The organism is Bacteroidales bacterium, from assembly GCA_035299085.1.
Taxonomy (GTDB): Bacteria; Bacteroidota; Bacteroidia; order Bacteroidales; family UBA10428; genus UBA5072.
In genome coordinates, this window is sequence record DATGXG010000013.1 from 230,687 (window position 1) to 285,261 (window position 54,575).

Below are 54,575 nucleotides of genomic sequence, written 5' to 3' on the forward strand. Positions count from 1 at the left end.
GATAGGGTTCTGCTGCATCCGGCGGCACTCCCAGGATTTTAAGTACCCTCTCCGCGCTGATCGGGATATCATATGGAGAAACCGGCTCTGATGAAGCAAAGACTTTCACTTCAGGCTGCTATTGTATTCAGGTAACTCACTGCACCCTGGGGATCGCGCGCATAAGCATCGGCACCTACTTCGTGCCGGAAACTTTCATTTACAGGGGCTCCGCCGATAATTACTTTAATACCGGGATATTTATCCTTAATACCCTGCACAATGGATTTCATGTTCACCATGGTAGTAGTAAGAAGTGCTGATAATCCGATAACTGCGTTATCCTTTCCTTCGGCAGCTTTAATGAATTTTTCTGCAGTTACATCCACTCCGAGGTCAATCACTTCCCATCCGGCACCTTCAACGATCATAGCCACCAGGTTTTTTCCAATGTCATGCAGATCACCTGCCACAGTGCCAATGATAAAGCGACCCTTTCTTTTTACTTCACCCGATTGAAAAAAAGGCTTAAGGTGTGCCATTGCGGTATTCATGGCTTTTGCCGAAACCAGCATCTGTGGCACAAATATCTTTTTTTCGGAATATTTCTGCCCTACCCTTTCCATGGCCTTAATCAGCGAATCATTCAATATACGTGAAGGCCTGATTCCCATATCCAGGGCCTGTTTTGTGAGTTCATCCGCTCCATCCAGGTCTTTCATGGCTGGTGGATATGGAGATGTCTTATTTACTTTTCCCAGTTCAACACATTCTGAAAGTTTCAGAAGCAATTCCTCTTCGTTCATCGTTGTATGTTTTTTACAAATTGTGCTATTTTTCTGATATGATCCGGGGTAGTGCCGCAGCAGCCGCCGATAATATTCGCCCCGGCCGCAACGAGAAGATCAAGGTAGCCGGCCATCTGGTCGGGGGTTTCAGGGAAGATTGTTTTCCCTTCACTATATACAGGCGCCCCGGCGTTTGCGTGAATAAGTACTGGTATATTAGTGTCGACAGACCTGATCTCCTTTACAATGCCGATCATATTCTCAATACCATTACCGCAATTGGCTCCGATAATATGCGCACCGGCTATAGTGAGGGCTGAAACCATCTGTGCGGGGGTAATGCCCATCATGGTATGGAAAGTATGATCACCTGTTTTTTCAAATGTCATTGTACAGATGATTTCCGCTTTTGTGTTTTCGCGGCAGGCGTTTACGGCAATGACCGCTTCTTCAATATCGGACATAGTCTCAATTACAAGCGCATCGGCACCTCCTTCTGAAAGGGCAATCGCCTGTTCGGCAAAGCAGTCGTAAAGTTCCTGCTGACTGATATCACCCATGATAAGCATTTTTCCTGTAGGGCCTATTGAACCCAGGACATGCCGGTTATCGCCTGCAGCCTTACGGGAAATGTAAGCAGCGGCCCTGTTAATTTCACCGGTTCTTTCAGCAAGTCCGTAAGACGACAGTTTAATAGAATTTCCGCCAAAACTGTTGGTTTCAATCATATCAGCTCCGGCGTTTATATAGCTTTCAGCAATCGCCAGAACATCGGCAGGTCTTGAAAGATTCCACATTTCAGGACATTCTCCGGGTAACAGGCCCCTGGCATGTAAAAATGTTCCCCATGCTCCGTCCGAAACCATGATTCTGCCTTCACTTATTTGACTTGCTATTGTATTCATACCACTAAAATACATTAATAAATCATTTTATAAAAATGACTTATTCTTTTTAGTTTTCCATATATTTAACAACCTGAAATTTTTACGATAGATGACTGATTTGCAGTGGAATAACCTACTGAAGGCTGTAAACGGGGAAACGGTTGAACCCCTTCCTGCCGGTTTCATTATTGATTCTCCATGGTTGCCGAACTGGTTCGGAATCCGGATTCTTGATTATTTTTCAAATGATGATCTGTGGCTTCAGGCCAATTTCAAGGCAATTGAAACGTTTCCGGAACTGATGTTCCTTCCCGGATTCTGGAGTGAATATGGTATGTGTACAGAACCGTCTGCTTTCGGTGCCAAGTGCATTTTTTGGGAGAACGAATTTCCGTTTGCCGAAAAAACAATACACACTACTGATGATATTCAAAGAATAAAACTTCCTGATCCTGCAACTGACGGAATGCTTCCATTTATGCTGAACCGTCTTGTCACATCCAGAAAATTAATAGAAAGCAGAGGCCATCAGATCCGCTTTTCGGTTTCTAGAGGTCCGCTGAACATTGCCTCTTTTCTGATGGGAACCACTGAATTGATGACGGCCATGATGATGGAACCGGATGCAGTGCATGCCTTGCTGCGAATTATTACCGATTTTCTTAAATCATGGCATAGATTGCAGAGACGTGCCATTTCATCAATTGACGGTATTTTGATGCTGGATGACATTGTCGGGTTTGTCGGGGAAACTGAATTTCTTGAATTCGGTTACCCCTATCTGAAGGAGTTGTATGATGAAAATGTGTCGGTCAAATTCTTTCATAATGATGCGGATTTCACCATGTCGGTGAAACACTATCCCGACCTGGGCATCAATCTTTTTAACCCGGGTGTGCAAATGACAGTTCAGGAAATCATTGATGTAACCCAAAGCAGGATGACAGTTCTTGGCAACATTCCTCCAAGGGATGTTCTGGCATCAGGAACTGAAGAACAAATCACCAAAGCTGTTTCAGAACTTCTGAAAGGAACTTCCGTAAAAAACCGGCTTATTGCATCATGCGGCGGAGGAATGCCTCCGGCTGTTTCAACCGGAAATATCCGAAGCTTCATAAAGGCTTTACAATAATGTGAACTTTTGTTATTTTTGATTCCTTTTTAAAAAAACTAAACACAATTCACGATGAGAAAAAAAATAGTAGCCGGAAACTGGAAAATGAATAAAACACTTCAGGAAGGTGTTGAACTGGCCAAAACAATTAACCGCCAGGTTGAAGACAATGGCGTTACCGTTGTGCTGTGCACTCCTTTTATTCATTTGTCGGAAGTACGCAATGTGATAAGCAAAGATTCACTTTATCTTGGCGCACAGAATTGCGCTTCTGAAACATCCGGAGCCTATACAGGTGAAATTTCAGTATCCATGATTAAATCGACAGGAGCTGAATTTGTTATCATCGGGCATTCGGAAAGGAGAAGTTATTATCATGAAGATGATGCCCTTCTGAACAGAAAAACAAAACTGGCCCTTGAAGCAGGACTTACGCCTATTTTTTGCTGCGGAGAAGTGCTGGCTGAAAGGCAGTCGGGTAACCATATGAAGGTTGTAAAAACCCAGATTGAAAAAGGATTATTTGATTTGTCGCCGGCCGATTTTTCAAAAATAGTAATCGCTTATGAACCGGTTTGGGCAATAGGCACCGGTGTGAACGCAACATCAGACCAGGCACAGGAAATGCATAAAGCAATCCGTGAATTGGTTGCCGAAAAATATGGGAATGAAGTGGCTGCCAACACGTCCATATTATATGGCGGAAGCTGCAAACCATCCAATGCAAAGGAATTGTTTGCCAATCCTGATGTTGACGGCGGCCTGATTGGTGGCGCATCACTGAATGCTGCTGATTTCATGGGTATTGTAAACGCTTTCTGAGAAAATTATCCTACCGCAGCTTATCGCCGGTCAGTGACCGGCGGTGCCGCTTTATTATTTTTTAGGTAAGGAGGTTTAACGCCAATCCCCTGCTGAATGAAAATGACTGAAATAATAATTAATTGCAGGAGTGGTAACCCGGTGCCTGATGCACTTCCCTACCTTCTGGAATCGATAGGCTTCGAAGGATTTTTCGAACACGACCATTTCCTTTCAGCATATATACCTTCTGATAAGCTTAACAGGGAAGAAATCAATACCATCCTTGATGGATTTGGTATTAGTCCGGATTATGAAGTAAATGAAATTCCCGAAAAAAATTGGAATGAAGAATGGGAAAAGAATTTCGAGCCCATAGTTATCGGGGAAAGTTGTTATATCCGTGCTCCGTTCCATCCCAGGGCTGCCTATCCGTATGAAATTATAATTGAACCCAAAATGTCTTTCGGCACGGGTCATCATGCCACTACATCATTGATGATCGGTGAGATGATGGATATTGACATGAAAGATAAATCTGTTCTTGATGCAGGTTGCGGCACCGGTATCCTGGCTATTTTTGCTGAACTGCTGGGCGCGGGTTCCATAACTGCTGTTGATATAGATGACTGGAGCTACCGCAATGCCGTTGAAAACACTGCCCTGAACAATTGCCACCGGATAACAGTCAAGCAGGATGATATTTCCGCATATCGCGAAACTTCAACGTTTGATGTTATACTTGCCAATATAAATCTGAATGTATTAAAGTCCAGTCTGCACATATATTCATTTCTCAGCAAAACGGGAGGACATCTGCTTATGTCAGGCATACTAACAACCGATATTGAAACGTTAAAGATGGATGCTGAAGCGATCGGTTTCGAGTTCGGTTTTAGTAAAACGCTGAACAATTGGGCGGTTATCAGGATGAGAAAAAAGTAATTACTTTTATATATTATATTCTTGAAATGATGAATCTCAGGTTCATATTCCTGCTGATCCTGTCGGTTATTTATTTCAGCAATCCGTCAGTCAACGCTCAGCAAAACACATTCACAGGCGAAATAGGCAGCTATCCGCAGGAACTGGCAAATTACATTCAAAAAAACAGCAATCCGGAGAGTGAGGCCGTATTAAACGAATTCCTTACTGCCTGGACTGTTGACAGTATTTTCACTTCCCAGGAGCAAGAGAAAATTGTAACCACATCCCTGAATCTTTTAAAAAAGAATGCAAGGCCCTTCCCTCATTTTACCCGGTACCTGAGTTGCATACTAATCCTCAAAAAAAATGAAGCCAAATCTGAAAAGTTCAGGGAGTGGGATAAAGGGCTTGATATGCTGCTGAATTCAAAGAAAGTCACATTGCAGGCCACCGACAGGTATCTTGGATTTATAAGGCAACTGGCCGATAGCAGTTCGTTATTCCGGTCAAGCAGCACAGAATGGAAATTCACCTCTCCTGATTTCAGATTCGTTTTTGATAGTACGATCCGGGTGCAGGTAAAAAACACATCGCTGATTTGCAAGGTAAGAAAAGACAGTATTGTGATTTTTGAAACGGGCGGCGATTATTATCCTCTCACCTATCAATGGAAAGGCTCTTCAGGTTTGGTTACCTGGGAAAGAGCCGGCTTTAAAAAAGAGGATGTATATGCAAAGCTCGAAAACTATGAGATTAATATGCAGCGTTCAGAATACACAGCCAGGAATGTTGTATTCGTAAACAAAATCTATTTTGACGCACCGCTTAAAGGTGTGCTTATTGATAAAGTAAAATTCGACAAAACCCCTGCCGATGCTGATTTCCCGCAATTTAACTCTTATCAGACCGATTTCAAAATAAAGGAATTATACAAACAAATCGATTACGAAGGCGGATTATCCATGCAGGGAGCAAAACTGGTTGGGACCGGAAATCGTGAAAAACAGGCAAAGATATTTGTATTCAGAAAAGACACTCTTGTATTGGTTGCATCATCTGATCATTTTTCGTTCAAGTCGGACCGCATCAATGCGGCAACAGCAGGCATCCTGATCAAACTGAAAAAGGATTCGATCTTCCATCATGGTCTCGCCCTGAGCTACATGGTGAAGAACAGGGAACTTTCGCTGTTCAGGACAGAAAATTTCACTTCCCAAAGCCCGTATTTTGATTCATATCATAACATTGACATGACCTTTGAGCAGCTTAACTGGAAAATGGATGAACCGGTTATGCGGTTTACCGCTATGATGGGCAGTCAGAAGGGAGAAGCGAATTTTGAATCGATCAATTTCTTTAACAGTGATCAATACGCATCCATGCAAATGATGGATCAGAGTCACCCTCTTGTTTTGATCAGAAGTTATGCCCGTAAAATGGGCACCAATCAATTCCTGGCTGTTGATTTTGCCAACTATTTGCAAAAACCTGAAGCACAGGTGAAGCAGTTGCTTATGAGGATGGCGGCCAGGGGGTTTCTGTTTTATGATACCGAAACCGATATGGCTACCATACGGCCCCGGCTGAATGATTATATAGCGGCCAGTGTGGCTAAGATTGATTATGACGTGATCAGCATTCCTTCAACAGTTAATACTCCTGTTGAAAATGCGATTTTTGACCTGCGGACTTATGATCTGACCATCCATGGCATACCCCGGATTTTTGTCAGCGATTCGCAAAATGTTGTCATATACCCTCTGAACGACCAGATCGTGATGAAAAAGAACCGTCATTTTCAGTTTGACGGTCAGGTGCAGGCCGGCCTTTTTACATTTACAGGCAGGAATTTCTTTTTTAATTACGATACTTTTAAAATTAATCTCAATAAAATTGATTCGCTCAGGATACGGTATCTCACAGGGCGTTATGACAATTTCGGGTTTCCGATAACTGAAAAGACTCAGACCCTCCTTGAAGATATGAAAGGCGAAGTTTACATCGACAGGCCGGATAACAAATCAGGCAGGAATTCATATCCACAATACCCCATCTTTGTTTCAAAGGAAAGCGGTCATGTTTATTACGACAGCAAATCGATATTTAATGGCGTTTATAAACGGGATAATTTCTTTTTCAGGATTGACCCGTTCACAATGGACAGTATAGATAATTTCAACCGGCGATCAATGAAGTTTGACGGCGAACTGGCCTCAGCCGGCATATTCCCGCAAATACGCGAGACACTTCGGCTGCAACCCGACAATTCACTCGGATTTCAGCATATGATATCCGACACCGGCCTTCCTGTTTATAACGGAAAAGGGAAATTCACGAGCTTGCTTTCTCTTACAAACAAGGGATTAACCGGATCAGGAACGCTGTATTATCTTACATCGCAATTCGGATCGGATGAGATCCAATTCTTCCCCGATTCGCTTAATACAATGGCGAAAGATTTTACTATCGTCCAGAAGTTGTCAGAGACACAATTCCCGTATGTTAAATCGAATAACGTTTCTGTTCACTGGATTCCTGCAGAAGATGTGTTATATGCCGGTATGACCGACAACCGGTTTACTATGTATAATCCACAGACCAGCCTGGCGGGACGTTTGAAACTCCAGCCGAAAGGTTTAACAGGTGACGGACGACTTTATATGGAAGGCGCCGATCTCACCTCCGGTCTGTTTGTGTTCAGGGCTAATGTAGCAGAAGCAGACACATCTGACTTCTTTTTAAAATCGTTGCATTCAGAGGGATTTACAGTCCTTACCGAAAATATACATTCTCATATAGACTTTGAATCAAGGAAAGGAATTTTCAGATCGAATGAAGAATTCACACTGGTTTCATTTCCTGAAAACAAGTATGTAAGTTTCCTTGATAATTTTGAATGGGATATGAATAACAAAATCCTGGCTATGGGCGAGACGAATGGTTCGCAGATCCAGAATCAGAATCAGAATGATGAAGAAACACTTACAGGGCCAAGATATATAAGTACAGACCCGGACCAGGATTCTCTCAGCTTTATTTCGCCGGTTGCTTATTACGATTATGACAGCAACCTCATCAAAGCAACGGATGTAAAATATATTGACATTGCGGATGCCCGGATATTTCCTGATCAGAACAAGCTTACCGTTCAGGCCGATGCCAGGTTAAGAACCCTGTTTAAAGCCGTTATCCTGGCTAACCGGAATACAAAGTATTTTTCACTGTACAATGCAACGATAAATATTGCGTCAAAGAACAAGTACATGGGATCGGCATATTATAATTATGTAGATGAGATAAAAGAGGAGCACCCTGTATATTTCAGTTCTATTGGAGTGGATGATAATATACAGACGATAGGAAACGGGGCGATTGAAGCGGATGCGGATTTCACCCTGAGCCCTAATTATAGGTACCAGGGAAAGGTATATCTCGAAGCAGCCAAACAGTTTCTGACGTTTGACGGCTCCACACTGATCGAACACAACTGTGAGATGATCCCTACCCGGTGGATGCATTTCAGATCAGAAATCGATCCGATGAACATTTACATTCCTGTAGGCGAGGATTTGATTGATATTGAAAGGAATAAAATTTTCAACGGACTTTACATGTATTATGATTCAGTGCATGTATATCCTACTTTTCTTTCAGGGAGGAAGTTTTCAAGTGATGTTCCCGTAAGTACAGCTATGGGATTCCTTTATTATAATCATGAAAAGCAGGAATACCAGATCGGTGCGAAAGAAAAACTGCTGGATCCGACAGTGCCGGGAAATCTTCTCACGCTTCATCGTGAAAACTGCATTTTATACGGAGAGGGAAAAATGGATCTTGGCGCCAAACTCGGCCAGATGAGTCTGACAACTGTGGGCAACATGACGCACAACAGCATTGAGAACAAGACCGCGATGAATGTGATGCTTGGCATTGATTTCTTCATGCCTGATAATATACTTGGTGTTATGGCTGCTGAAATTGACAGCTTTCCTAATCTTCCGGCAGTCGACCTCAATAATCCTGTGATCACAAAAGGCACTGTTGACCTGATCGGAAAGGAAAGATACGATGCCATGAAATCGGAACTCAGTCTGTTTGGCACTGTAAAGGAAGCTCCAGCTGAACTGAGGCATTCCATCATGTTCAATGAACTGACGCTGAGATGGGACGATGAAGCTAACTCATGGGTGTCAGTGGGTAAAATCGGGATAGCAAGCATCAACAATGTCCAGGTGAATAAGCGGGTTGACGGATTGCTGGAATTGCAGATCAAGAGAAGCGGCAACATCCTTGATTTCTACCTTCAGATTGATCGTCGCACATGGTATTATTTTGGTTATACACGGGGTGTGCTACAGGTACATTCTTCGAATAAAGAATTCCTTGACAAAATAATGAAACTGAAGCCGAATGAAAGGCGGTTAAAAGTAACAAACGGTGGTGAATCGTACATTTATATGGTATCAACCGATGTAAAGAAAAATTCGTTTGTGAGGAGATATCGTGATCTACAGGAACAGCAGGAACAGCCTGAGGAACAGAAGTAGTTCTTTTCAGCATTCGTCATTGCGAGGAGCCAGAAAAATTTATCAGGCTAGTACAATATAACAGCAACGAAGCAATCTGCCTCCACAGGAAGTACGATCTCATGAAAAAGTTTTCGTCGCAGATAGTAAATTGTTAATCTCCTATTATCTGTCTTTGCATGGTCCTGCCTGTCCGGGCAGATTGCTTCATCGCATGAAATTCCTTCAATAATCAGAATATTTTTCGCTCCTCGCAATGACGGGCTTCAGCAAATATTTGCTCTTTTTCCTTTTTTCACGCAGGAAATTATACTTTATTTGTCAGAAGATTATAAAAAACGATTGTTTTGACAAAAAGATCAGTTGAAGTTTGTTTTTCACCGGCTCTCTATCCCGAATTCAAAAAGGATGAGGCAATAGTTGTAATAGCCGACATCCTGAGGGCCACGTCTGCCATTGTCACTGCTTTTATGAATGGCGTCAACCGGATTATACCGGTGGGCACACTGGAGGAAGCAAAAAGCTATAAGGAAAAAGGTTATCTTGTGGCAGCCGAAAGGGATGGCATTGTAAGGGATTTCGCAGATTTCGGTAATTCTCCCTATAATTTTAAGAAGGAAATCATTGAAGGCCGTGAAATAGTGTACTCCACAACCAACGGCACCAACTGCATCACAATGGCTTCGCACAGCCACCGGGTAGTAATAGGCGCCCATCTGAATTTAAATGCAATTGCGGAATACCTTATTCATGAAAAGCGCGATGTGATCGTTCTTTGTGCAGGATGGAAAAATAAGTTCAACCTTGAAGATTCCATCTTTGCAGGTGCTTTGTCGGAGTTGCTGCTGAATAGCGGAGAATTCAGCACGATTTGTGATTCGGCATATGCATCAATTGATTTGTGGCATACAGCCCGGCCTTCGGTAATGGATTATTTAGAAAAGGCGGCTCAACGACACCGTCTAAAAAAGAACAATCTGGACGATGTGATCGAATATTGTCATACACAAGATATTACGCGTATTATTCCGGTGCTTGAAAATCACTATCTTGTAAAATTATAAAACTGGAATGTATAAACTTTAATTAATAATGTTAACTTTCGCCACAGGATGAAATAGAATATTATTTTAATTTTGATCTCTACACTTGTTGATTGTTTAACAAAAAATAAACCTCCTATGAAAAAATATAATTTTAACCCGGGCCCTTCTGTATTGCCTGAAATAACAGTGAAAAACACTGCTGAAGCAATTTTAAACCTGAATGGCAGCGGATTATCCCTTATGGAAATTTCTCACCGAAGCAAAGATTTCGAAGCAATTCTTAAAGAATCCAAGGATCTGCTTACTGAATTGCTCGGCATTCCATCAGGTTACAGTATATTATTTCTCCAGGGAGGAGCAAGTTTACAATTCACAATGGTTCCTTTCAATTTTCTGAACACAAAAGCTGCTTTTCTCGATACAGGTACATGGGCAAACAAAGCCATGAAAGAAGCCAAATTCTTTGGTGAAACGGTATGTGTTGCATCCTCCAAGGATCAGAATTACACTTTCATTCCCAAAGATTATAAAATTCCCACGGATGTTGATTACTTCCACATAACAACCAATAATACAATTTACGGTACCGAGCTGAAGACCGATATGTCATCCCCGGTTCCGCTGTTTGCCGATGCATCTTCGGATATATTGAGCCGTCCGATGGACATTTCAAAATATGATCTTATCTATGGCGGAGCACAGAAGAATCTCGGTCCAGCAGGTGTTGCTTTTGTTATTTTAAAGAACAGCCTGATTGAAAAAGTAACGAAGCCTGTTCCGACGATGCTGAGTTATAAAATACATGCTGAAAACGATTCATTATATAACACTCCTCCGTGTGTAGCCATTTATTCATGTCTGCAGACCCTGAAGTGGCTGAAGGACCTTGGTGGTTTAAAGGCCATCAACAAGATAAATATGGACAAGGCTAACATATTGTATGATGCCATCGATAACAGCAAAATATTCAAATCACCTATTACAGTTGCCGAGGACAGGTCAATAATGAATGTGGTATTTGTTGTTAAGCCCGAGTATAAAGAACTTGAGGAGAAATTCCTGGAAACCTGCAAATCAAACGGTTTGGTAAATCTTAAGGGACACCGTTCCGTAGGAGGTTTCCGTGCATCCATTTATAATGCTATGCCTGTTGAAGGGGTAAAGGCACTGGTGCAGGTAATGAAGGATTTTGAGAAGCAGGTATAAATAGAGGGGTAGATACGTAGATATGCAAACTATTTTAGTCGCAACAGATAAACCATTCGCGAAAGTTGCGGTTGACGGCATCCGCGATATCATTAAAAATGCCGGTTTCGAACTGAAATTGCTCGAGAAATATACCGAAAAGGCGCAATTATTAGAAGCGATCCGGGATGTGGATGCAGTGATCATCCGCAGTGATATTCTTGATCACGAAGTGTTCAATGCCGCCGGCCGGTTAAAAATTGCTGTGCGGGCAGGTGCCGGTTATGACAACATTGATCTGAAATCCGCTACTGAAAAAGGTGTGGTTGTAATGAACACACCGGGTCAGAATGCCAATGCAGTTGCAGAACTGGGATTCGGCATGATGATTTACATGAACAGGAATTTTTTCAATGGCACATCCGGTACCGAGCTCAGGGGCAAAACCCTGGGCATACATGCCTATGGCAATATTGGCCGTATTGTGGCGATGATTGCAAAAGGACTGGGTATGTATGTGTTTGCTCATGATCCTTATGTTGATAAAGTAATTATTGAAAATGACGGAGTCAAATACGTTCCTGAAGTACAGGCTTTATATAAAAAGTGCCAGTATGTTTCTGTCAATCTTCCGGCAAACAAGGAAACAAAGGAATCGCTTAATTTTGACCTGCTGAACCTGATGCCACAGGGAGCTACACTGGTTAATACAGCGCGCAAAGAGCTGGTTCATGAACCATCGCTCCTGAAAATGTTTTCCGAACGCAGCGACTTCAGGTATGTGACCGATGTGGCACCCGATTGTCATGAACAATTGAAGGCACAGGTACCAACCCGCTATTATGCCACTCCCAAGAAAATGGGTGCGCAGACCGAAGAAGCCAATGTAAATGCGGGACTTGCCGCCGCAAGGCAGATTGTGAATTTTCTAACGAAGGGTGATAAGACTTTTCAGGTTAATTAAATGTGATAATGTGCTAATGTGATAATGTGCTAATGTGCTAATGTGCTAATGTGGTAATGTGCTAATGTGCTAATTATAAATACTTCATTGGCACATTGGTCTAATTGGCACATTGGTCTAATTGGCACATTGGCACATTGGCACATTTTCGTTATCTTTGATTAATCCAACCATTCTCAAGTATTAACAACACCAGGAATTAACAATGGCTATAATTAAAGCATTTAAAGGATTTCGTCCTCAGAAGGAACTCGTTTCTAAAATCGCTAGCAGACCTTATGATGTGCTTTCTTCGGAAGAAGCTGCCGAACAAGCCCGTGGCAACCCCTTTTCTTTCTATCACATTATAAAATCTGAAATTGACCTGCCTGCAGATGCGGATCATTATTCAATGGATGTATATAATAAAGCCAAAAGCAACCTTCAGGAGTTTATCAGTAAGAAATATTATAATGAAGATAAGGAACCATGTCTGTATATTTATGCACAGACTATGTGGGGCAGAACACAGTATGGTCTTGTTGCCTGTGCATCCGTTTCGGATTATCTGAACAACGTGATTCGAAAACATGAATTAACCAGAACAGAGAAGGAAGAAGACCGCAAGAACCATATTCGTATCACAAATTTCAATTGCGAACCTGTCTTTTTTGCTTATCCTGATCATGAAGAAATCGACAGGCTTGTTAATCATTTCATAAAAGGCAACCCTGAATATGATTTTAAAACAAGTGATGATATACACCACCAGCTTTGGATCATTAATGACAGCCATACAATAAAAAGAATTGAATCGATATTCAATAAAGAAATTCCGTATACGTATATTGCTGATGGCCATCACCGGACAGCAGCCGCTGCACATGTGGGTGAAGAACGCAAAATGAATAACCCTCAGCACAAGGGTAATGAAGAATACAATTTTTTTCTTGCCGTTCATTTTCCGGCAAGCCAGCTTTCCATATTCGATTACAACCGGGTAGTAAAAGACCTTAATGGGAATACACCCGAAAGCCTCATTAAGAAAATTGAGGAAAAATTCATGGTCATCCCCAGGGGAACCCATGAATATAAACCGGCTAAAGCACATGAGTTTTCCATGTATCTTGAAGGAAAATGGTATGCACTGGAAGCGCTTAACGGAACATATGATGACAATGATCCTATCGGCTGCCTTGATGTGACCATCTTATCTGACCATATCCTGGATAAGATCCTCGATATAAAAGATCTCAGAAATTCAAAACGAATCGATTTCGTGGGCGGAATTCGGGGACTGGGAGAATTAAAACGCAGGGTTGATTCAGGCGAAATGGCCGTTGCTTTTGCGCTTTACCCCGTAACAATGGAACAGCTCATCCGTATCGCCGATACAGGCAACATTATGCCTCCCAAAACCACCTGGTTTGAGCCTAAACTCAGAAGCGGACTGGTGATCCATTCACTTGAATAGAATATAAACTGACAGCGTCCGAAGAACCTGTCAGCATTTTTCAAGTTCCAACATGACAGCGTCCGAAGATCCTGTCATCGTTGTTTTAGTAGGATGATTTAACAAACTTAGTGGTATATGTTTTATCTCCCGAAATTACTTTCAGGATATACAATCCCGAAGAAAGACCTGAAATATCAATACTCCCGTCTTCCGGAACAGTTGAAAGTGTAAGAACCCTTTTACCTGTAATGGTATAGATATCTGCTTTTCCATAACCAGCTTCACTTTTTAAATATAGATACTTCCTTGCAGGATTTGGAAAAACTTTTACTGGTTCATTTACGTTATCATCACTCCCATTAATAACGGATTCCATTTTTTCCATTGTGTAGATACGGTATTCACCCGGAGCCAGCGTAACCGACATTGTGACATCTGTGATATTTACAGAATCACCTTTCATTACATCGTGCCACCATCCGGTTTGGGTAAATGCCGGAGTGATTTCTGTCTCTGAAACACCGAAGTTGCCGATTACAATAGCATCGCCTTCAGGATCCCTGAGGATAATTTTTTTTGCAGAAATATTATTGCCAGTTGTCATGGTATAATCATCTGTTCTGAACACGGGGTATTTGTTTCTAAGGTCGATGAGTTTTGACCAAACCAGGTATAAATGCATTCGATCCGGATCATTCATATAATCCCAATGTATGGGCTTCACTCCCACTCTCCCATTATAATCAATTGAAAAATCATAGCCAAGCTCACCGAATTGCCAAATCATTTTCGGGCCTGGGATTGTGAAAAAGAAAGCACCGGCAAGTTCCATTCTTTTAAGTGCAGTGGACCGATCTTTGATATTATAATTGCCTTCCTGGTTTCCGTACTTTAGGTTTTTGTACATGAGTCGTTCTTCATCATGGCTTTCCATATAACTTACAAGTCCAGGATATGACCAGTTGCGTGCCTGATAGGACGCCCATGAAAGGCTTGAATTTGCAAGATAACCCATTGTAGCCTCATTATAGTTGTAATTAATATTTCCCCATAACAGCATACCGTATGAAGACAGAATCTGTTCTTCGTTATTCGGTGCAAAGTGCTCACAGATCATATAGGCATTATGATTAACTGATTTGATTTTATCGTAAATCCTTTTGAGGTTATTGATTCTTGAAGCATCATAAGCGCTTCCATCACCGGGTGTATTGGTAAAGCCCTTTGTGAAATCGAACCTGAATCCGTCGACTTTGTATTCATTAAGCCAGTATTCGATTACCCGATCGACAAAATATTTCGTAGCAGAAGATTCGTGATTAAAATCAAAGCCCCAGTTGTATGTTGAATTGGGACTGTTGACATTATACCAGGGATTGTCAGAGGCCGGTTTTCCTGTTGCTGAATTATAGTACATTCTTACCAGGGGACTCTGACCATATGAATGATTTAACACAATGTCCATAATAACAGCTATGCCCCGATTATGGCACTCCTGGATAAAATCTTTGAAATCAACATCCCGACCATAAAATTTATCGGGTGCAAAGTAAAAAGAAGGATTATAACCCCAGCTCGTATCGCCTTCAAATTCGCTGAAAGGCATAAGCTCAATAGCGTTGATTCCAAGATTCTGAAGATAATCAAGTTTTGTTTTCACATCTTTGATATCATGAGTGGAAACAAAATCGCGAATAAGTAACTCGTAGATAGTAAGATTTGATGACTGAGGCGGTTCATAGGATGTTGATATCCAATTGAAATTTTCTTTCCCGGGTTGAATGACACCGGTAATCTGTGTTGTTTTGCCTTCAGGGTACTTGAGTAATCCAGGATATACAGATTCAGGGATGTATTTATCAAAGACAGGGTCAAGAATCTTCTCAGAATACGGATCGGCAATTCTAATCTGTTCATCAATCAGGTATTGAAAGCTATATTCTTTACCGGGAGTAAGATCGCCGACTTTAATCCAGAAACGGTCACCATCTTTTTTCAGTTGCCATTTGCTGTCAGGTAACCAGTCATTAAAGTCTCCTATGAGGTATATTCTGTTTTTTCCTGGGGCATAAATACAGAAAACTGCAGAATCAACTGATGGATAAGAAATACCTTCCGTGATTCCCTGTTGTATAGTTTTTGAAATTGTAGCACCCGGTTTCAAAAACCATAAAGTATCCGATGTGGTTTGATTAGTATTTTTTGCAATGACAACCATCTGATGACGCACAGAATCCCCGATCTGGATAATAGTATCTATTAAAGAAGATGCAGTTTTATGTACCAGGCTGTTTTCCAGGTATAAGAACATAGAATCAGATTCTCTGCTGGCTGCACTGATATGCAGTAAGTGATCCTCACCGACAAAGCTAAAGCGGTTGTCCGGCTGGACAAAAGATGTTTGCAGACCAGCTTCATAAACATTTTTAAAGATATCTGCTCCTGCCACATCGCGTCCGGTTTTTGATGCTGTTGAGTTCCTGAAAACAAATGCGATCTGAATGATTTTTTCATTTGCAGGTACACCATAGAATTGCCTGATACCGGGTGTAATGGCCAGCTCGTATTCATTGGCGGCAGTTTTGGTAAGTTTGCATAAAGCAGTATTTACAGTCCAGTCGGCCTTGACATATTTCCAATCACCCGGAGAAGTGCTTTTATCTGTGATCACACCGGTATGTGCATAAACATCATCGCTGCTGTAATTCATTAAGCCCTTGTCGCCCTGTGATGCATGAAATTTAATAATTACAGGTTCGTTGTCTGTTGGCAGGAAGGGTTCAGTAGTAATAACCTGCGTAAATCCGAAGACAGGAACTAACAATAATAAGATGGGAATAATGAATTTTTTCATGGTGTTATTTTTAAAAGGATAACCCCGCCATCAGGCGGGGTTAATCCAAAAACATTTTAGATGATAAAACCCCTAATACTACTATTCAATTGTACCGGTTCCTTCTTTGAAATTGAGTGTAACTGTCTGACCAGCAGTTACTGGAACAGCTGTCTGGTCTCCACCGGTACCCCTGTATTCGATATTTCCGTCAATAATATTGAATTCTGCCTGCCACCAGTCGGCTGCAAGTGTACTGCCTTTTGCGTACATTCTCAGGTTTCCGTTTGCCGGAATATTTTCAAATTTGATCACTCCTGCAGTATTGTCAACGGTGAAAAGGTTAGCCTCAACACCGGCATCCCAACTGCCAAATGCATCACCGATTCCATATACCTTGGCAGGGTTAACCTCGATGGTTTCGTTAGCCAGGTCGACTACAACTATATAGTATCCGGAAGCACCTGGAACAGGAACATCTGTTGAACCTTTTGCAAATACGCCATCGGTTGCATCACCGTCTTTACCGAAATCACCTACCCATTCGCGACCGGGGGCGAATTTCATGGCCTGACCTTCATAAAGCCAAACGATTTTCCAGAACATTTCAGGATGGCTGTGAACAGGAACCATTTCCTGGTTGGTGAGTTCCCACTGCCAACCGTCGGGTGTACCGTTATCATCGGTATCAGCTGTGTCAACAGCGCTACCTACCATGAAAAGTTGTGCGGGATACTCCGGCAGGGGGTCGCCATCCTTTACATATGTGACAGCTGCCGTTGTTCCGTTTTCAAGTGACCAGGTCATGGTTACTTTATATACAGCATAAGTTGCGTTAGCAATGTTTGCACCACCAGGTACAAGGGCATTCACAGCACCGCCAAAATTGGTATTAACTCTAAGGCCGGCAGTTGCAGTTCCATTATTATATGCTTCGTCCAACGAAATCTTCCATCCATCTGAATAGCGGAATTTGTATTCGTTTTCAAGAAGAACTACTTCAGGCGCTTCAAAAGTGATTGTATTCAGGTTAAAAGCGCCCTGAGTAAGAGGAGTGCTGCTACTCCAGCCGGTTGGTGTGGCGCCGCCGATTATACCCCATTGAACCGGAGCTATAATTACCATTTCAAGTTCAGTGTCAATAACAACATGATAAAGGCCATCGGAAGGAACTGTAAATTTGGTTTCGGTAGCCGTGTAAGAACCACGCCAGAAATCAACCTTAGGTTCGTCTGTAAGTCTTTCTGCCTCAGGAACAACTGCAAAATCAGCGCCGGGACCATAAGTAGTCTTGGTCTCGCCTGATACTTCAACAATGCTAAAGCCATCTGCACCACCTTTAACAGCAATGTACAATTCGAGTAATTGAGGCCTGGCAGTCTGGGTAACCTCATTCTTGGCAACCTTCATCATACCTTTGCTGTCAAGATCAGTGAGGGCTGTTCCGGCACCGGTTACATAAAAGCCGTCCTCTACGAGAACAGGGGGATTTCCACCATCATCATCATCTTTCTTGCAGGAGGTGAAAATCACCAGGAATGACAGTGCAAGCAAGGAAAGCTTCACTAAAGTTTTAAAAAAGTTTCTCTTCATGGTATTAATTTTAAGTAATTAGATTAAGGAATTATTGTGCATTTTCAAGCAGGTTTGGATTTGCATCAGTTGCCCATTTTGGAATCGGGAAGGTTTCAACAGACGGATCCCCGGATTTACCACCCTGAGCGTCACCCTTGCCCCACCAGCTTTTTGTAAATTCACCAAAACGGATGAGGTCCTGGCGCCGATGACCTTCGGCAAACATTTCACGTCCTCTCTCAGCAAGCACATCAGCAAGTGTTGCATTTGTAAAAGGAGAAACGCCCGCCCTGGTTCGAATGGGGTTGATCCATTCATCACCGTCATGTCCAAGCCGGATTTCAACTTCTGCCTTTACAAGGTAAAAATCGGTGAGGCGGAACAAAGGAAAATCGTTGCTCAGGTTTTCTTTCGCTCCTTTTTTAATCTCATATTTTCCGATTCTTGCACCGGTGGTCCTGATTTGGGCCGGAGTGAAGGTAGCATCCATACGTACGGCAGGAATCACAGGGTTAAGGTTTAGAGGTGCTCCTGTTACTGATTCAATGATTGGTTGCCCTCCGCTGGTAAACTGTGGTCCATAAAGGAAATATGCTTTCTTCCTTAGATCATTGTCTTCATAAGTCTGAAAATGCTGATAGGTAACCGCGCATCCGTTCCATGGACCGACTGTCATATCATAGGTGAGGTTCGACTGGTAATGTAAAGTTCTCATGTGGATTCTGAATCCCTGGTAATCATCCTCGTCATAAGCTATCGAGAATATGATTTCTGGATTATCCTGGTTTTCTGTTACAAAAGGTCCGCTTACACTCGGATCAAGAGTAAAAACATCAGAATTAATTATACTGTCAGCGTATTGTCCTGCTTTTTCCCATTGAGGTATCCCGGTATATACCTTGGCATTGAGATAAAGCTTGCTTAAAAGAGCAAAGGCCATATAACGGGTAGCCAGATATTTGCTGTTAATAGCTTTCAGTGACGGATAGTTCGCCTCAAGACATGTGGTTAAACTATCAAATATCGCAGCTCTTGGAGTTTTATAAGGTTGTTCAGGGGCATTACTGAAAGATGAGAGGTAAGGTACATCCCCATAATTGTCCATTAGCAGGTAATAATAAAAGGATCGTATGACTTCCACTTCCTTGATTTTCTGGTTAATGGCGTCTGACTGAGGAAGTTTTTTGAGCATATCGATGATCTGGTTACTTCTGGTAACTCCGGCAAAGAGTTTTTCCCACATTCTGTTGACACCTTCCACGTCATTATTCCAGGTATGCTGATACATGACCCTCCATTTTCCACCGTCATCCCAGTCGGCATCACGAGTTGGAAAAACAAGTTCGTCTGATGTTACTTCCTGAGCCCAGAACCACCATCCACCGTCATCAGCAAGCGGCTGCATTTGTTTATAGGCATCAACCGCCATACTGGCAACCTGTGCTTCACTTTCGGGATATACATTTTCGGGCAAACGATCATATAATTGTTCATCGACATTGGTACATCCCCAACCAAAAAATAGTATTGAGAATAAAATGATTATATACGTTTTCATATCTGTTGATTTAGAAAGTTGCTGTTAAGCCTACAGTTAAGGTTCTGGTTTTGGGATAGACATTGTACTGATCGATACCGAAAGCCAGTCCTTCATAGCTGGTTTCAGGATCCACTCCGGAATATCCTGTGATGATGAACAGGTTATTGGAGGAAACGCTGAGTTTTATATTTTTAACTGCACCTGATTTGGGAGTCAGATTGTAGCTTAAAGAAACATAGTCCAGGCGAACAAATGAGCCATCCTCAACATAGATATCGGCAATTGCAGGTCCCTGGGTTCTGCCCTGCTTTTTCCAGTCAAGTGCTTCAGGAGTAGCATTCAGACTTGGTAATAAGCCAGGATAATCAAAAAACATACGGGTTGCATTGTATACATCATTGCCAATGATGGAGCGGAATGAAAAATCCAGATCAAAATTTTTCAGGAAGGTAATCGTATTCGACCAGCCAATTTCAATATCCGGAGCAGGACTTCCTGCAAGATACCTCCTGGCACTTGTAAGTTCACGGGTAACGCCTCCTGATGTGGATTCATAAAGGAAATAACCGTCGGATGATAATCCCATATATTTGGGAAGATAGAATGATCCCAGCTCTTCTCCTTCAATATTTCCCGTAACGTAGTTAAGATCGCCTATAAGTCCCCTTCCTGACAGGTATCCGTTTTTCCTTTCATTTGTAACAATAAAGCCGCCAAGATCCGTATTGATAGTTTTAAAGTGACTTACGTTGATTGAAGTTTTCCATTTGAAATTACCTCGGTCAACCGCAAAAGCCTGTAAAAATACTTCAATACCCCGGTTTCTCATACTTCCTGAATTCGCCCAGGTGGTAGGTGCCAGATTCGGAGGTACCGGAACTGGATAAGCATCGAGGAGATCATCAGTTGTTTTGCTGTAAACCTCTAAGGTACCGCTGATACGATTTCTAAGTGCGGCGAAGTCAAGACCGATATTAATTTCTGAAGTTCTTTCCCATTTCAGGTCAGGATTAGCATTCCAGGCTGGCCCGAAAGTTGTGACCATCTGTCCTGTTTCAGGATCAATAGCTGTGCCGGTAGGTTCAAAGACCACCTGACTGTGATAATCGCCGATTTTTTGATTTCCTGATACACCATAGCTGGCTCTTAATTTTAACTGGTTAATTACTGTAAAGTTTTGCATAAAGCCTTCCCTATCAATATTCCAGCCAGCAGAAACTGTTGGAAACCAGCCCCATTTATTATTTACCCCAAACCTTGATGAACCGTCTCGGCGTAAAGATCCGGCCAGGTAATACTTATTGTTGTAGTTGTATTGAAGCCTGCCAAAAAAGCCGATCAATGTGGATTCACCAGCCCAGGAATCTATACTCGCGCTTGTTATATCAATAAATGAACTCAGGTTGTTATATCGTATGAAGTCAGACTGAGGGTTTTCAGCCTGGGCATAAAATCCGTTATAGTTTGTCTGCTGCCAAGAATATCCCCCCATCAGGTTAAAGTTATGTGATCCGATGGACTTTGTATAAGTACCGGTTATTTCCATAAGCTTTTGTTGCTCTTTGTCGAAAGATTTCCTGCCAAATCCATTGTCGGCTGTGGCATAAATTTTTCCTTTTGGCCTGAAGTATGAGCTTTCTCTGTCATCAAGGGTATAACCAAAGTTAATTGACCCAATAAGATCCTTGAAAATCTGCATATCTGCTTTAAAAGTGCCAAAGAAACTTTTTGCTGTACGGATATTATCAACTCCGTTAATCACAGCAAGAGGATTTTCATAATTGAAAGCCCGGATAGTTTTATAGTAGTTGCCTGTGGTATCTCTTACGGGATCAGTCGGATTATGAGAAATGGCCTGGTAAATGATATCATCCTTATTGAAACCGCCGTAATTTTCATAGTCATTATCCTCAAAAGATCCTGAAATACTGCCTGATAAGGTAAGCCGGTTATCAAGAGCCATATGGGTCAGGTTTACCTTGCCGATTGTACGTTTCTTTTCAGTTCCTTTCATAACACCCTGCCAATCGGAATGGGTAATAGAAGCAAAATAGTTAGAATTTTCAGTTCCCCCCGAGTAGCTCAGGTTGTAGTTCTGGGTAAGGCCTGTGCGGTAAATCTCGTCCTGCCAGTCGGTATTGGCACCGCCATCAGAAAAGTCAAGATTATATTCATCAACGTATTTTCTAATATCCGAAGCACTCAGCAGATCCAGTTTTTTGGCAACCCTGTCTGCGGATACCTTAATATTAAGCTGTAATGTACCTTTTCCTGCACTTCCTTTTTTGGTTGTGATGATAATAACCCCATTTGAACCCTGTGACCCGTAAATAGCAGCTGATGCTGCATCCTTGAGCACCGAATAACTCTCGATGTCTTCAGGAGCAATTGTGGTTGGGTCGGCATTCGGTACGCCGTCAATTACATACAGAGGCTGGGTATCTGAGGAAAATCCGGCAGCGCCCCTGATACGAATAGTGAAGCCCGAGTTCGGGTCACCACCTTTCTTGGAAACAAGTACGCCTGCAATTTTGCCTTGTATTCCTTGAACAGGATCCGTTAATACACCCTGGCCCAGTTCATCTGCGGCAATATGGGATACTGCACCGGTCTTGTCAACTTTCTTTTGAGTGCCATAACCGATAACAATAATTTCTTCAAGTGACGTGACGTCACTGCTTAATCTGACATCAATAACACTTTTCTGACCCACCTGAATCTTTTGCGGGTTATAACCTATGAATGAAAAAATGAGAACAGTTTCAGGACCTTTCACTGTAAGCTCATAGTATCCGTTGACATCCGTGGTGGTTCCCTGAGTTGTACCTTCAATTTGAATATTAACTCCCGGAAGAGGTTCATTATTGGCAGCATCCAGAACTTTGCCCGATACCTTACCGTTTTGCGCAAAAGTCAAAACAGGAAGCATAAGAAGGACAAACAGCAATGCTTTCGAAAAAATAAAAGCTCGTAGCTTCATTCCTGTGATTTTTAGTTAATGTATTAGTTTGCGTTATTGTCGGCAGCAGCCGTATTTTCCCGAAGATCAGCAAGCCAAATCTTTATTAATCTGATTTTTATTGCTTCATCAAATGTCGCGGATATGTTCGGTTAACCAAAAGAAAACAAGTTCAATTTGCGGTAAAATCTGCGCAAACGTTTCCGCAAACGTTTGCTTATGGTTTTTTTTATGACTATAATTACAAATACTTTCAAGATTCAATGAAAACTCATCAGGTAACCATAAAAGATGTTGCCAGGGAATTAGGGGTTTCGGTTTCTACTGTTTCCCGTGCATTAAAAGATCATCCGGATATCAGTGCAAGCACGAGAAAGCTGGTGCATGAGACTGTGGAGCGGATGAAATATAAGCCCAATGCCATAGCATTAAGTTTGAGAAGTCAGCGTAGTAACATTATCGGGGTTATTATACCTGAGATTGTACATCATTTCTTTTCTTCAGTTATTTCAGGAATTGATGAAGCGGCTGTTGCAGAAGGATATAACGTAATGTTTTTTCAATCCAATGAAAGTTATGACCGTGAGGTACGAATTATTCAGTCTATTTTAAGCAGCAGGGCCGACGGTGTTTTGATCTCTGTGGCTAAGGGAACCAAAAAATTCGGTCATATCAGGCAGATCATTGAAAATAACATTCCACTTGTATTTTTCGACAGGGCTTGTGATGAAATTGAGACCGACAGGGTTATCGTAGATGATTTCGAAGGGGCATATAATGCAGTGGATTACCTGGTTAAAACCGGATGTAAAAGAATTGCCCACTTTGCCGGACCTCAGCATTTGCAAATTAGTTATTTAAGGAAAAGAGGATACATAACGGCTTTGGAAAAGAATGGATTGAAAGTGGATGATGATATGATCGTAATTTGTGATGAATATGAAGATGCATTTGCTGTTACAAGACAGATCATGAGCAAGCCGGTTCCCCCTGATGCTATATTCACAGTGAATGATATGACGGCCGTTGGTACCCTTAATGCGCTTAAGACTTTGGGATTCAAAGTTCCGGAAGATGTTTCTATAGTCGGATTCACTGACGGTTTGGTTTCATCAGTTACTGATCCATTGCTCACCACCGTAAGCCAGCATGGTTTTGAAATCGGAAAGAAAGCATCCGAAATCCTCATAAAAAGGATAAACGAACAGATAAATTCGGCAAAACCGTTAACTGAAGTAGTTAAGACAGAGCTGGTTATAAGGGATTCAACAAAAAAGATTTAAAAGATTTATTGCAGGATTTTTTGTGGTTGGGGATTTTAAGTACCAATTGAGAAGAGTCAGTTATAAACCCTATAAATCTAAGTTATGGCAACAAAAGTTCTTCTCGAACCCGATAAGTATTACCATGTATTTAATCATACAATTGGTGATGAAAAATTGTTCAGGAGTGACAATGATTATTCAGAATTCATTGTCAGGTATATTCAGCATGTCATACCCGTAGCAGAAACTATTGCATATTGTCTTATGTCAAATCACTTTCATTTTTGTATTAAGATAAAAGGTATTGATGAACTTTTTAAGAAATCGACCCGCGTAAAATTGGAACTTGTCGAATCCATAATTTATAGAAGTCTTTCCCATTTTTTGAACGGTTATGTCCAGAAGTACAATCATCGGTATTCAAGAATGGGAAGCCTATTCGTTGGCAATTTCAAACGTAAGCCAATGAATACCGACGACGATTTGAGACGGCTTATTTGTTACATCCACAACAATCCTGTTGAAGCTAAGTTAGTTCCCTCTCCTGACAAATGGTTGTATTCATCCTATTTGGATTATTTCACTGAAAATTCCGCCCCCAAAATTCCCCTGGATGTACCCGAAATAATTCGTGTTTTCAACGACCTTGAGAATTTCAAAATCCTCCACACCCACCCTTGAAGGGTACCCGTCCATCTCAGAGAACATACCTGGTATGAATTTCAGAAGAAATCGGGACTCTTGAAGGGTGTTACCTCATCACCGAGATCATACCTGATAGGAGTTTAAGAAGAAATAAGGACCCTTCAAGAGTGTTCTTAGGTAAAGCGCAAACGTTTGAAATCTGATGGTTCAGATACTTTTTAATATTTTTGTAAAAATTTATCTATCAATTAGTTGCAAATGAAAATTTGTGTATTAAATTTGTATTGATATTTCCCGAATATCAAACAATCTTTATTAATCTCTGATTCTGTTGCATTACAGGCAGGGATTTTTATTTTAAGTACCTTCCTGTAAATAAAACTTACATCATGAAAAAACCAAAATTAAGTTTCTGGCAAATCTGGAATATGAGTTTCGGATTTTTCGGCATTCAATTCGGCTTCGGATTGCAAAACGCAAATGTCAGCCGCATCTTCGGATCTCTTGGTGCAGAACCCGACAGACTGGCTATCTTCTGGCTGGCAGCCCCTGTTACCGGACTTATCATGCAACCGATAATCGGTTACCTGAGCGATCATACCTGGAACCGCCTCGGACGACGCCGTCCCTATTTTCTTACCGGCGCCATCCTGGCTTCTCTGGCGCTGTTGATCATGCCGAATTCACCCGCATTGTGGTTTGCCGCAGGAATGCTCTGGATCATGGATGCATCCATTAATATATCAATGGAACCTTTCAGAGCTTTTGTCGGCGATATGCTTCCTGATGAACAGCGTACAATTGGATTCACAATGCAAAGCTTTTTCATTGGAATCGGTGCCTTCATAGCTTCATGGCTACCGTACGTTTTTGATAACTGGTTTCACATCCAAAACACATCGGAAACGGGACTTCCACCAACTGTAATCTATTCCTTTTACCTGGGTGGCATTGTATTTCTTGCCGCAGTTTTATGGACAGTTTTTACAACCAGGGAATACTCCCCTGAAGAATTGAAGAATTATGAAACTGAAACGGATATAGCCCGAAAAGAGCTCACTGAAACAGAACCGGTTATTAAATATTTGCGAAGGGGCATTATCTGGTCGGTAGTAGGTCTTTTACTGGCTTATCCCATTCAATATTTTAAACTTGAAAAAGAATTATACATACTTGCCGGCGGATTCCTGGTCTTTGGTTTGCTCCAGTTAATAACTGCCATGCTGATCAGAAAAGGAAGAAATCAATCAGGGCTTGTAAGTGTCATTACTGATCTTTACAGGATGCCAAAAACCATGACTCAACTTGCCATCGTGCAGTTTTTTACCTGGTTTGCCCTTTTTTCAATGTGGATTTATACCACACCGGCCATAACAAGCCACCTTTATCATACAACCGATACAACCTCGGAAATCTATAATAAAGGAGCAAACTGGGTCGGCGGAATGTTCGGCTGGTATAACCTTTTTGCTGCAATCCTTGGAATATTCCTGCTGCCACGACTTGCCAAATTAACCAGTCGCAAAACCACTCATATGATTGCCCTCTTTATGGGCGGAATTGGCCTGCTTTCACTTTATGTGATCACTGACCCTCAACAGATGGTGTATTCCATGATTGGTGTCGGTTTAGCCTGGGCCAGTATCCTGGCTATGCCTTATGCCATCCTTACGGGCGCCCTGCCTCAAAGCAAAATGGGAGTGTATATGGGCATATTTAATTTTTTTATTGTCATTCCGCAGATTTTAGCCGGAACCTTACTAGGATTCATGCTCAGGTACCTTTTTCATGGCGAGAGTATTTACGTGCTTATTACAGGAGGCTTCTCGATGATACTTGCAGGTTTGCTTGTCACTTTTGTCAAAGATGAAAAAAAATAAGATGGATATAAAAGCCTGTTTATTTGATCTTGATGGGGTACTCGTTGATACTGCCCGTTTTCATTACCTGGCATGGAAGAAACTTGCCGATAAGCTGGGTTTTGAGTTCACAGAACACGACAACGAACGATTAAAAGGAATCAGCCGGATGGATTCACTTGAAATACTTCTTGAGATCGGGAACATAAAATTATCAAATGAACAGAAGGCTTTCTATGCAAAGGAAAAGAATGAAGTATACCTGCAATACATAGAGCAGATGACACCGCAGGATGTGCTGACGGGTGTCAGGGATTTTCTTGAAGAAATAAAGAATCAGAAAATAAAAACCGGATTGGGATCTGCCAGCAAAAATGCGCAGCTTATTCTTAATAAAACAGACATTACCCGGTATTTTGATGTCATTGTCGATGGCAACCTGGTTAACAGGGCAAAACCGGATCCGGAGGTTTTTACACTGGGCGCCAGCATGCTGGATGTACCAAATGAACAATGCATTGTGTTTGAAGATGCTGTGGCAGGTATCAAAGCAGCACAAAATGCAGGAATGAAAAGCGTGGGGATAGGGTCGGCAGATCTATTGAAAAACGCAGATCTTGTTTTTCCCGGCTTCGAAGGTTTGCACTTGAAGGATTTAAATTTTCAATAGGGAATTGTCATGCTGAGCGTTCATACTGAGCAAAGCCGATTTATCGGGACAAGTTCCGCAAAGGTGACTGAGAAAACGATTGTGGAGGTCTTATGAAGAATTATTATAGAATTGATGAGTGGAGCATCATTGAAGAGGGCCTTGATCCTCTCCGCCAGGAAGATTCCGAGAGCATATTCAGTCTCGGAAACGGGCACATGGGACAAAGAGCCAATTTTGAAGAGAAATATTCAGGAAAAAGTTTACAAGGCACATACATTGCAGGGGTATATTATCCCGATAAAACCCGTGTAGGATGGTGGAAAAACGGCTATCCGGAGTATTTCGCCAAGGTGGCCAACGCACCTAACTGGATAGGTATCTCGGTTTTAGCAGATGATGAGGAACTGGACCTGAATCTGTGCCGTATTTCAGACTTTCGCAGGGAATTAAATATGAAACATGGCTACCTTGATCGATCCTTTAAGGCTGAACTGAAATCAGGCAAGAAACTTGAAGTTCATGCCCGGAGATTCCTGAGTATGCATGATGATGAAATAGGCTCTATCCGTTACAAAGTCAAGGCTTTGAATTTTACTGGAGAAATTACCCTTGTACCTTATCTTGATGGCAACATCATGAACCGTGATGCCAATTATGATGAGAAATTCTGGGATGTGTTTGATTCTGGTATCCATAACGGCCATGCCTTCCTCAGAGCAAGAACCCGGAAATCCGGATTTGAAGTATGCTATTCCATGCTTGCTAACCTCTTGATTAATGGTACCCGGGTTGAATCTGCTCCAGAGTCAATTGACAAACCCGGTTTTGTGGGATTCCGGTATAAAGCAACACTCGCTGCCGGAGGTGAATTGACACTGTTTAAATATGTTTCAGTGCTCGATTCACTGAACTATGAGCCTGGTAATATCGCAACCATGAGCCATCTGTCGGTTGACAAAGCAGTAAATAAGGGTTTTGATTTGCTCATGAACGAGCATATTTTGCTATGGGAAGAACACTGGATGCGAAGCGACATTATAATAGAAGGTGATCCCGCAGCCCAGCAAGCCATTCGGTTTACCATCTTCCATCTAAACCAGACATATACAGGCAAAGATGAAAAACTGAACATCGGCCCAAAAGGATTTACCGGCGAAAAATATGGCGGAAGTACTTACTGGGATACCGAAGCATTCCTAATTCCCTTTTATCTCAGTACCGAACCTCCGGATGTAGTCAGAAACTTATTGAAATACAGGTATAAACACCTGCAGAAAGCCATTGATAATGCCGCGAAGTTGGGATTCAGCCATGGAGCCGCACTATATCCCATGGTTACAATGAACGGAGAGGAATGTCATAATGAATGGGAAATAACTTTTGAAGAAATTCACAGGAATGGAGCCATTGCTTATGCTATTTACAATTACATTAACTACACGGGCGACAGAAAATATCTAGCCGAATATGGGCTTGAAGTACTAATTGCACTTTCAAGATTCTGGAAACAACGGGTCAACAAATCAGGTACCAGAGGAAAATACGTAATACTGGGTGTTACCGGACCGAACGAATATGAGAATAACGTGAATAACAACTGGTATACCAATAAAATGGCTGCCTGGACATTGAAATACACTATTGAATCGCTTGATTTTGTAAAAAACGAGTATCCTGACCGGTATAATGCCATCATCGATAAAACAAACCTGGTTCCGGATTCAGAAATTCCTGTCTGGCAGGATGTCATTCAGAATATGTTTTACCCGGTTCTCCAGGAAGAAGGCATTATTCTTCAGCAGGAGGGATACATGGATAAGGAACAACTTGTGGTTTCTGACCTGTTACCATCAGAACGGCCGATAAACCAGCACTGGTCGTGGGACCGGATCCTGAGGTCTGTATTTATCAAGCAAGCCGACGTACTTCAGGGAATGTTCTGTTTTGAGGATGAATTCACCACTGATGAGATCCGCAGGAATTATCTGTTTTATGAATCACGTACGGTTCATGAGTCATCGCTTTCTCCCTGTATTCATTCCATACTTGCCAACAGGATAGGTGATGTGGAAAGGGCATACGAATTATACCTGAGGACATCGCGCCTTGACCTCGACGACTATAATCGTGAGGTATGCGAAGGCCTGCACATAACAAGCATGGGAGGAACATGGATGTCAATAGTACTCGGATTCGGAGGAATGCGGGTGAGAGATGGTATACTATGCTTCACTCCTAACCTTCCGAAACAATGGAAAAAACTATCATTCAATATAAATTTCAGGGGCAGAATTCTGCATATATCCATCTCTGACAATGAAACCAGGGTGAGTTTGCTTAAAGGCGAACCCCTTAGGGTAAATCTTAACGGAAAAATGATTAACTGTTAACGAATCTGGTACAAATGAAAACAATCAGTGTTAAAATTGCCGTCCTTCTGGTACTTGGATTAATGACATTCGCTGCGTCAGCACAATATGAGTTAAGCCATGTTGAGCCCCCTTTGTGGTGGACCGGTATGAGGAATCCTGAGCTGATGCTTACCATACACGGCAAAAACATTTCTGATCTCACTCCCCGGATCCAATACAAGGGAATCAGCATTAAAACGGTAACCCGTTCAGAAAACCGGAACTTCCTGTTCCTGACCTTACATATTGACACAGTTGCACCGGCAGGAACAGTGAATATCACTTTTGTCAATGGTAAAAAAACAGTAATTACTTATCCTTATGAATTGAGAGGAAGAAAATCACAGGAAGGCCGTTCCGGTTATAGTTCCGCCGATGTTATTTATCTTCTTATGCCCGACAGGTTTGCCAATGGTGATACGACGAATGATTCGGTTGATAACCTTCATGAAAAACTGAACCGGAAAGATCTGATGGGCAGGCATGGCGGTGATATCAAGGGGATCATTGATCATCTTGATTACCTGCAGAACCTGGGCATAACGGCATTATGGACTACTCCCCTGCTAGAGGACAATCAGCCTGAAGTATCCTATCATACATATGCCATCACCGATTACTATAAAGTTGATGGCAGGTACGGCACTAACGGCGATTACGTTAAACTCGCCGATGAATGCCATAAGAGGGGAATCAAACTGATCATGGATATGGTTCCCAATCATTGTGGCAGCGCTCACTGGTGGATGAAGGATAAACCCATGAGTGACTGGTTCCATGAATTTCCTGAATTCACACGGTCAAATTACACGATTGCTACGTGGAATGATCCGCATGCTTCGCAATTTGATAAAATGATCAATGAAAAAGGGTGGTTTGATACAAGCATGCCCGATCTGAACCAGACTAATCCCTTCGTTCTCACGTATTTTAAGCAGTTTGCCATTTTCTGGATTGAGTATGCCGGTCTGGATGGATTGCGCGTAGATACGTATCCCTACAATGACAAATATAAAATTGCCGATTGGACCCAGGCGATAAGGTATGAATACCCCTGGATAAACATTGTGGGAGAGTGCTGGCAGCACAGGCCTGAAGAAATTGCTTACTGGCAAACGGGTTCAGCCACATTCGATGGCTACGATTCACAATTACCAACCGTTATGGATTTCCCTCTCCAGGATGCATTCATGTCCTGGAACCTTGGATCGCAGCGATTTTATGAAGTATATGTTTTGGATTACGTGTATGCCAATCCGAAAAACATTCTTGTTTTCCTGGATAATCATGACACCCAACGATTTTCACAACAGATAGGTTTTGATATAAACAAATACAAATTGTCGGTTGCCCATTTGCTAACCACGCGGGGAATTCCCCAGATATACTATGGCACTGAAATTTTGATGGGCGGAGAAAAGAGCAAGGGTGATGGTGATATCCGGCATGATTTTCCGGGCGGCTGGCCTGGCGATGAAAGAAACGCCTTTACTGAAAAAGGCCGGACACCCCAGGAGAGTGAAGCGTTCAACTTTACCAGGGCCCTTTTGAATTACCGGAAATTAAATCCTGTTTTATCGGAAGGTAAAATGATTCATTTTCTTCCCCGTGACAACGTCTATGTATATTTCCGCATGTATGCAGGGAAAACAGTAATGGTGGCGCTGAACTTTTCAAACAGTGAAAAGAAAACTGAGGTTTCCCGTTTCGATGAATGCCTGAAAGGCTCAAGGAAAGCAAAAGAGATCTTCACGGGTAAACCGGTTGATCTTAACCAGCTGAGTATTCCGGCCAATGAGCCCCTGATCCTTGAAATTCAATAATTTAAACCATTCCAGTTGTATTCTTTTTGATAAAATCCCAACAATTTTATTCTTTTTAATGAAAGAATGCTAAATTTGAGTAATGACCCTAACTATCCTGAAATACCATTTTTCAGATAGAATTGTTGCTCAAATTCGTCCAGATGCCTGAGATAGATCGATTTTTATGGTCCCGGGTGAAATCGGGGGATAAAGAAGCATTCGGAATTCTTTTTGAAAAATATTATGCTTTGCTTTGCCTGATTTCCAAAAGATATACCTGCAATATGGTCACATCAAAGGAAATCATCCAGGCTCTTTTTGTGAATTTGTGGGACAGAAAGAAGGAACTCGACATTTCAGGATCAGTAAAACATTACCTGTATCAGTGTGCGCGGTATAACAGCATTCGGTATCTGCAAAAAGAAAGGAAATCTATCCGGTTTGACTTCATGTCTGAAAATGCCGAACTCGACGCGGAATTCCACGATCATATTGAATATGCGGAATTACAGGAGAAAATTGTAAGGACAATTGATGCACTGCCAGAGCAGTGTCAAAAGGTATTTAAAATGAGTCGTTTCGAGCAGCTCAAACAGAGTGAGATAGCCGACAGGTTGGGAATAAGCATAAAAACGGTAGAAACCCACATTTCGAAAGCCCTTAGGCTGTTAGAGGAAAAACTCCAGGAGGATCTTATTTAATTCCTGAATTATTTTTGAAAAAAGTCATTACCAGCTAAGGGTAAAGTCGGGTTTTTTGTTCATAACGGCAGAACCCAGCATTAAATAAACATGATTTTTTTCAAAGGCCGGATTTCAGTTGAATCTCTTGTTCAGTACCTGAATGGCACAGTGGATGAATCACTGATAACTGAAATCGAAAAATGGATTAAAACCAGTCGTGAAAATTATGCCTTTTTCAACCGTCTGAAAGATATCTGGAAAAACCAGGAAGATCTTTCCTCATTGCTTGCCGACAACAGGTTGAGTGACTGGAAGAAAGTGGCAATTGCCTGTAAGGATGAAATACCTGCCCGGCATACTTCAAAAAATATGTTTGTTTCTCCATGGTGGCGGAGAATTGCAGCCGCCATACTGCTACTGGTGTTTTCCATGCTTGGTTATTTTGCCGGGATGGTGAAGCAATCAAACCCGGCCAGGCTGGCTACTTCAGGAATGCATGAAATTACCGTTCCTGAGGGAGTTAAATCGAAATTGAAATTATCTGACGGCACAATCTTATGGATCAATGCAGGCACCACAATCCGGTTCCCGAATTCTTTTATAGGAACTACACGGGATGTATGGCTGGATGGTGAAGCGTATTTTGAAGTCTCAAAGGATAAAGCACATCCTTTTTATGTGCATACAAGTGATGTGGATGTAAAAGTATATGGTACAAAGTTCAACCTTAAAGCTTACAATGAGGAGGATGTCTTTGAGGCCACCCTGATAGAAGGTCTTGTCAGCCTTGAAACCCGGAACATGCTGAATAAAGTTAAAGAAGAAGTATTTCTTGAACCTAATCACAAAGCTGTTTATCTGAAAAAGAACCCTAAAACGATAGCAACAGAGATCGTAAAAACGATTTCACAACCAATTAAACCAAGACAGATCCTCATCTCTAATCCGATAGCTGTAGAACCGGTTATTGCCTGGCGTGACGGCAGGCTCGAATTAAACGACGAAAAACTTGAGAATATCGCCGTCAAACTTGAAAGGCGTTATGGAGTGGTAATAAAGATGCAGGACGAAGATATGAAGGACTTGCGTTACACGGGGATTCTTAATAACATTTCAATTGAACAGGCATTGAAAGCCATCCAGTTGACGACCGATTTTGATTATGAGATCCATGATAACATAGTGATCATAAAAGACTCAGGAAAAAATAAAAGAAAATAATTAGTATTCACAAATCCCGGATTGCCTATGAAGATATAACCTGACAAGAAAAAAGAAACCGGAAAATGCTGGCACATTCTCCGGTAACAGCCAAGTTAATTCCGCAATGGTGACTGAACATCGGATTGCGGTAGTATTAACCATTAACCGTTTCAATATTATGAAAAAAAACAAACAAAATGATGCTATTTCCCTAAAAACTGGCATTAATAAACTACTATTAATCATGAAGCTAACCTTCTTTATGGTGATGGTAAATATCCTTGCAGCCACGGCAGCCGGATATTCACAAACAGCCAAAGTAAGTCTTGATCTTAAAAATGCCACCCTGAAAGAAGTATTGACTGAAATTGAAGCCCAAACCGACCTTTCATTTATTTACAAATCCGATTTGGTAGATGCCGAGCAGAAAGTTGATATTCAGACCTCGGACGCCTCAATTGAGCAGGTACTGGCATATCTGTTCACCGAACGAAACATAAGGTGTGAGATTCTTGATCAAAGCCTTATTGTTTTGTTGCCCAACACAAATTCCGCGCAGCAGATCAAAGTGACGGGTGTCGTAACCGACGGTACCACAAATGAGCCTTTGCCCGGTGTGAACATTTTAATTGAAGGGACCAGCCAGGGCGTGATAACCAGCGTGGATGGCACTTTCTCCATTGAAGTTCCGGCAAAGACCTCGGTACTTCTTTTCTCTTACATCGGATATCTCTCCGAAAAAATTGAAGTGGCTGAACAAACGGTCATTAATGTAAAACTGATGCCTGATGTAACCAATTTGCAGGAAGTTGTAGTGGTGGGTTACGGAACAACAAGGAAAGCCACTGCCACCGGAGCCGTTACATCAACTAAAGGGTCTGAGATTCAGAAATCACCTTCAACGAACATGACCAATAACCTGATTGGCCGTTTGCCTGGTGTAGTTTCAGTTACCCGAAGCGGTGAACCCGGTCAGGACAATTCAGTCCTGCGTGTCCGGGGTACTAATACAATCGGCAATAATGATCCTTTGATTGTTGTTGACGGAATTTCAGGCCGCAGTATGGCACGTCTTGATCCGAGTGATATTGAATCAATAACCGTTCTTAAAGATGCTTCTGCCGCAATTTACGGGGCTCAGGCAGCGAACGGTGTTATATTGATTACTACAAGGCGGGGTCAAATGGGAAAGCCTAAAATCACAATAACTGTAAATGGTGGATTCAACCGGCCAACCCGTATTCCTGAAATGGCTGATGCTGCTACCTATGCTGAAATGCTTAATGAAATCAAGTATTATGACAAACCTGAAGATGGCAGGTTTCAAAAATATACTCAGGAAGACTTAGACTTATTCAGAAATGGAAAGGATCCCTGGGGACATCCGAATACCGACTGGTTTGGTGAAGTATTTAAAAAGAATTCAAATCAGAATTATGAGAATGCTTCCATATCCGGTGGAAATGAAAACATGAAATACTTCCTGTCGTTGGGTTCCAGGTACCTTGATGGTATTTATAAACACAGTGCCACCAATAACAAACAATATGATTTCCGCACAAACATCGACGGAAAAGTTTCAAAGCATATTGATCTTGGATTTGACGTTTCAGGCAGACAGGAAAATTATAATTATCCCACCCGGTCAGCGGGTGATATTTTCAGAATGCTGCAAAGAGGCAAACCCAATATGGTTGGTTATTGGCCCAGCGGAGAACCGGGACCTGATATTGAATATGGTGATAATCCGGTTGTTACAACTACAAATGCTACTGGGTATGACAAAGATAAATACTATGTTCTTGAAAGCAATCTCAGGACTAATATCACTTTGCCATGGATAAAGGGTTTGACCATCACAGCCAATGCTGCCTTTGACAAAACCATTCGATTCCGGAAACGTTTCCAGACTCCATGGTATTTGTATACCTGGAATGGCAATCCCGATCATATTCTTGAACGAGGTAAGAGAGGTCTGGAAGCTCCTCAATTAACAGAAGAGGTTCGTGATCAATATACGATTACATGGAATGCCTATGCTACCTATGAAACAACCTTTAAGGATATACATACCCTTAAAGCTATGGTTGGGACAGAACGCCAGCAAGGACATGGCGATTATTTGTATGCATTCAGGAAGAATTTTATCTCGGCTGCAATAGATCAAATGTTCGCAGGAAATATTGATAAATATCTTTACAATGATGGTTATGCTGATCAGAATGCCCGTTTAAACTATTTCGGACGTGTGAATTATGATCTGATGCAGAGGTATATGCTTGAATTTGTCTGGAGATATGACGGATCCAATAAATTTGCCAGGGGTAAGCAATTTGGATTTTTCCCTGCATTTTCTTGGGGATGGCGTGTTTCAGAGGAAAGTTTTTGGAAAAACAACATCAGCTTCATCAATAACTTCAAATTACGTGGATCATGGGGTCAAACCGGAAATGACAGAATTAAGGAATACATGTATTTGTCTACTTATATATTAGGTTCCGAGTTTTATGATTTCAATGTAAACGAGCAAAATAAGTTATTATATGAAGAACGTGTTCCGAACCCTGATGTTATGTGGGAAGTGGCCACACAAACCAATATCGGATTTGAATCCCTCTTATTCAATAAACTGAGTTTTGAATTCGATTATTTCAGAAATATCCGGAAAAACATTCTTTGGAAAAGTCAAGCTTCAAACCTGGAAACATCAGGATTTACTCCCCCTGATTTGAATATTGGTAAAGTTTTAAACAGAGGAATTGACTTTATTATTGGATACAGAGATCGTATGGGTAGTTTTGATTATGACATCTCCATTAACGGAGGTTATTCTAAAAATGAAATTCAGTATTGGGATGAAGTCCCAGGAAGACCTGCATACCAGCAATCTACCGGACATCCTATACCTACTGATCCCAATAATTACGACAGTGATCTCTACTACCAGGCAATAGGAATATATGACACAGATGCTGAAGCACAAGCAGATCCGGCTCATTTTCCCAATGCTATGGGTGGCGATATTAAATTCAAGGATGTAAACAAAGACGGTGTGATTGATAAATTGGATATGGTGCGAAGCGATCACAATAATATGCCAAGGTTTATTGGCGGGGCCAGTATTAATTTGAGATACAAGCAGTTTGACGCATCAATTCTCATCCAGGGAGCAGCCGGGGCACAGCTTTATATATCTCCCGAATCAGGTGAAATCGGAAACTACCTGAAGGAATTTGCCGTTAACAGGTGGACTCCTGAAAATACTGGTGCAACCTATCCGCGTGCATGGAATCGTGATGAGGAATACTGGAGAAACCGTTCAAATACATTCTTCCTCAGAAAAACTGATTATATCCGGTTAAAGAATATCGAAATTGCCTATAACATTCCGGTCAAAATCAATCAAAAACTTGGTATTGACGGGCTAAGGATCTATGTAAACGGTATGAATCTCATGACTCTCGATAAACTGAAAGTTTATGATCCCGAGCTTGATAACAGTGCCGGAACGGCTTATCCACTGCAGAAAATCGTTAATGCAGGCGTAACTTTAACCTTCTAAATTTCAGAGATATGAGAAAGATATTATATATTGGAATGTTATTTACAGCAATAGCATTAACCTATACATGCGAAAATCCGCAGGATTTCCTGGACAAAAAGCCCTTGGGAGCTTATTCTGAAGTTGATGTTTGGCAAGATCTTAACCTGATTGAGCCTTTTGTTAATGGCATTTATAAGAATGCTATCGGACGGCCTTTTGCCATTGAGCGACTTTCTGATTTTGTTGATGAATCCCATTTTACTCCGGACTGGGGTGTGACCAACTTCAATAAATCACTCATGACACAAGACAACCTGGAAGGATGGTCAGTAGATTGGGCAACCCCTCAGACCTATCAAACGCTTCGCTGGGGTCCTATCTGGAAAAATGTAAGAGCATCCAATCTTTTCTTTATGAAAATAAATGAAGCTGTTGTTATAGATGAAAAAGACCAGGAATTAAAGGATCGAATGATAGGTGAAGTTTACTTTCTTAGGGGGCTGATTTATCATAAACTGGTTTGTCTTTTCGGTGGTGTACCAATCATCACAAAGGTTTATACACTTAAAGATGACAAACAGGTAGCAAGAAATACCTATGCAGAATGTATTGATTTCATTGTAGGACAGCTTGATTCAGCGGCCATGTATCTTCCTGAAGAATATTCCGGTTCTGATCTTGGACGGGTAACCAAAGGAGCTGCATTGGCTTTGAAATCGAGAGTACTATTATACGCTGCCAGTGATTTACATCATAACATGGCCACCTATGCACCGGGTTATGCACATCCCGAATTACTGGGATATACAACCGGTGATCAGACTGCCCGCTGGCAGGCTGCCCGGGATGCGGCCCAGGATGTAATGGATATGGGTATTTATGATCTGTTTAAAAAGGATCCTGCTTCCTCCGATTCTATTGCACAAAATTTCGTCGATTATTTTACTACCAAAGGATTCACTGAAGAGGATATCTTGTTGCAGTTCTTTTCAACCAAGTCAACAAATGAAGGCTGGGCAAATTATAATCCTGCATTATATTGTGGTCCTAATGGTTATCATAACTGGGGAAACAACTGTCCTTTAGGAGACCTGGTTGATGATTACGAAATGAGGGACGGGTCGAAGTTTGACTGGAGTATTCCGGCTGAGAAGGCACATCCTTATAACAATCGTGATCAAAGGTTCTATGCAACCATATTATATGAGGGTGTTCAGTGGAGAACCCGTCCATCAGACGCTTTGGCTATGGACCCATTCAGTAAAATCCAGGTCGGCGCTGTTTGGGATCTTGCTGGTACCAACAGGCTAAAAGCCGGTTTGGACACCCGCCAGGGACCTATTGAAGACTGGAACGGAGGATATACAGGATATTACGTACGAAAATTTGTTGATCCTACTCTTGATCCGCAGTATGTTGCACAAGAGGTACCTTTCCGCCATATCCGCTATGCAGAAATTCTGTTAAATTATGCTGAAGCCTGCATAGAATTGGAAGACTATACCCCTGCAATAGACGCTATCAACCAGATTCGTCATCGTGCCGGCCAGCCCGATCTTGATGCCGGATTGACAGGTGAGGCACTGATGGAAAAGTATAGGAATGAGCGGAGAATAGAGCTTGCTTATGAAGATCACCGCTTCTGGGATGTAAGAAGATGGTTAATCGGACCCCAGGCCTATCACCAGACTCATGCTGTATCCGTTAAATATTTTACCGAAACAACCAATGATGACAGTGATTGGACCAGATTTTTTATACCTCCCGAAAATTATCAGGGTACCAGAAAGCCTGATTCATACAGACAAGTTGACGGTAAAACATGGGGTACTCCTGTTTATGAAAGTATCACAAGCCCTGCTGGCGACCAGCGTACATGGGACGATAAATGCTATTTCTTCCCGATCATGAGGGATGAAATGGGCAGAAACTCGCTATTGATTCAGAATCCGGGCTATTAATACCTATTAAACCCTCATCTAATTCAGGAAGCAATTCTGGTTTCAGAATTGCTTCCTTATTTATGACAATTTACTAGTTTCGTAGTAAGGAAATAAACTATAAGTATGAAACTCATCATGAAACAGCTGATTGCTTTTGTATGCCTTGTCCTGGTATGCTTTACGGGTAATTCCCAGGTGATAGGACCTGAACTTGAAGATCCTGAAATTACCGGTGTGAATAACCTTCCTCCGCATGTGTGGGCAATCCCGTTTCCCGACATAAAGAGCTTTTCTAACCAGAAACCTCTTGAATCACCCTGGTGTAAAGTGCTCAACGGAAACTGGAAATTCTTCTGGTCGCGGAATCCGCTTGAAAGGCCTGTCGATTTTTATAAACAGGACTATAACGTTTCATCATGGAAGGAAATTCCCGTACCTTCCGACTGGCAGATGTATGGGTATGATTATCCGATCTACACCAACATTCAGTATCCGTTCCATGCTGATCCGCCAATGAACGTAAAAGATCTGAATAAGCCTGAAATGCGCGATCTGCAGGCAAACGAAAATCCCTCCAAAGCTAATCCCCCCTATATTCCCAAGGAATTTAACCCGGTGGGTTCATACAAATATACCTTCACCGTTCCATCCGATTGGAAAGGAAAACGGATTGTGCTTCATTTTGACGGTGTAAATTCCGCTGCATATTATTGGCTCAACGGGGTGAAGCTAGGATACAGCGAAGATGCCAAAACCCCTGTTGAATTTGATATTACCGATAAACTGACCGCCGGCGACAATACCCTGGCGGTTGAAGTTTACCGCTGGAGCGACGGTTCATACCTTGAAGACCAGGACTTTTTCCGTTTAAGCGGAATTGAAAGAGACGTGTTTATTTATGCGACACCAAAGGTGCATATTTATGACTATTTTGTGCAGACTGACCTGGTTAACAATTATACCGATGCCGACCTTTCAGTTGCCGTAGATCTTAATAATTACCTGCCGAACCTGGCAGCAGGCAGTTATACACTCGATATGCGCCTTGATGATAAAAACGGCAAAGAAGTAGTAGCTTCAAGTCAGAAGGTTACTATTAGCGGAAAGGCGTCCACAACGGTTACATTTAAAGAAAACATTAAAAATCCTCTGAAATGGACTGCCGAAACGCCTGACCTGTATCAGCTCACCCTTATTCTGAAAGGCGGTAAAGAAACCGAGGTTATCGGTTCAAAAATCGGGTTCCGTGAAGTTGAAATTCTGAACGGCCGTTTATGCATTAACGGAAAGCCCATTTATCTGAAAGGAGTAAACCGGCACGAACATGATGAAAAAACGGGCCATGTGATTTCTGAAGAAGGAATGCTTAAAGACATTGAATTACTGAGGCAGTTCAATGTAAATGCGGTCCGTACCTGCCATTATCCGAATTCTCCGCGTTGGTATGAACTCTGTGATCAATATGGAATTTACCTGATCGATGAAGCTAATATTGAATCACACGGGATGGGATATGAATCGTCAAAGACCCTCGGAAATAACCCGAAATGGCTGAAAGCCCATATGGACAGAACAATCAGGATGGTAAAACGAGATAAAAACCATGCCTCAATCATCATCTGGTCGCTTGGAAATGAGGCCGGAAATGGCAGTAATTTCTATGCCACATACGACTGGATCAAGCAGTTTGACAAGACCCGGCCGGTGCAGTATGAAAGAGCTGAACTCGACAGGAATACAGACATCTTCTGCCCGATGTATATGAAGGCTTCTGAAATGGAAGCCTATGCAAGAAAGTATACCGACAGACCCCTTATACAGTGTGAATATGCCCATTCAATGGGAAACAGCACCGGAGATTTCCAGGATTATTGGAATGTTATTGAAAAATACCCGATGCTTCAGGGCGGATTTATATGGGACTGGGTTGACCAGGGAATTGCACAGTACGATAAAAATGGTAATAAATACTGGGCATACGGTGGAGATTTCGGACCCAAGAATGTTCCGAGCGACAATAATTTCTGTGATAATGGTGTAATTTCAGCCGACAGGCGGCCGCATCCCGGTCTCTACGAGGTAAAGAAAGTGTATCAGAATATCAAATTCAGGGCAATTGATCTGAATGCAGGTCAGTTTGAAATCCGGAACGGTTATATTTTCACGAATTTGAGCAATTATGATTTCACTTACAGGATTGAAGAAAACGGAGTGCCTGTAAAAAGCGGTGCCATAAACCTGCAATCCGTGTTTCCGGGTGAAAAACAGGTTGTGAACATTCCTTACGACTTTGACTTAAAAAATGGCTGTGAGTACTTCCTTGTGATCCAGGCTGTACAAAAAACAGCGACCAATATGATACCAGCCGGCTATATTGTTGCTTATGAGCAATTCAAACTGCCATTCAATACGGTTACACCTGATATACGCACACCGGAAGGAAATATTGAATTAGCAAGCACAGCAAGCGGAATAACTCTTAAAGGAGCCGGTTTTTCGGTTACTTTTGACAGCCTGGGCTGGCTTTCAGGCTATATACTCAATGGCAAACAACTAATCCAGGCACCTCTGAAACCGAATTTCTGGCGCGCACCCATTGATAACGATTACGGAAATAACATGCCTGTGAGACTGAAAGTATGGAAGACAGCAGCTGAAAAAGTAAAAGTTGTTTATATCCGGTCCTCCATGATTACTCCATCTATTGCAGAAGTGCATGCATTATATGAGTTTCCCTCTGTGAAAGGTACCTGGGAAGCTAAATACAGGATCTTCAGCGACGGAAGAATTGAGGTATCACAATATTTCAACACTCCTGACCGCGGATTGCCGGAGATCCCCAGGATCGGGATGCGGATGAGGCTGAATAGCGATTATCAGAACATGCAATATTTCGGAAGAGGCCCGTGGGAAAATTACACTGACAGGAATACAGCTGCCCTGGTTTCAAAATACAGCGGGAAAGTAAGCGACCAGTTCTTCCTTTATGTTCGTCCGCAGGAAAACAATTATCATACGGATGTAAGATGGTTTTCATTGACCAACGATGCGGGTACCGGCCTTGTCATATCGGGTAAGCCTGTATTCTGCACGTCTGCGCTTAATAATCCGATTGAAGATTATGATGATTTGGATCAGAAAGATCAAAGGCACATTACCGACATTGTTCCCCGCGATTTTATTGAATGGTGCATCGATTACAGGCAGATGGGTGTTGGCGGTGACGACAGCTGGGGTGCAAGGCCTTTACCCAAGTATATGCTTTACCCAGGGGAATACAGTTATGAATTCACTATTTCCCCGGTTCAATAGCCGGTTAAGATAATAAAATCCCGGATCCGACCTCCGGGATTTTATTTTTGGGCTATTCATGAACATGTGTCGTCGTTTAACCCGAAATATTCGACAAATACCCGAATAAGCCGTTGTTTATTTCCCTAAATTGCTGCTTAATACATTAACCCTTAACATCACATTTTATATGAGATCAATTCAATATAAACTGGTATACATTCTGGCACTGGCCGGAATTATGCTTTCGGGCCTGAATGCACAGCAGAACCGTCCTGCAGCTCCGTCAAGGCCATCATTCAGAATGGGCCCCGTTATTATTTCGCCTGAAATTTTACCTGATAACAAAGTTACCTTCAGGTTGCTTGCCCCAAAAGCCAATGAAGTAACAGTGACCGGTGAATGGATGCAGGGTTTTAATGCCGGTGTACCGATGGTAAAAAATGATACCGGTTTATGGACTCTTACAGTAGGTCCTCTTAATCCTGAGCTTTATGCTTATAATTTTGTCGTAGACGGTGTAACTGCAGCTGATCCCAATAATGTCCAATTGCGGCGTGACGGATCGCGCTACCAGAATTTTTTCATTATTCCCGGAAAAGAATCGGATCTTTATTTTCAGAAAGAAAATGTAAGGCATGGAAATGTAGAAAAAGTATGGTATAAATCGGATGTATTAGGTATTAGCCGAAGGCTCTATGTATACACTCCGGCGGGATACAGCCAGAGTATGCAAAAATACCCTGTATTCTATCTGCTTCACGGGGCAGGCGGTGATGAAGATGCTTGGACGAACATGGGCCGTGCAGCACAGATCATGGATAACCTGATTGCACAAGGCAAAGCACAACCTATGATTGTTGTAATGACTAATGGAAACGCCAACCAGGCAGGAGCACAGAATGAAGTTCCCCAGAACAATGCACAAAGGCAGTTTTCAATGGCCGACTACCAGAAATATGCCGGAAAATTTGAAGAAAGCCTTGTGAAGGATGTGATTCCCTTTATTCAGGATAATTATAGAACGTATACCGACAAAAATCACCGTGCCATTGCCGGTCTTTCAATGGGCGGAATGCATACACAGACAATCACCCTGAATAACCCGGGCATGTTTGATTATATAGGAGTATTCAGTATGGGTCTTATGAATTTTGGAAATGCACAGGACCCGGAACAGTTAGCGAAAGAAAGAGATGAAAAAATCGAAGCGCTTAAGAAAAGCGATCCGAAAGTATACTGGATAGGATGCGGCAAGGAAGACTTTCTGTTCAACAGTGTTATTGACCTGAGAAACACTCTTGATAAACATAATTTTAAATATACTTACAGGGAGAGTACCGGAGGCCATACATGGGCCAACTGGAGGATTTATCTTTCGGAATTTGCACCCCTGTTGTTTAAATCAGATTATGAGTATAAGATAAAATCTGATTGGGCTAATTTCAGTCAGTTTGCTGAAGAAAACCAGAAACTCGGACCACCGGCAAAAGGTGAAAAGCGGGTTGTATTTATGGGCAATTCGATTACAATAGGATGGATTGGTGCATGTCCGGAATTCTTTGCAGGAAAATCCTATATTGACCGTGGAATCAGCGGACAGACAACACCGCAGATGCTTATCCGGTTCAGGCCCGATGTGATTAACCTGAAACCCGCTGCAGTTGTCATTCTTGCAGGTATCAATGATATCGCCGGCAACACTGGTCCGAGCACTCTCGAAATGATAGAAGATAACCTGGCAGGCATGACCGAAATGGCAAAAGCCAATGGCATAAAGGTGATTCTTTGCTCTGTGTTGCCCGCGTATGATTTTCCGTGGCGGCCGGGTATGGAACCCGCCGATAAGGTAGTTCAGCTCAACAATTGGATCAAATCATATGCCGCTGCCAACAACTGCATTTATGTCGACTATTACTCTAAAATGGTTGATGAGCGTAAAGGTCTTAAAGCAGAATACACCTATGACGGTGTTCACCCCAATAAGGCCGGTTACCAGGTAATGCAGCCTATTGTAGAAGAAGCTATCAAAAAAGCTCTTAAATAGTTTCAGCATATGAATAAATCCGCGATCTTGTTTGTATTGCTGGTCATCAGTGTTGGCGGATTAAAGGCGCAGGCTCCTCTCCCGCTCTACCCGGTGCCTTCCGCAGAACAACTGGCATGGCATGAAATGGAAATGAATGCTTTCATTCATTTCACTATCAATACCTTTACTGACCTCGAATGGGGAATGGGAAGCGAACCGGAAAGCTTATTCAATCCGGTTCAGGCCAATCCGGATCAATGGGTCCGGGCCCTTAGAGAGGCTGGTTTTAAAGGTGTGATCCTTACCTGCAAGCACCATGACGGGTTCTGCCTTTGGCCAAGCAAATATACCGAACATGACATCGCGAACAGTCCCTTTAAAAACGGCAAAGGAGATCTTGTTAAAGAAGTGTCCGATGCATGTAAAAAATATGGTTTGAAATTCGGCGTTTATCTATCCCCGTGGGACAGAAACCAGGTTACCTATGGAAAACCCGAATATATAACCTATTACAGAAACCAATTGACTGAGTTATTCACGCAATACGGGCCTGTATTTGAGATGTGGTTTGACGGGGCCAACGGGGGCACCGGTTATTATGGGGGCGCAAATGAACGCCGCACTATTGATGGTAAAACATATTATGACTGGCCTAACACCCTGCAAATGATCCGGAAAATGGAACCGGGGGTGATTTTCTTCAGTGATGCAGGACCGGGAGTGCGTTGGGTAGGCAATGAAAGCGGAATCGCCGGCGAGACCAACTGGTGCACTATAACTTCCGATACATTATATGCCGGTAAACCGGGTATTGAGAAATTACTTAATGAAGGTTCACCTCATGGCAAACAATGGATCCCTGCAGAGACCGACGTATCTATCCGGCCGGGCTGGTTCTGGCACGAAAAGGAGAACGACAAAGTTAAAAGCGCTGAGGAACTGTTTAATATTTACCTCACTTCGGTCGGGCGCGGTTCAACACTGCTGTTGAATGTACCGCCTGACCGGCGGGGACTGATTCATGAAATCGATGTGGAATCACTTCGGAATTTCAGGTTATTGCTTGACAGTGTTTTCAGGAATAATCTGGCTTTGAATGTCCCTGTTAAAGCCAGTTCATACAGGAACAACACCGATGAGTTTTCACCCGGTAAGATTGCTGACGGAAATAAAGACTCGTACTGGACAACAAACGATAATGTAACTAAAGGGTCAATCGAAATGGATCTGGATGGCAATAAGAAAATCAGTTATATTGTGCTTCAGGAATATATAAAACTTGGACAGCGAGTCAGTGAATTTTCTCTTGAAGCGTTTAACGGGTCAGAATGGATGCCTTTATACACAGGAACCACCATCGGGTATAAACGAATTATAAAGATTGACCCTGTTCCTGCATCCAAAATCAGGGTAAATATTCTTAAATCAAAGGCTTGCCCGGTTATTTCGAATGTGGAAGTATACTGAGAAATTTACGATTTACGATTTACGATTTACGATTTACGATTTGAGGCTACATGCATGCTTTCCAATCGTAAATCGTATATCTTCCAATCGTAAATACTAATTGAGTTTCTTCAGTGCCTCATTAATATTCTTTTCAATCCTTGCGTCTACATTGCTTATATCGGATCGCTGGAATTTTTCTCCGATAATGTTTTCATATAATTCAATGTAGCGTTCACTAACCTGGTTTACAAAATCTTCTGTCATTTCAGGCACTGTCTGTCCCTCTTTTCCCTGGAAGTTGTTTTCTATAAGCCACTGGCGAACGAATTCCTTTGACAGCTGTTTCTGTGCTTCGCCTTTCTTTAATCTTTCCTCATAACCATCGGCATAAAAATAACGGGATGAATCAGGAGTGTTGATTTCATCGATAAGGTATATTTTTCCATCTTTTTTACCGAATTCGTATTTAGTATCCACCAGGATTAATCCTTTGGAAAGAGCAATTTCGCTCCCTCTCTGAAATAATTTGCGGGTATAATCCTCCAGCAATTCGTAGTCACTTTTGTTGACAAGTCCCGATCTTATAATCTCTTCACGGGATATATCAAGATCATGACCTTCATCTGCCTTTGTTGTAGGCGTGATTATGGGTTGGGGAAACTTCTGGTTTTCAGCCATACCTTCGGGCATAGGTACGCCGCTCAGGCTTCTTTTGCCTGATTTGTATTCGCGCCATGCATGACCTGTAAGATATCCCCTGATAACCATTTCAACTTTGAAGGGAGTGGCAAAATGACCGATTGTAACCATGGGATCAGGACTGTCGATTTTCCAGTTCGGCACAATGTCGGCTGTAGCATCAAGGAAACGGGAGGCAATCTGGTTCAGAACCTGGCCTTTGTAGGGTATACCTTTAGGCAATACCACATCAAATGCCGAAATCCTGTCGGTTACAACCATAACCAGGTATTTACCCTGGATGTTATACACATCTCTTACTTTTCCAACATAGATCCCTTTTTGTCCGGGGAAACTGAAATTCGTCCTGGTAAGTGCTTTGCTCATGGTCTCTTTTTTATTGTTTAAGTTCCTTAATACAAATTTATTAAATTACTCTATTTGTTTCAAACAACAATATGAAACAAACTGAAACACTATGAAACAATATGAAACTACTTCAGGTTCTCATACGCGTTCACAATGTGGCGAACGAGGCGGTGGCGGATGATGTCACCTTTGTCAAATTCGATGATGGATATTCCTTTTATGTCTTTTAACAGACCAAGCGCTTTAAGCAGTCCCGAATGCTGCCTTTCAGGAAGGTCGATTTGTGTTATATCACCGGTTACAATGAATTTGGCATTTTTCCCCATACGGGTAAGAAACATTTTAAGCTGATTCACGGTTGTGTTCTGACCTTCGTCGAGTATTACAAAAGCATCCCCCAGTGTCCGGCCTCTCATATAAGCAAGAGGCGCAATTTCGATGATACCTTCCTCCATGTACCCTTCAAGTTTTTTAGGCGGAATCATATCATGCAGGGCATCATACAATGGCAACAAATACGGATCAAGCTTCTGTTTCAGATCACCGGGAAGAAAACCGAGTTTTTCACCGGCTTCGACTGCAGGCCTTGTCAATACAATACGTTTCACCTCCCTGTTACGAAGTGCTCTCACAGCCAGGGCAATTGCCGTATAGGTTTTACCCGATCCGGCGGGACCAATAGCAAAAATCAGGTCGTTCGAAGGATATTCTTCAACAAGCCGTTTTTGATTCGCTGAGCGAGCCTTAATAACCCGGCCATCATTTCCGAATATTAAAACATCCTGGTCATTTTCATTGAAATGGCGGAGTGAATCATCTTCCTGCATGATGATTTTTTCTACTTCATCTTCTGAAAGGCGGTTCCTCTGCTGAACATAATCCAGTAACTTGTCCACGTCGGTTTCAAACCGGCTGATCTCATCGGGATCGCCAAGCACTTTCAGTTCATAATCGCGGCCTATTACTTTTAGTTTGGGAAAGAATGATTTCAGCTTATCCAGGTTGCGGTTACCCGTGCCATAAAACGTTTGTGGATCAACCCCTTCCAAATATACAACCTTTTCGATCATTTAATTTGTTTAATATTTATACATTTGAAACATACAAAATAGTAGTATTTTTATCACAAAACCCAATTCAAATAACAAAAAAACAAGCAATCCGGATAAATGTCAATCATTACCATAACAAGTGACTGGAATTCCGATGATTTTTATACAGCGGCATTGAAAGGCAGAATTTTAAGTCTTTATGCGGATGCCCGTATTATTGACATTTCAAACCAGGTTCCGGCTTTTAACGTTGCTATCGCTGCGTTTCAACTAAAACACAGCTACAGGCATTTTCCCGCAGGAACAGTTCATATTATTGCTGTTAACAGTGAAAATATCGAACGCCCTGCTGTGGCTGTCAAAGCCAATGATCATTTTTTCGTAGGAAATGACAATGGCATCTTCGGGCTACTGCTTGAAGATGAACCTGAGGAAGTGGTTTCACTTGAGGTTTCAGGCATCAGTTCATTTCCCGAATTGGCAGTTTTTGCTGACGCCGCCTCTAAAATTGCTTCGTCTGGATCGTTGAAGAACGCGGGTAAACCTTACAAAGCGCTTTATAAACAGGTGCCCATGCTGCCTGCCATTGAAGAATCGGTTATTAATGGAAGTGTTATTTATATTGATTCCTATAAAAATGCAATAACCAATATCAGTCTTGAATTGTTTGAACGGATCGGGAAAGGCAGACAGTTTGAAATTTATGTGCAGAGCAATCATTACAAAATCAACCGGATCAATAAAAAATACGGCGAATCAACACTCGGAGAAATGCTGGCTTTATTCAATTCGATTGACCTGCTCGAAATTGCAATTAACAGGGGGAACGCGGCTGATCTGTTAAACCTCAGTCTGAATTCACCGGTGCGAATTAAATTTAAATAACAAGTTGATGCACGATAGAAAAGAACAATTAAAGTCGTTTGAGCGGTTGCTTGATATTATGGATGAATTGCGGGTAAAATGCCCGTGGGACAGGGAACAGACTTTTGAAAGCATCAGGAATAACACAATTGAGGAAACGTATGAGCTTGCCGACGCCATATTAAAGAACGATATGACTCATATCAAGAAAGAGCTGGGCGACCTTTTGCTTCATATTGTTTTCTACTCAAAAATGGGCTCTGAAACCGGTTCTTTTGATATAAAGGACGTAGCGGATGCCATTTCTGACAAGCTGATTTTCCGTCATCCTCATGTTTTCGGTGATACCGATGTCAAAAATAATCCGGAGATTGTCAAGAAGAACTGGGAGGAGTTAAAAATGCGCGAAGGGAATCATTCGGTACTTGGAGGGGTTCCTGATTCGTTACCTGCTCTCATTAAGGCAAACCGTATACAGGAGAAAGCCCGTGGAGTCGGATTCGACTGGGACCGTCCCGAACAGGTATGGGATAAGGTTGAAGAAGAGATGGAAGAACTGAAGACCGAGATCCAACGGATGGATAAAGAAAAAATGACACAGGAATTCGGTGATTTGCTGTTTTCGGTTGTCAACGCGGCACGACTTTATCATATAGATCCGGAAACCGCTCTTGAACTTACAAACCGGAAGTTCATCCACCGGTTTAACTACCTTGAATCCAAAACGCTGAAACAGGGCCGTAAACTTAAAGATATGACGCTGGACGAGATGAATGCGATTTGGGAGGAAGCGAAGAAAGCAGGGAGTAAGGAGTAGGGAGTAAGGAGAGATGCTGGATGCTGGATGCCTGCGGTCCCATAAGTCCTATAGGTCCCATAGGTCCCAAAATGAATATTGAACAAGGAACACCAATTTAAGATTTAACAAGATCTATCAGACTAACAGACTAACAGACTAACAGACTAACATGCTATACGACCTCGGAACGCTCAGAAAAATGTCAGACAACGATGAATTTTTCATCATTGATATGTTACAGACATTTAAACGAACCACACCTCCTGTCCTTGAAAGGATGCAGCAATATATGGCAGAAAATAAGACGGAAGCCGTGGGGCGCGAAGCCCATAAAATGATCCCGGGTGTTTCTTTCCTGGGAGCTGTTCAACTTAAAGAAGTGCTTGTAAAAATTGAGGAATCGGCAAAGGCCGGTACAAATCAAGAAAACATGCCTGCCTGGGTTGATGAAGCCATTTCACAAAGTAATGAGTTGATCCGTTGTTTTGAGAATGATTTTCCCGGTAAAGTGTAATGAATATGCCTGATCTTAAAATAATAGTTGTTCAACCCGATATTCTTTGGAAGAATATCCCGGGTAACCAAAAAAAAATCAGTGAAATGCTTGACACAGCTGACACTGATGCCGATCTTATTGTACTTCCTGAAATGTTCCAGACCGGGTTTTGCACACAACCGGCCGATGTTGCTGAACCTATGGACGGAAGTACCGTACGCTGGATGAAAAGAACTGCAGAAGCACGCAATTGTGCTATCGCCGGAAGCCTTGTAATTAAAGAAGGCCGCAGGTTTTACAATCGCCTTGTATATATTGACCAGTATGAGAATATGTCGTGGTACGATAAAAGGCATTTGTTCACCATTGAAGGCGAGGAGTCTAAATATACACCCGGTTTGCGGCATTTGGTTGTACCGTTAAAAGGATGGCATATAAGCTTTTTAATATGTTATGACCTCAGATTCCCGGTCTGGGCCAGAAACGCGGAAAATTACGATGTACTTGTTTACTCAGCGAGCTGGCCTGAAAGTCGTGATGATGTCTGGTCCACTTTGTTAAGAGCCCGTGCCATGGAAAACCAGTCGTATGTGATTGGCGTCAACCGGACAGGTACTGACGGCAATAAATTAAACTATGTGGGCAATTCAATTGTAGTTGATCCGAAAGGGAGGGTTATGGCCGGAATGAAGGATTCCCATGAAGGGTTACTATCCGTAACCCTTTCAAAGGAACCATTGGATAAATTTCGTAAGGAGTTTCCGGCGTGGAAGGACGCCGATGACTTTGAATTAAAGATCTAGTTGCAGCCGCTGCCACAGGAGTCACAACCGTCACCGCAGCTGCATCCGCCGTGAACATGACCATGTGACATTTCTTCTTCTGATGCCTGCCTTATTTCGGTAATTTCACCCTTAAAATTCAAATTATTTCCTGCAAGGGGATGGTTAAAATCCATTGTAACAGAATCAATATCGACATTCTTAACAACGCCGGTAAGTCTGTGGCCTTCGCTATCCTGCATAGGAATTTTACTTCCTATTTTAACAAGATTATAATCAACCTTCCCGTCAATTTCAAATGCCTGGAGAGGAACCTGGATCACAGAATTATCGTCATAATTGCCATAGGCATCCTCACTTGAAAGATTAAAATCGAATGTATCGCCAACTTTCAGGCCGGAAAGATTATCTTCAAACCGTGGAAGCAAGGATCCGCTTCCATAAATAAAAGTGAGAGGCGAATTGCGATCTACAGCTTCTACAACGTCAGCGTTTCCGTTAACACGCAATTCATAAGTAAGAGAAACCACTTTATTCTGAGATACTATCATATGATTATATTAAATTTGATTTTCATTATTACCGGGCAAAGAAAATAAAATTAAGTCAGAATAACACAGCTTTAATATTTAAGTTTATTCTAAATAATTAACCCTATAACATTTATTTAGTTTAGATTGTTTACGAACAACTAATAAAGCAGGAAATATTCGCCCCCAAAAATCGTTATAATTCTACTTAAAACATTTAAAACCAGTCGTCATGAAAACTAAAAGTGCACTGATTGTTACTTTAATTTTTATATTAGCTGCAAGTGCTTCAGCTCAGATAAAACTTGGGATCAGGGGCGGGCTAAACGCTTCAAGACTGAAAAGCAGCACCGAGTTCCTGACCCCGGATCCAACGCCCTTAAATAATTATAAAATTACAGTACCCAATTACATGATGATCGGTTATCATGTAGGATTGATCGGTCAGATCCAGCTTTTTAATTTTTTTATTCAGCCTGAAGCATTGTATACCGTAACCCGTAATGATATTAATGTATATGATCTTAATTCGGCTACACCTGATAATGCGGATAATATCACTCAACGTCTTAACCGGATTGACGTTCCTATCCTCGTTGGATTTAAACTGAAAGATTTTAAAATGGAGATCGGGCCTGTGGTTACTTTCCTGGTAAGTGATGATTCTGACCTGCAGCAAATCACGCAGTATGATCTTAAGCTAAACAAAGCTTCAGCGGGTTTTCAGGCAGGCATTGGATTAGACTTCCGGCATTTATGCCTTGACCTGAAATACGAGGGAAGTTTGAGCAAATTATCCGATGGCATCAATATCGGTAATAATGAAAGGATAGGCTTCGATTCAAGGATCAGCCAGGTAATATTGAGCGCAGGTATTTATTTTTAATCCATAGTGATTAACTTCGCCAAATGTGTTATACAGTAAAAATAGACTTAACCCGCGAGGAACTGGAAAGAAGATTCGGCGCCAGGATGAAGAATCCGGATGAATACAGGCGCGGGCAGAAAATTCATGCATTTTCATTGCCCGCGTTGCCTGTCATCTGCAATGACAATCCTGAAGAAATAAGGCTTTATACATGGGGACTTATACCCGGATGGGTGAAAGACAGTGGAAAGGCGCGTGATATCCGGATGAAGACATTCAATGCCCGTTGTGAAAGTCTTGCTGAAAAGGCATCGTTCAGGCAGGCTTATAAGCAGAAACGCTGTCTTGTGCTTGTTAACGGGTTTTATGAATGGCAGACTCAGGATAGAGCAAAGATTCCCTACTATATAGGCGTTAATAATGAAGAAGGCATTGCCCTGGCGGGTTTGTATGATCAGTGGCTGGATACCTCCACAGGCGAAATCATAAATACTTTTACGATAGTGACCACTAAAGCGAATCCCATGCTTGAAGTGATCCACAATCTCAAAAAAAGAATGCCTGTTATTCTTACCGAAGAAAATCGGGCCCGGTGGCTTGATACTAAAACGGATCCTTCTATTTGCGGTCTGTTTGAACCTTATCCTGAAAGCCTTATGTTTGCTGAATTATTAGAAAAATCAAAATAGTTAATTCACATTTTCATACCATGAAACATTGTTTTATTGCACTCATCTCCTTTTTGGTAATTGCAGGCTGTTCAAAGGACAAACCCGAATTTTTCAGAGAAATCACCTATGGATTTAATGACGGCATGGAAGGCTGGACAGTTATGTTTTCGGATTATCCGGCAGGACAGGATAGTTTTTATGAACTGAAATCAGGTCTTGTAAGACTTCCACTTCCGCTCGACACCACGTTGAATGCCGTTATGCTATCCGGAAACAATCACAGTGATGATCTTTTCACTTACATGTATAAACCGGTTACAGGACTGGCACCCAATACTACTTACCAGGTTACATATATTGTAAACATCGCATCGAACATAGCAACCGGATCGGAAGGCGCCGGTGGTTCTCCTGACCTTGCGTTTGGTGTGGGTGGTACTGATTCCATTCCCATGAACATAACCGATGGAGATGGCTATTTCAGGCCGAACTTTGAAGTCAGGCTTCAGAGCGGACAGTCGAACGACATTATGCAGGTAGCCGGGCATCTGGGTGTAACTGATACAACAACTGTATACACAGCAATTCAAAGACATAACCTGAACAAGCCCATGTCGATTAAGACAAACAGAGATGGAACTATGTTCCTGCTGGTTGGCTATGATTCAGGTTTTGAAGGAAAAACGACGATTTACATCAAGCTGATTGATGTGAAAATCGAGTATAAGGGGAAGTAACGTCATTGCGAGTAAGAACACCTTATTAAGGATCACCCAATGATATGACAACCATGGGCTTTCACGAATTGCTACGAAGTAGCGAGATCTGAATAACCGCGGGTGAAACCCGTGGATTATGATGCCAGCAGACAAGAACCCTGAAAGGGTTCAATTTCAATTATGCATTATTCAACTCTTTCAGAGTTGTGTTCGTGATCGTAGCACCGTACCACGGGTTTCACCCGCGGTTATTCAAATTGAACCCTTTCAGGGTTATTCATTAGCATACAACAAATTACGAAAAGTCGTCATTAGTAGGAGCGTGATTCAACTTTGATTATACCAGAATGCCTTGTCGACGAAGCAATCTGCCGTCGCAGTTTCATAATAGCAAAATATTGAGAATTAGTACGCTCCTCGCAATGACGGTCTTTTTGTATCATTTTTTTCTAAAAATTTGCTAGGATTAAAAATTAACATTACTTTTGTGGCGCTTCAAAAAGCCGGTGCTGTAGTTCAGCTTGGTTAGAATGCCGGCCTGTCACGCCGGAGGTCGCGGGTTCGAGCCCCGTCGGCACCGCAAAAAAGAGGTTGCCTTATTAGAGGCAGCCTCTTTTATTTTAGAAAATATTTCATCTGACCTCCGATTTGCATAAATAATTTTCCGATTAATACAATTTATCTTCCCCCTACAGAAACACGGATACGTTATTTTCATTACTTTTAAGGGTTAACATTCATCTCATAAATTCTATTTTATGCAATTAAAACGCCGTGATTTTATCAAGATCGGCGGTATCACTGCAGCAGGTGCAATGGTCATCCCCTCCTTTCTTCAATCATGCAAAGGTGTTAAGCTTTCGGATAATATTGAAAGCTATCTGAAGCATTTTGAGGTTGACCAGAAGCTTTTAAATAAGGTGATATCAGCCGCAATGGAAAAGGGTGCCGACTATGCCGACCTCTTTTTTGAACATACTCTCAGGAATACCTGTGCTCTTGAGGACAACAAAGTGAACAGCGCCTATTCGAATGTCGCTTCCGGGGTGGGCATACGGGTTCTGAAAGGTGATCAGACCGGGTATGCTTATTCGGAAACCATTAGCGAAGAGGCTATGCTTAAAGCAGCACGAACTGCTGCAAATATTGCTAACGCCTCGGCAAAAGAAGCCCCGGTTGACATCAAAGAACTTACAGTTCCGAATTATTACCCGGTAACTAATTCCTGGGAACAAACATCGATAAAAGACAAGATTCCTTTCCTGCAACGATTGAATGACGGCATTTTTGCCGGTGACAAACGCGTTACAAAAGTGAATGTATACCAGAACGACAGCAGTTCTTATATTCTTTTCTATAATTCAGAAGGTCTTCTTGCTTATGACTACCGTCCGATGGTTGCCCTGAGC

General features: G+C 42.0%; 39 protein-coding genes and 1 tRNA gene (1 of these 40 cut by a window edge). 30 read left to right on the top strand and 10 right to left on the bottom strand.

Features of this window, described 5'->3' with window-relative positions; all coding sequences use genetic code 11:
- The 3 genes in view from VK179_03355 to VK179_03365 are tightly spaced (at most 1 nt apart) and all read right to left on the bottom strand, a layout consistent with a single transcriptional unit that may run on beyond the window.
- A protein-coding gene (locus tag VK179_03355) for a vitamin B12 dependent-methionine synthase activation domain-containing protein (protein ID HLO57750.1) crosses the window boundary here: on the bottom strand, positions 1-109 show its beginning. 587 nt of this gene lie to the left of the window's left edge; only the first 109 of its 696 coding nucleotides appear in the window; the start codon lies at positions 107-109; its stop codon lies off the left edge, out of view.
- Position 110: 1 nt separating this feature from the next.
- A complete protein-coding gene (locus tag VK179_03360; GenBank protein ID HLO57751.1) occupies positions 111-785 on the bottom strand; it encodes a corrinoid protein in 675 nt (224 codons plus the stop codon).
- On the bottom strand, positions 782-1,672 hold the full coding sequence (locus tag VK179_03365; protein HLO57752.1) for a homocysteine S-methyltransferase family protein: 891 nt from the start codon (positions 1,670-1,672) through the stop codon (positions 782-784). The genes VK179_03360 and VK179_03365 overlap by 4 nt, the downstream gene beginning before the upstream one ends.
- 91 nt (positions 1,673-1,763) lie before the next feature.
- On the opposite strand from VK179_03365, the gene VK179_03370 reads away from it, so the two are divergent.
- The 8 genes from VK179_03370 (at position 1,764) to VK179_03405 (ending at position 13,670) form a co-directional block, all read left to right on the top strand.
- Complete coding sequence (locus tag VK179_03370; GenBank protein ID HLO57753.1) at positions 1,764-2,786, top strand: uroporphyrinogen decarboxylase family protein; 1,023 nt, start codon at positions 1,764-1,766, stop codon at positions 2,784-2,786.
- A 54-nt stretch (positions 2,787-2,840) separates the two neighbouring features.
- On the top strand, positions 2,841-3,590 hold the full coding sequence (gene tpiA, locus VK179_03375) for a triose-phosphate isomerase (GenBank protein HLO57754.1): 750 nt from the start codon (positions 2,841-2,843) through the stop codon (positions 3,588-3,590).
- Positions 3,591-3,686: 96 nt separating this feature from the next.
- Positions 3,687-4,514, top strand: a complete 828-nt coding sequence (gene prmA / locus VK179_03380; protein ID HLO57755.1) for a 50S ribosomal protein L11 methyltransferase — start codon at positions 3,687-3,689, stop codon at positions 4,512-4,514.
- Positions 4,484-9,043, top strand: coding sequence for a hypothetical protein (locus VK179_03385; protein ID HLO57756.1), 4,560 nt, complete (start codon positions 4,484-4,486; stop codon positions 9,041-9,043). The genes prmA and VK179_03385 overlap by 31 nt, the downstream gene beginning before the upstream one ends.
- A gap of 326 nt (positions 9,044-9,369) precedes the next feature.
- Positions 9,370-10,086, top strand: coding sequence for a 2-phosphosulfolactate phosphatase (locus VK179_03390; GenBank protein HLO57757.1), 717 nt, complete (start codon positions 9,370-9,372; stop codon positions 10,084-10,086).
- 117 nt (positions 10,087-10,203) lie between these two features.
- A complete protein-coding gene (gene serC / locus VK179_03395; GenBank protein HLO57758.1) occupies positions 10,204-11,274 on the top strand; it encodes a 3-phosphoserine/phosphohydroxythreonine transaminase in 1,071 nt (356 codons plus the stop codon).
- A gap of 22 nt (positions 11,275-11,296) precedes the next feature.
- On the top strand, positions 11,297-12,217 hold the full coding sequence (locus tag VK179_03400) for an NAD(P)-dependent oxidoreductase (protein ID HLO57759.1): 921 nt from the start codon (positions 11,297-11,299) through the stop codon (positions 12,215-12,217).
- 205 nt (positions 12,218-12,422) lie between these two features.
- Positions 12,423-13,670, top strand: coding sequence for a DUF1015 family protein (locus VK179_03405; protein HLO57760.1), 1,248 nt, complete (start codon positions 12,423-12,425; stop codon positions 13,668-13,670).
- An 85-nt stretch (positions 13,671-13,755) separates the two neighbouring features.
- On the opposite strand, the gene VK179_03410 is transcribed toward VK179_03405, so the two are convergent.
- The 4 genes from VK179_03410 to VK179_03425 all read right to left on the bottom strand — a co-directional run bounded on the left by VK179_03410 (position 13,756) and on the right by VK179_03425 (position 22,580).
- Positions 13,756-16,506, bottom strand: a complete 2,751-nt coding sequence (locus VK179_03410; protein HLO57761.1) for an alpha-amylase family glycosyl hydrolase — start codon at positions 16,504-16,506, stop codon at positions 13,756-13,758.
- An 81-nt stretch (positions 16,507-16,587) separates the two neighbouring features.
- On the bottom strand, positions 16,588-18,078 hold the full coding sequence (locus VK179_03415) for a SusF/SusE family outer membrane protein (GenBank protein HLO57762.1): 1,491 nt from the start codon (positions 18,076-18,078) through the stop codon (positions 16,588-16,590).
- A gap of 31 nt (positions 18,079-18,109) precedes the next feature.
- Positions 18,110-19,618, bottom strand: a complete 1,509-nt coding sequence (locus VK179_03420) for a RagB/SusD family nutrient uptake outer membrane protein (protein ID HLO57763.1) — start codon at positions 19,616-19,618, stop codon at positions 18,110-18,112.
- Between the two features lie 10 nt (positions 19,619-19,628).
- Entirely contained in the window at positions 19,629-22,580 is a 2,952-nt protein-coding gene (locus VK179_03425) for a SusC/RagA family TonB-linked outer membrane protein (protein ID HLO57764.1), read from the bottom strand.
- Between the two features lie 242 nt (positions 22,581-22,822).
- Between VK179_03425 and VK179_03430 the strand changes: the two genes are divergently transcribed.
- The 13 genes from VK179_03430 (at position 22,823) to VK179_03490 (ending at position 45,356) form a co-directional block, all read left to right on the top strand.
- Positions 22,823-23,842, top strand: coding sequence for a LacI family DNA-binding transcriptional regulator (locus tag VK179_03430; GenBank protein ID HLO57765.1), 1,020 nt, complete (start codon positions 22,823-22,825; stop codon positions 23,840-23,842).
- Positions 23,843-23,926: 84 nt separating this feature from the next.
- Entirely contained in the window at positions 23,927-24,505 is a 579-nt protein-coding gene (locus tag VK179_03435; protein ID HLO57766.1) for a hypothetical protein, read from the top strand.
- A gap of 353 nt (positions 24,506-24,858) precedes the next feature.
- Entirely contained in the window at positions 24,859-26,349 is a 1,491-nt protein-coding gene (locus VK179_03440; protein HLO57767.1) for an MFS transporter, read from the top strand.
- Positions 26,336-26,998: a beta-phosphoglucomutase gene (gene pgmB, locus VK179_03445; GenBank protein HLO57768.1), complete on the top strand. Its 663-nt coding sequence runs from the start codon at positions 26,336-26,338 to the stop codon at positions 26,996-26,998. Before VK179_03440 ends, pgmB begins: the two co-directional genes overlap by 14 nt.
- 92 nt (positions 26,999-27,090) lie before the next feature.
- On the top strand, positions 27,091-29,370 hold the full coding sequence (locus tag VK179_03450; GenBank protein ID HLO57769.1) for a family 65 glycosyl hydrolase domain-containing protein: 2,280 nt from the start codon (positions 27,091-27,093) through the stop codon (positions 29,368-29,370).
- 14 nt (positions 29,371-29,384) lie between these two features.
- Entirely contained in the window at positions 29,385-31,214 is a 1,830-nt protein-coding gene (locus VK179_03455; GenBank protein HLO57770.1) for a glycoside hydrolase family 13 protein, read from the top strand.
- A 143-nt stretch (positions 31,215-31,357) separates the two neighbouring features.
- Positions 31,358-31,897, top strand: a complete 540-nt coding sequence (locus VK179_03460; GenBank protein HLO57771.1) for an RNA polymerase sigma-70 factor — start codon at positions 31,358-31,360, stop codon at positions 31,895-31,897.
- A gap of 90 nt (positions 31,898-31,987) precedes the next feature.
- The gene (locus tag VK179_03465; protein HLO57772.1) at positions 31,988-33,100 is read left to right on the top strand and encodes a FecR domain-containing protein; all 1,113 of its coding nucleotides are present in this window, start codon (positions 31,988-31,990) and stop codon (positions 33,098-33,100) included.
- A 226-nt stretch (positions 33,101-33,326) separates the two neighbouring features.
- Positions 33,327-36,644 carry a TonB-dependent receptor gene (locus VK179_03470; GenBank protein HLO57773.1) on the top strand — a complete coding sequence of 1,106 codons (3,318 nt, stop codon included), beginning with the start codon at positions 33,327-33,329 and terminating at the stop codon, positions 36,642-36,644.
- Positions 36,645-36,655: 11 nt separating this feature from the next.
- Positions 36,656-38,587 (top strand): RagB/SusD family nutrient uptake outer membrane protein, encoded by a 1,932-nt coding sequence (locus VK179_03475; protein HLO57774.1) that lies wholly within the window; start codon positions 36,656-36,658, stop codon positions 38,585-38,587.
- A 105-nt stretch (positions 38,588-38,692) separates the two neighbouring features.
- Positions 38,693-41,881, top strand: a complete 3,189-nt coding sequence (locus VK179_03480; protein ID HLO57775.1) for a glycoside hydrolase family 2 TIM barrel-domain containing protein — start codon at positions 38,693-38,695, stop codon at positions 41,879-41,881.
- A 169-nt stretch (positions 41,882-42,050) separates the two neighbouring features.
- Positions 42,051-43,907 carry a GDSL-type esterase/lipase family protein gene (locus VK179_03485; protein HLO57776.1) on the top strand — a complete coding sequence of 619 codons (1,857 nt, stop codon included), beginning with the start codon at positions 42,051-42,053 and terminating at the stop codon, positions 43,905-43,907.
- 9 nt (positions 43,908-43,916) lie between these two features.
- A complete protein-coding gene (locus VK179_03490; GenBank protein ID HLO57777.1) occupies positions 43,917-45,356 on the top strand; it encodes an alpha-L-fucosidase in 1,440 nt (479 codons plus the stop codon).
- A gap of 96 nt (positions 45,357-45,452) precedes the next feature.
- Here VK179_03490 and VK179_03495 read toward each other — a convergent pair whose 3' ends face one another.
- Positions 45,453-46,403, bottom strand: coding sequence for a phosphoribosylaminoimidazolesuccinocarboxamide synthase (locus VK179_03495; GenBank protein ID HLO57778.1), 951 nt, complete (start codon positions 46,401-46,403; stop codon positions 45,453-45,455).
- A 107-nt stretch (positions 46,404-46,510) separates the two neighbouring features.
- Positions 46,511-47,455: a PhoH family protein gene (locus VK179_03500; GenBank protein HLO57779.1), complete on the bottom strand. Its 945-nt coding sequence runs from the start codon at positions 47,453-47,455 to the stop codon at positions 46,511-46,513.
- Between the two features lie 99 nt (positions 47,456-47,554).
- Here VK179_03500 and VK179_03505 point away from each other — a divergent pair, with 99 nt between their 5' ends.
- From VK179_03505 to VK179_03520, 4 genes are all read left to right on the top strand, one after another.
- A complete protein-coding gene (locus tag VK179_03505; protein ID HLO57780.1) occupies positions 47,555-48,322 on the top strand; it encodes an SAM-dependent chlorinase/fluorinase in 768 nt (255 codons plus the stop codon).
- 7 nt (positions 48,323-48,329) lie between these two features.
- Complete coding sequence (gene mazG / locus VK179_03510) at positions 48,330-49,118, top strand: nucleoside triphosphate pyrophosphohydrolase (protein HLO57781.1); 789 nt, start codon at positions 48,330-48,332, stop codon at positions 49,116-49,118.
- Between the two features lie 151 nt (positions 49,119-49,269).
- Positions 49,270-49,614, top strand: a complete 345-nt coding sequence (locus VK179_03515) for an Hpt domain-containing protein (GenBank protein ID HLO57782.1) — start codon at positions 49,270-49,272, stop codon at positions 49,612-49,614.
- A 5-nt stretch (positions 49,615-49,619) separates the two neighbouring features.
- Positions 49,620-50,399 (top strand): amidohydrolase, encoded by a 780-nt coding sequence (locus VK179_03520; GenBank protein ID HLO57783.1) that lies wholly within the window; start codon positions 49,620-49,622, stop codon positions 50,397-50,399.
- Here the strand turns inward: VK179_03520 and VK179_03525 are convergent.
- Positions 50,396-50,929 carry a peptidylprolyl isomerase gene (locus VK179_03525; GenBank protein ID HLO57784.1) on the bottom strand — a complete coding sequence of 178 codons (534 nt, stop codon included), beginning with the start codon at positions 50,927-50,929 and terminating at the stop codon, positions 50,396-50,398. The genes VK179_03520 and VK179_03525 overlap by 4 nt on opposite strands.
- Positions 50,930-51,140: 211 nt before the next feature.
- Between VK179_03525 and VK179_03530 the strand changes: the two genes are divergently transcribed.
- The 5 genes from VK179_03530 to VK179_03550 all read left to right on the top strand — a co-directional run.
- Positions 51,141-51,794, top strand: a complete 654-nt coding sequence (locus tag VK179_03530; GenBank protein HLO57785.1) for a porin family protein — start codon at positions 51,141-51,143, stop codon at positions 51,792-51,794.
- A gap of 23 nt (positions 51,795-51,817) precedes the next feature.
- Positions 51,818-52,465, top strand: coding sequence for an SOS response-associated peptidase (locus tag VK179_03535; protein ID HLO57786.1), 648 nt, complete (start codon positions 51,818-51,820; stop codon positions 52,463-52,465).
- Positions 52,466-52,485: 20 nt separating this feature from the next.
- On the top strand, positions 52,486-53,184 hold the full coding sequence (locus VK179_03540) for a hypothetical protein (GenBank protein HLO57787.1): 699 nt from the start codon (positions 52,486-52,488) through the stop codon (positions 53,182-53,184).
- Between the two features lie 487 nt (positions 53,185-53,671).
- Positions 53,672-53,746: transfer RNA gene (locus tag VK179_03545), tRNA-Asp, on the top strand.
- 178 nt (positions 53,747-53,924) lie between these two features.
- Positions 53,925-54,575 (top strand): DNA gyrase modulator (locus tag VK179_03550; GenBank protein HLO57788.1); only part of this gene is annotated, 651 nt, incomplete at its 3' end.

Bases quoted from the DNA above. Each gene is read 5' to 3' on its own strand.
- VK179_03360 (HLO57751.1), bottom strand. From the start codon at position 785: ATGAACGAAGAGGAATTGCTTCTGAAACTTTCAGAATGTGTTGAACTG.
- VK179_03365 (HLO57752.1), bottom strand. From the start codon at position 1,672: ATGAATACAATAGCAAGTCAAATAAGTGAAGGCAGAATCATGGTTTCG.
- VK179_03370 (HLO57753.1), top strand. From the start codon at position 1,764: ATGACTGATTTGCAGTGGAATAACCTACTGAAGGCTGTAAACGGGGAA.
- tpiA (HLO57754.1), top strand. From the start codon at position 2,841: ATGAGAAAAAAAATAGTAGCCGGAAACTGGAAAATGAATAAAACACTT.
- prmA (HLO57755.1), top strand. From the start codon at position 3,687: ATGAAAATGACTGAAATAATAATTAATTGCAGGAGTGGTAACCCGGTG.
- serC (HLO57758.1), top strand. From the start codon at position 10,204: ATGAAAAAATATAATTTTAACCCGGGCCCTTCTGTATTGCCTGAAATA.
- VK179_03400 (HLO57759.1), top strand. From the start codon at position 11,297: ATGCAAACTATTTTAGTCGCAACAGATAAACCATTCGCGAAAGTTGCG.
- VK179_03405 (HLO57760.1), top strand. From the start codon at position 12,423: ATGGCTATAATTAAAGCATTTAAAGGATTTCGTCCTCAGAAGGAACTC.
- VK179_03410 (HLO57761.1), bottom strand. From the start codon at position 16,506: ATGAAAAAATTCATTATTCCCATCTTATTATTGTTAGTTCCTGTCTTC.
- VK179_03415 (HLO57762.1), bottom strand. From the start codon at position 18,078: ATGAAGAGAAACTTTTTTAAAACTTTAGTGAAGCTTTCCTTGCTTGCA.
- VK179_03420 (HLO57763.1), bottom strand. From the start codon at position 19,618: ATGAAAACGTATATAATCATTTTATTCTCAATACTATTTTTTGGTTGG.
- VK179_03425 (HLO57764.1), bottom strand. From the start codon at position 22,580: ATGAAGCTACGAGCTTTTATTTTTTCGAAAGCATTGCTGTTTGTCCTT.
- VK179_03430 (HLO57765.1), top strand. From the start codon at position 22,823: ATGAAAACTCATCAGGTAACCATAAAAGATGTTGCCAGGGAATTAGGG.
- VK179_03435 (HLO57766.1), top strand. From the start codon at position 23,927: ATGGCAACAAAAGTTCTTCTCGAACCCGATAAGTATTACCATGTATTT.
- VK179_03440 (HLO57767.1), top strand. From the start codon at position 24,859: ATGAAAAAACCAAAATTAAGTTTCTGGCAAATCTGGAATATGAGTTTC.
- pgmB (HLO57768.1), top strand. From the start codon at position 26,336: ATGAAAAAAAATAAGATGGATATAAAAGCCTGTTTATTTGATCTTGAT.
- VK179_03450 (HLO57769.1), top strand. From the start codon at position 27,091: ATGAAGAATTATTATAGAATTGATGAGTGGAGCATCATTGAAGAGGGC.
- VK179_03455 (HLO57770.1), top strand. From the start codon at position 29,385: ATGAAAACAATCAGTGTTAAAATTGCCGTCCTTCTGGTACTTGGATTA.
- VK179_03460 (HLO57771.1), top strand. From the start codon at position 31,358: ATGCCTGAGATAGATCGATTTTTATGGTCCCGGGTGAAATCGGGGGAT.
- VK179_03465 (HLO57772.1), top strand. From the start codon at position 31,988: ATGATTTTTTTCAAAGGCCGGATTTCAGTTGAATCTCTTGTTCAGTAC.
- VK179_03470 (HLO57773.1), top strand. From the start codon at position 33,327: ATGAAGCTAACCTTCTTTATGGTGATGGTAAATATCCTTGCAGCCACG.
- VK179_03475 (HLO57774.1), top strand. From the start codon at position 36,656: ATGAGAAAGATATTATATATTGGAATGTTATTTACAGCAATAGCATTA.
- VK179_03480 (HLO57775.1), top strand. From the start codon at position 38,693: ATGAAACTCATCATGAAACAGCTGATTGCTTTTGTATGCCTTGTCCTG.
- VK179_03485 (HLO57776.1), top strand. From the start codon at position 42,051: ATGAGATCAATTCAATATAAACTGGTATACATTCTGGCACTGGCCGGA.
- VK179_03490 (HLO57777.1), top strand. From the start codon at position 43,917: ATGAATAAATCCGCGATCTTGTTTGTATTGCTGGTCATCAGTGTTGGC.
- VK179_03495 (HLO57778.1), bottom strand. From the start codon at position 46,403: ATGAGCAAAGCACTTACCAGGACGAATTTCAGTTTCCCCGGACAAAAA.
- VK179_03500 (HLO57779.1), bottom strand. From the start codon at position 47,455: ATGATCGAAAAGGTTGTATATTTGGAAGGGGTTGATCCACAAACGTTT.
- VK179_03505 (HLO57780.1), top strand. From the start codon at position 47,555: ATGTCAATCATTACCATAACAAGTGACTGGAATTCCGATGATTTTTAT.
- mazG (HLO57781.1), top strand. From the start codon at position 48,330: ATGCACGATAGAAAAGAACAATTAAAGTCGTTTGAGCGGTTGCTTGAT.
- VK179_03515 (HLO57782.1), top strand. From the start codon at position 49,270: ATGCTATACGACCTCGGAACGCTCAGAAAAATGTCAGACAACGATGAA.
- VK179_03520 (HLO57783.1), top strand. From the start codon at position 49,620: ATGCCTGATCTTAAAATAATAGTTGTTCAACCCGATATTCTTTGGAAG.
- VK179_03525 (HLO57784.1), bottom strand. From the start codon at position 50,929: ATGATAGTATCTCAGAATAAAGTGGTTTCTCTTACTTATGAATTGCGT.
- VK179_03530 (HLO57785.1), top strand. From the start codon at position 51,141: ATGAAAACTAAAAGTGCACTGATTGTTACTTTAATTTTTATATTAGCT.
- VK179_03535 (HLO57786.1), top strand. From the start codon at position 51,818: ATGTGTTATACAGTAAAAATAGACTTAACCCGCGAGGAACTGGAAAGA.
- VK179_03540 (HLO57787.1), top strand. From the start codon at position 52,486: ATGAAACATTGTTTTATTGCACTCATCTCCTTTTTGGTAATTGCAGGC.